At 70.5% G+C, this 52,885-nt stretch carries 45 protein-coding genes and 3 pseudogenes (1 of these 48 running past the window's edge); 34 read left to right on the top strand and 14 right to left on the bottom strand.

The window, feature by feature from the left end; translation table 11 throughout:
- Positions 1-281: 281 nt before the first annotated feature.
- The 4 genes from MTP10_RS27635 to MTP10_RS27620 all read left to right on the top strand — a co-directional run bounded on the left by MTP10_RS27635 (position 282) and on the right by MTP10_RS27620 (position 3,999).
- Positions 282-1,163 (top strand): LysR family transcriptional regulator, encoded by an 882-nt coding sequence (locus tag MTP10_RS27635; protein ID WP_310712609.1) that lies wholly within the window; start codon positions 282-284, stop codon positions 1,161-1,163.
- A gap of 550 nt (positions 1,164-1,713) precedes the next feature.
- Positions 1,714-1,923, top strand: coding sequence for a hypothetical protein (locus tag MTP10_RS27630; RefSeq protein ID WP_310712608.1), 210 nt, complete (start codon positions 1,714-1,716; stop codon positions 1,921-1,923).
- Positions 1,924-1,972: 49 nt separating this feature from the next.
- The gene (locus MTP10_RS27625) at positions 1,973-3,007 is read left to right on the top strand and encodes a zinc-dependent alcohol dehydrogenase family protein (protein WP_310712607.1); all 1,035 of its coding nucleotides are present in this window, start codon (positions 1,973-1,975) and stop codon (positions 3,005-3,007) included.
- Between the two features lie 17 nt (positions 3,008-3,024).
- Positions 3,025-3,999, top strand: coding sequence for an aldo/keto reductase (locus MTP10_RS27620; RefSeq protein ID WP_310712606.1), 975 nt, complete (start codon positions 3,025-3,027; stop codon positions 3,997-3,999).
- Between the two features lie 121 nt (positions 4,000-4,120).
- Here the strand turns inward: MTP10_RS27620 and MTP10_RS27615 are convergent, their stop codons facing one another.
- Positions 4,121-4,573, bottom strand: a complete 453-nt coding sequence (locus MTP10_RS27615) for a helix-turn-helix domain-containing protein (protein ID WP_310712605.1) — start codon at positions 4,571-4,573, stop codon at positions 4,121-4,123.
- A 91-nt stretch (positions 4,574-4,664) separates the two neighbouring features.
- Here MTP10_RS27615 and MTP10_RS27610 point away from each other — a divergent pair, with 91 nt between their 5' ends.
- The 11 genes from MTP10_RS27610 to MTP10_RS27560 all read left to right on the top strand — a co-directional run bounded on the left by MTP10_RS27610 (position 4,665) and on the right by MTP10_RS27560 (position 18,289).
- Positions 4,665-5,258, top strand: coding sequence for a dihydrofolate reductase family protein (locus MTP10_RS27610; protein WP_310712604.1), 594 nt, complete (start codon positions 4,665-4,667; stop codon positions 5,256-5,258).
- 40 nt (positions 5,259-5,298) lie between these two features.
- Entirely contained in the window at positions 5,299-5,682 is a 384-nt protein-coding gene (locus MTP10_RS27605; protein WP_310712603.1) for a PPOX class F420-dependent oxidoreductase, read from the top strand.
- A 101-nt stretch (positions 5,683-5,783) separates the two neighbouring features.
- On the top strand, positions 5,784-6,962 hold the full coding sequence (locus tag MTP10_RS27600; protein ID WP_310712602.1) for an erythromycin esterase family protein: 1,179 nt from the start codon (positions 5,784-5,786) through the stop codon (positions 6,960-6,962).
- 151 nt (positions 6,963-7,113) lie between these two features.
- Positions 7,114-7,665 carry an EF-hand domain-containing protein gene (locus MTP10_RS27595; protein ID WP_310712601.1) on the top strand — a complete coding sequence of 184 codons (552 nt, stop codon included), beginning with the start codon at positions 7,114-7,116 and terminating at the stop codon, positions 7,663-7,665.
- A gap of 419 nt (positions 7,666-8,084) precedes the next feature.
- The gene (locus MTP10_RS27590; protein ID WP_310712600.1) at positions 8,085-10,397 is read left to right on the top strand and encodes a molybdopterin-dependent oxidoreductase; all 2,313 of its coding nucleotides are present in this window, start codon (positions 8,085-8,087) and stop codon (positions 10,395-10,397) included.
- Positions 10,398-10,734: 337 nt separating this feature from the next.
- Positions 10,735-11,760: a LacI family DNA-binding transcriptional regulator gene (locus tag MTP10_RS27585; protein WP_310712599.1), complete on the top strand. Its 1,026-nt coding sequence runs from the start codon at positions 10,735-10,737 to the stop codon at positions 11,758-11,760.
- An 8-nt stretch (positions 11,761-11,768) separates the two neighbouring features.
- On the top strand, positions 11,769-13,373 hold the full coding sequence (locus tag MTP10_RS27580; RefSeq protein ID WP_310712598.1) for an FAD-dependent oxidoreductase: 1,605 nt from the start codon (positions 11,769-11,771) through the stop codon (positions 13,371-13,373).
- Between the two features lie 19 nt (positions 13,374-13,392).
- On the top strand, positions 13,393-14,658 hold the full coding sequence (locus MTP10_RS27575) for a sugar ABC transporter substrate-binding protein (protein ID WP_310712597.1): 1,266 nt from the start codon (positions 13,393-13,395) through the stop codon (positions 14,656-14,658).
- Positions 14,659-14,665: 7 nt separating this feature from the next.
- Entirely contained in the window at positions 14,666-15,601 is a 936-nt protein-coding gene (locus MTP10_RS27570) for a sugar ABC transporter permease (RefSeq protein ID WP_310712596.1), read from the top strand.
- Positions 15,591-16,421, top strand: a complete 831-nt coding sequence (locus tag MTP10_RS27565; RefSeq protein ID WP_310712595.1) for a carbohydrate ABC transporter permease — start codon at positions 15,591-15,593, stop codon at positions 16,419-16,421. Before MTP10_RS27570 ends, MTP10_RS27565 begins: the two co-directional genes overlap by 11 nt.
- A 2-nt stretch (positions 16,422-16,423) precedes the next feature.
- On the top strand, positions 16,424-18,289 hold the full coding sequence (locus tag MTP10_RS27560) for a hypothetical protein (RefSeq protein WP_310712594.1): 1,866 nt from the start codon (positions 16,424-16,426) through the stop codon (positions 18,287-18,289).
- Between the two features lie 87 nt (positions 18,290-18,376).
- Here MTP10_RS27560 and MTP10_RS27555 read toward each other — a convergent pair whose 3' ends face one another.
- Positions 18,377-18,694, bottom strand: coding sequence for a hypothetical protein (locus MTP10_RS27555; protein WP_310712593.1), 318 nt, complete (start codon positions 18,692-18,694; stop codon positions 18,377-18,379).
- 259 nt (positions 18,695-18,953) lie between these two features.
- Between MTP10_RS27555 and MTP10_RS27550 the strand changes: the two genes are divergently transcribed.
- Both MTP10_RS27550 and MTP10_RS27545 read left to right on the top strand, forming a co-directional pair.
- On the top strand, positions 18,954-19,703 hold the full coding sequence (locus tag MTP10_RS27550; protein WP_310712592.1) for a 2OG-Fe(II) oxygenase: 750 nt from the start codon (positions 18,954-18,956) through the stop codon (positions 19,701-19,703).
- 51 nt (positions 19,704-19,754) lie between these two features.
- Positions 19,755-20,279 carry a hypothetical protein gene (locus tag MTP10_RS27545; protein WP_310712591.1) on the top strand — a complete coding sequence of 175 codons (525 nt, stop codon included), beginning with the start codon at positions 19,755-19,757 and terminating at the stop codon, positions 20,277-20,279.
- Here the strand turns inward: MTP10_RS27545 and MTP10_RS27540 are convergent.
- Positions 20,251-21,090, bottom strand: a complete 840-nt coding sequence (locus tag MTP10_RS27540; protein ID WP_310712590.1) for an NAD(P)H-binding protein — start codon at positions 21,088-21,090, stop codon at positions 20,251-20,253. The genes MTP10_RS27545 and MTP10_RS27540 overlap by 29 nt on opposite strands.
- Before the next feature lie 79 nt (positions 21,091-21,169).
- Here MTP10_RS27540 and MTP10_RS27535 point away from each other — a divergent pair, with 79 nt between their 5' ends.
- Positions 21,170-21,679 (top strand): helix-turn-helix domain-containing protein, encoded by a 510-nt coding sequence (locus MTP10_RS27535; RefSeq protein ID WP_310712589.1) that lies wholly within the window; start codon positions 21,170-21,172, stop codon positions 21,677-21,679.
- A 31-nt stretch (positions 21,680-21,710) separates the two neighbouring features.
- Here the strand turns inward: MTP10_RS27535 and MTP10_RS27530 are convergent, their stop codons facing one another.
- A complete protein-coding gene (locus tag MTP10_RS27530) occupies positions 21,711-22,904 on the bottom strand; it encodes an MFS transporter (RefSeq protein ID WP_310712588.1) in 1,194 nt (397 codons plus the stop codon).
- Positions 22,905-22,935: 31 nt separating this feature from the next.
- Entirely contained in the window at positions 22,936-23,529 is a 594-nt protein-coding gene (locus MTP10_RS27525) for a dihydrofolate reductase family protein (protein ID WP_310712587.1), read from the bottom strand.
- A gap of 82 nt (positions 23,530-23,611) precedes the next feature.
- Between MTP10_RS27525 and MTP10_RS27520 the strand changes: the two genes are divergently transcribed.
- Entirely contained in the window at positions 23,612-25,009 is a 1,398-nt protein-coding gene (locus tag MTP10_RS27520; RefSeq protein WP_310712586.1) for a PLP-dependent aminotransferase family protein, read from the top strand.
- A 19-nt stretch (positions 25,010-25,028) separates the two neighbouring features.
- Here MTP10_RS27520 and MTP10_RS27515 read toward each other — a convergent pair whose 3' ends face one another.
- Positions 25,029-25,481: an FAD-dependent monooxygenase gene (locus MTP10_RS27515; RefSeq protein ID WP_310712585.1), complete on the bottom strand. Its 453-nt coding sequence runs from the start codon at positions 25,479-25,481 to the stop codon at positions 25,029-25,031.
- Positions 25,482-25,494: 13 nt separating this feature from the next.
- Here MTP10_RS27515 and MTP10_RS27510 point away from each other — a divergent pair.
- A pseudogene (locus MTP10_RS27510) lies at positions 25,495-26,231 on the top strand (hypothetical protein).
- Positions 26,232-26,458: 227 nt separating this feature from the next.
- Here the strand turns inward: MTP10_RS27510 and MTP10_RS27505 are convergent.
- Positions 26,459-26,821 carry a helix-turn-helix domain-containing protein gene (locus MTP10_RS27505; RefSeq protein WP_310712583.1) on the bottom strand — a complete coding sequence of 121 codons (363 nt, stop codon included), beginning with the start codon at positions 26,819-26,821 and terminating at the stop codon, positions 26,459-26,461.
- A gap of 152 nt (positions 26,822-26,973) precedes the next feature.
- On the opposite strand from MTP10_RS27505, the gene MTP10_RS27500 reads away from it, so the two are divergent.
- Positions 26,974-28,377 carry a DHA2 family efflux MFS transporter permease subunit gene (locus MTP10_RS27500; protein ID WP_310712582.1) on the top strand — a complete coding sequence of 468 codons (1,404 nt, stop codon included), beginning with the start codon at positions 26,974-26,976 and terminating at the stop codon, positions 28,375-28,377.
- 140 nt (positions 28,378-28,517) lie between these two features.
- On the top strand, positions 28,518-29,354 hold the full coding sequence (locus MTP10_RS27495; protein WP_310712581.1) for an NAD(P)H-binding protein: 837 nt from the start codon (positions 28,518-28,520) through the stop codon (positions 29,352-29,354).
- Positions 29,355-29,407: 53 nt separating this feature from the next.
- Here MTP10_RS27495 and MTP10_RS27490 read toward each other — a convergent pair whose 3' ends face one another.
- On the bottom strand, positions 29,408-30,391 hold the full coding sequence (locus MTP10_RS27490; protein ID WP_310712580.1) for a YafY family protein: 984 nt from the start codon (positions 30,389-30,391) through the stop codon (positions 29,408-29,410).
- Between the two features lie 126 nt (positions 30,392-30,517).
- Between MTP10_RS27490 and MTP10_RS27485 the strand changes: the two genes are divergently transcribed.
- From MTP10_RS27485 to MTP10_RS27470, 4 genes and pseudogenes are all read left to right on the top strand, one after another.
- Complete coding sequence (locus tag MTP10_RS27485; protein ID WP_310712579.1) at positions 30,518-31,636, top strand: epoxide hydrolase; 1,119 nt, start codon at positions 30,518-30,520, stop codon at positions 31,634-31,636.
- Positions 31,637-31,803: 167 nt separating this feature from the next.
- Positions 31,804-31,977: pseudogene (locus MTP10_RS27480) on the top strand (epoxide hydrolase N-terminal domain-containing protein); the annotation flags it as partial.
- Between the two features lie 82 nt (positions 31,978-32,059).
- The gene (locus MTP10_RS27475) at positions 32,060-32,728 is read left to right on the top strand and encodes a hypothetical protein (protein WP_310712578.1); all 669 of its coding nucleotides are present in this window, start codon (positions 32,060-32,062) and stop codon (positions 32,726-32,728) included.
- A 55-nt stretch (positions 32,729-32,783) separates the two neighbouring features.
- Positions 32,784-33,131, top strand: a pseudogene (locus tag MTP10_RS27470) (DNA glycosylase AlkZ-like family protein); the annotation flags it as partial.
- A 278-nt stretch (positions 33,132-33,409) separates the two neighbouring features.
- Here MTP10_RS27470 and MTP10_RS27465 read toward each other — a convergent pair.
- The gene (locus MTP10_RS27465) at positions 33,410-38,203 is read right to left on the bottom strand and encodes a HEAT repeat domain-containing protein (RefSeq protein WP_310712577.1); all 4,794 of its coding nucleotides are present in this window, start codon (positions 38,201-38,203) and stop codon (positions 33,410-33,412) included.
- Positions 38,204-38,451: 248 nt separating this feature from the next.
- On the opposite strand from MTP10_RS27465, the gene MTP10_RS27460 reads away from it, so the two are divergent.
- On the top strand, positions 38,452-38,850 hold the full coding sequence (locus tag MTP10_RS27460) for a TetR/AcrR family transcriptional regulator C-terminal domain-containing protein (protein ID WP_310712576.1): 399 nt from the start codon (positions 38,452-38,454) through the stop codon (positions 38,848-38,850).
- On the opposite strand, the gene MTP10_RS27455 is transcribed toward MTP10_RS27460, so the two are convergent.
- Positions 38,756-40,294 carry an alpha/beta hydrolase gene (locus MTP10_RS27455; protein ID WP_310712575.1) on the bottom strand — a complete coding sequence of 513 codons (1,539 nt, stop codon included), beginning with the start codon at positions 40,292-40,294 and terminating at the stop codon, positions 38,756-38,758. The two genes, MTP10_RS27460 and MTP10_RS27455, sit on opposite strands and share 95 nt — an antisense overlap.
- Before the next feature lie 74 nt (positions 40,295-40,368).
- The gene (locus MTP10_RS27450; RefSeq protein WP_310712574.1) at positions 40,369-41,454 is read right to left on the bottom strand and encodes a serine hydrolase domain-containing protein; all 1,086 of its coding nucleotides are present in this window, start codon (positions 41,452-41,454) and stop codon (positions 40,369-40,371) included.
- A gap of 529 nt (positions 41,455-41,983) precedes the next feature.
- Here MTP10_RS27450 and MTP10_RS27445 point away from each other — a divergent pair.
- Positions 41,984-42,511, top strand: a complete 528-nt coding sequence (locus tag MTP10_RS27445; protein ID WP_310712573.1) for a pyridoxamine 5'-phosphate oxidase family protein — start codon at positions 41,984-41,986, stop codon at positions 42,509-42,511.
- Positions 42,512-42,682: 171 nt separating this feature from the next.
- Complete coding sequence (locus MTP10_RS27440) at positions 42,683-45,202, top strand: excinuclease ABC subunit UvrA (protein WP_310712572.1); 2,520 nt, start codon at positions 42,683-42,685, stop codon at positions 45,200-45,202.
- A gap of 19 nt (positions 45,203-45,221) precedes the next feature.
- On the opposite strand, the gene MTP10_RS27435 is transcribed toward MTP10_RS27440, so the two are convergent.
- On the bottom strand, positions 45,222-45,890 hold the full coding sequence (locus tag MTP10_RS27435) for a TetR/AcrR family transcriptional regulator (RefSeq protein ID WP_310712571.1): 669 nt from the start codon (positions 45,888-45,890) through the stop codon (positions 45,222-45,224).
- Positions 45,891-46,043: 153 nt separating this feature from the next.
- Positions 46,044-46,625 carry a TetR/AcrR family transcriptional regulator gene (locus tag MTP10_RS27430; protein ID WP_310712570.1) on the bottom strand — a complete coding sequence of 194 codons (582 nt, stop codon included), beginning with the start codon at positions 46,623-46,625 and terminating at the stop codon, positions 46,044-46,046.
- Between the two features lie 156 nt (positions 46,626-46,781).
- Between MTP10_RS27430 and MTP10_RS27425 the strand changes: the two genes are divergently transcribed.
- The 5 genes from MTP10_RS27425 to MTP10_RS27405 all read left to right on the top strand — a co-directional run bounded on the left by MTP10_RS27425 (position 46,782) and on the right by MTP10_RS27405 (position 52,634).
- Positions 46,782-47,390, top strand: coding sequence for a CatB-related O-acetyltransferase (locus tag MTP10_RS27425; RefSeq protein WP_397334520.1), 609 nt, complete (start codon positions 46,782-46,784; stop codon positions 47,388-47,390).
- Between the two features lie 43 nt (positions 47,391-47,433).
- The gene (locus tag MTP10_RS27420) at positions 47,434-48,723 is read left to right on the top strand and encodes an erythromycin esterase family protein (protein ID WP_310712568.1); all 1,290 of its coding nucleotides are present in this window, start codon (positions 47,434-47,436) and stop codon (positions 48,721-48,723) included.
- Entirely contained in the window at positions 48,720-50,267 is a 1,548-nt protein-coding gene (locus MTP10_RS27415; RefSeq protein ID WP_310712567.1) for an FAD-dependent monooxygenase, read from the top strand. Before MTP10_RS27420 ends, MTP10_RS27415 begins: the two co-directional genes overlap by 4 nt.
- On the top strand, positions 50,264-50,671 hold the full coding sequence (locus MTP10_RS27410; RefSeq protein ID WP_310712566.1) for a VOC family protein: 408 nt from the start codon (positions 50,264-50,266) through the stop codon (positions 50,669-50,671). The genes MTP10_RS27415 and MTP10_RS27410 overlap by 4 nt, the downstream gene beginning before the upstream one ends.
- Positions 50,672-51,233: 562 nt before the next feature.
- Positions 51,234-52,634 (top strand): MFS transporter, encoded by a 1,401-nt coding sequence (locus MTP10_RS27405; RefSeq protein ID WP_310712565.1) that lies wholly within the window; start codon positions 51,234-51,236, stop codon positions 52,632-52,634.
- Here MTP10_RS27405 and MTP10_RS27400 read toward each other — a convergent pair.
- Positions 52,549-52,885: the 3' portion of a methyltransferase domain-containing protein gene (locus MTP10_RS27400; RefSeq protein ID WP_310712564.1), read on the bottom strand. The gene runs 611 nt beyond the window's last position; 337 of the gene's 948 nt are visible here — the last part of the coding sequence; the start codon falls outside the window, past its right edge — the gene reads right to left on this strand; the stop codon is at positions 52,549-52,551. The two genes, MTP10_RS27405 and MTP10_RS27400, sit on opposite strands and share 86 nt — an antisense overlap.

Raw genomic sequence — 52,885 nt, 5'->3', positions numbered from 1 at the left:
GGCCAGGCCGAAGTAGTAGCTCGTACGGCCGAGCGGGCGTGAGAACGGCACCGGCCGCAACGCGAACAACGTGCCGACAGCGGCGAGCGCCACAGGGAACAGATACCCGAAGGGCACGAAACCTCCAGAGACAGCAGTGATCAGCCCCGTCTGCGGACAGTTCCGCATCTGGGACGTTTTGCACGCCCCAGCCTCCCGGCCCCACCCGCGTCGCATCAACGACGGATCCGATAACGTCTTTTAACTCTGAGCTAAAAAATCCGGAGGCCCCGCGTATGGAGATGCGAGAGATCGAGATCTTTCTGACGCTGGCCGAGGAGCTGCATTTCAGCCGCACGGCCGAGCGGCTGGGCATCAGCCCGGCCCGCGTCAGCCAATCGATCAAGAAGCAGGAGCGGCGCGTGGGCGCGCTCCTGTTCGATCGCACCACCCGAGCCGTTCGTCTTTCCCCGCTCGGTGAGCAGCTGTACCAAGAACTCAAGGGTGGATACCAGCAGATCATGCAAGGGATCGTGACCGCTCGGGCCACCGCCGACGGCACTGCGGGAACCCTGACCCTGGGCACCCTCGGCCCGTACTCCACGCAGATCAAGGACACTCTCGACCTCTTCCTGACCCGCCATTCGAAGGCCCGGATCCAACACCGCGAGATCCAGCCGGCCTCCCCTCTGGACCTGCTCAAGTCGGGTGACCTGGACGTGGCGTACCTGTGGCTGCCCGTCTGCGAACCCGGCCTGACCGTAATGCCGACCCCGCGCACCTCCGAGGTGATGCTGATGGTCTCGGCCGACCACCCCTACGCAGAACGAGACACCATCTGCCTGGAGGACCTCGGCGACTGCACCGTGGTCGAAGGCCAGTCGATTCCCCCCTCCATGGAGGAGGTCTTCAACCCCCGGCACACTTCCTCGGGCCGTCCCATCCGCCGCGGCCCCAAGGTCACCACCTGGCAGGAGACACTCAGCGTCGTCTCCTCCGGCCCGGCCGCCGCCGCAGTCACCGCCGAGGTGGCCAGCTTCTATCCCTGGCCCAGCCTGGCCTTCGTTCCCATCCGTGACGCCCCGCGCTGCCAGTGGGCCTTCGTATGGCCTGCGTCGAAGGAGACTCCACTCATTCGCGCATTCGCCCAAGCAGCCGCCGACACCCATCAACCAGCGGGGTAGTACTCACCCAACGGTTCGGCGTGGACCACCGCCGGCTTGCTGATCGACCCGTGCCATCCTCGGCAGAGAAGACGCCCACCTCACCGCCACAGCCGCACCCGACGCGGCAACGTCATGTGTCACATCAGCGCGGGAGGTCCTCGTGACGGTCGTGCCGTTCCCCTGCCCGCCCTCGCGCTGCGCCCGCCGAGACGGCCGAGCTGGTCGCGCAGCTCGCCACGGTGGCCTTCCAGAACGCCTGCCGCACCGTCATCAGCACGTATGCCCGATGGCGCCACCCGTTCGGTGAGAGTCAACGACGGCACAACGGATTTACCGGAAATCGACCTGGACCGGAGATGACGATCGATCCGCCTGGGGTACGCCCGACGACGCATGCGGCGTAACCGGCACCTCGGGGGCCCTGGTGCGCCCGAACCGGCCGCAGTCCTGCCGAAGTCCGACCCGGCCGAACAACGGCATACCGGAGCCGCCGGCCAGGCTCGCACTTCCGGTTGATCCGGCACCAGGTCCGAGCGAGCCGAGGCCCACCTCGGCAGGAGGAACCGCCATGGCGATCGGCGACGCGGCCCTGGGCACCCACGAGGAGCCGTTCCCTGATCACGTCTCGACGCTCGCGCGTACCGACCCCGAACGCCTGCCAGGCGGTCGGCGCGTACCGGGTCATGCTGGGTGCGGCCCTCACGACCGCGCCTGCCTGGCTTCGGCTCCCGAGCTGACCGGACTGGCCGCCTCCGCAGACTTCCCGCCGGGCGAGTGACCCGCGCCGGGACGACACCCATCACCTCTCAACGACGGAAGACATGATCGTGCGAGCAACAATGATCTACGGCGCCGGTGACGTACGGGTGGAGAACGTGCCCGACCCGGTGCTGCGCGAGCCCACCGACGCGATCGTGCGCGTGCTGCGCTCGTGCGTGTGCGGCAGCGACCTGTGGCCCTACAAGTCCCGCCCGGCCACCGGGAAGGGCGACCGGATCGGGCACGAGTTCCTCGGCGTCGTGGAGGACGTCGGCTCCGAGGTGGGCGCGCTGCGCCGCGGCGACGTCGTGGTGGCGCCCTTCGTGTGGGCGGACAACACCTGCGACTTCTGCCGCGAGGGTCTGCAGACCTCCTGCCGGCACGGCGGCCAGTGGGCCGCCGATGATGTGGACGGCGGCCAGGGCGAGGCGGTCCGCGTCCCGCAGGCACAGGGCACGCTGGTCAAGCTGCCCGCCGGCGAGGACGACGACCTGCTGCCGTCCCTGCTCACACTCTCCGACGTCTTCCCGACCGGCCACCACTGCGCGGTCACCGCGGGAGCCGGCCCGGGCACGACGGTGACAGTGATCGGCGACGGCGCGGTCGGGCTGATGGCGGTGCTGTCGGCCAGGCGGCTCGGCGCCGAGCAGATCATCCTGATGGGCCGGCACACCGGCCGCACCGACCTGGGCCGCGACTTCGGCGCCACCGACGTCGTCGCCGAACGCGACGAGGAAGGCATCGAACACGTCCGGGAACTGACCGGCGGCGACGGCACCCGCGCCGTCCTCGAATGCGTCGGCACCGAACAGGCCATCACCACGGCGTTCGCGGTGGCCCGTGACGGAGGCACCGTCAGCCGGGTCGGCGCGCCCCAGTACGAGCGGGTGCCGATGGGGTTCGGCGAGTTCATGCGCAACCTCACCCTGACCGGCGGCGTCGCCCCGGCCCGCGCCTACATCGAGGAGCTGCTCCCCGAGATCCTGGACGGCGCTCTGCAGCCTGGGCGGGTGTTCGACAGCACCGTCAGCCTGGAGCAGGTTCCCGACGGGTACCGCGCGATGAACGACCGCCGAGCGCTCAAGGTCCTCATCCGCCCGTAGCGAGCCGAAAGGTCATCATGAAGCACATCACGCTGGGCGATCTGCGTGTCTCCCGCATCGGGCTGGGCTGCATGGGCATGTCCCACGGCTACACCGGCGCCGGCAGCGACGACACCGAATCCATCCGCACCATCCACCGCGCGCTCGACCTGGGCGTCACCCTCCTGGACACCGCCGAGATCTACGGCCCGTACGCCAACGAGGAACTCCTCGGCAAGGCGCTCAGGGGCCGCCGGGACCAGGCAGTGATCGCCACCAAGTACGGGCTGGTCTCCCACGCCGGCGCGGGCCCCTGGAACCTCGACAGCAGCCCGGCCAACATCCGCACCGCCGTCGAGGGTTCGCTCAGGCGCCTGGGCACCGACCACATCGACCTGTACTACCAGCACCGGGTCGACCCCAAGGTGCCGATCGAGGACACCATCGGCGCGGTGGCCGAGCTCGTCGAGCAGGGCAAGGTCGGCCACATCGGCCTGTCGGAGGCGTGGCTGGACACCATCCGCCGCGCCCACGCCGTTCACCCGATCGCCGCGCTGCAGTCGGAGTACTCGCTGTGGACCCGCGACCAGGAGCAGGTGCTGCCGCTGCTGCGCGAGCTGGGCATCGGGCTCGTCGCCTACTCCCCGCTCGGCCACGGCTTCCTCACCGGCAAGATCCGGTCCGAGAGCGACTTCGGCCCCGACGACTTCCGCGCCACCAATCCCCGCTTCACCGGGGAGAACTTCCGGCGCAACCTCGCCCTCGCCGACGAGGTGCAGGTCATCGCCGCCGAGGCCGGCGCCACGCCCGCGCAGGTCGCGATCGCCTGGCTGCTCAGCAAGGGCGACGACATCGTCCCCATCCCGGGCACCAAGCGGGTCTCACGCCTGGAGGAGAACGTCGCCGCCGACGACCTCGTCCTGACCGCCGAGCAGCTCGCCAAGCTCGACGGTCTGCCCCCGGCCGCCGGCGGGCACCACAACGAGACCCAGATGGAGATGATCGAACGCTGACCCAGGTGGACGAGCGCGGACGATGCCCACGACAAGCCGCGCCCGCCGCCGCCGGAGGAAGAACCCGGATGGAGCCCGCCGGCGCCCGCCAGGCCCCGCCGAGCGGCCGGACCCGCCTCGGTCAGACGGCCGCGCCCGGGCCCGGCAGCGGGTCGACGTCACCGGCGTGCATCGACTCGCCGCAGTGGGCGCAGCGCAGGTCGACATGGCTGATCTCCCCGCACGCATGATGGCGGTAGAGCACCGGCGGGCCGGCCTCGCCCGACAGCCACCGGTCTCCCCAGCGGGTCATGACCATGAGCAGGTCGACCAGCTCGGCACCCTTGGCCGTCAGGTGGTATTCGTGGCGCGGCCGATTGTCGTAGGGACGGCGTTCGAGCACGCCCTGGTCGACGAGGTGGTTGAGCCGCTCGGTCAGCACCTTGCGGGAGATCCCGAGGTCGGCCTGGAGCTCGTCGAACCGGCTCACCCCCACCCACACATCACGCAGGATCAGCGGCGACCAGGGCTCCCCGATCACGTCGAGGGTGCGCGCGATGGAGCAGGCCATCTCCCCGAACTTCGTGCGTTGCATGGGATCAGTCTAGCAAGCGGGGTTCCCTCAAGGAACTTGGAGTGTTACGGTAATGGAGTCTCTTGAAGGAACCCAAGAAGGAGTCGCCACGATGAGCAAGGTCTTCAGCGCGCACGCGGTGTCGGTCGACGGATACATCACCGGGCGCGACCCGGGCGCCGGGCGCGGGCTCGGCGACGCGACGATGCTGTTCGACTGGTACTTCGCCGGTGACACGCCCAGCCAGGTGTTCGACGGGTTCAGGCTGAGCGCGCCCAGTGCCCGGGTCTTCGACACCCACGCCGGACGCGTGGGCGCGGTCGTGGCAGGGCGCAACACCTACGAGGACTCCGACCATTTCGGCGGCGGCAGCCCGCACCCGAGGGCCCCGCTGTTCGTCCTCAGCCACCGGCCCGCGCCCCAGATCAGCCAGTCGCAGACGCTCGTCACCACCGGCATCGAGGACGCCATCGCGGCGGCACGCGAGGCCGCCGAAGGCAAGGACGTCGGCCTCATGGGCGGCGGCGTGCTGGCCTCCGCGCTGGCGGCGGACCTCGTCGATGAGGTGATCCTGCACCAGGTGCCCGTCCTGCTGGGCGGCGGTCGCAGCTTCTTCCGGGAACTCCCGAAGCACGTGCACCTTCGCCTGCTGGAGGCCGTCCCGGCCCCTGGTGTCACCCACCTCCGCTACGAGGTGGCCCGTTGATCCCATGGCCGATCATGAACCCCCGTTGAAGGAGCACACCATGCTTGACCCCGACGTGCGCCGCGTACTCGATGGCGCTTCGATCGCGCACCTCGCCACCGTCCTGCCGGACGGCTCGCCGCACACCACTCCCGTCTACGTCGGCACCCACGGCGACCGGATCGTCTTCTTCACCGGCCCGGGTATGCGCAAAGCGCGCAACCTGCGCCGCGACCCCCGGATGGCGCTGTCCATCGCACCCGTCGACAACCCCTTCGAGCCCGTTGTCGTCCGCGGCAAGGCCGTCGAATGGATCGAGGGCGACGCGGCCTGGGAGATCATCGACCGGCTGGCCACGAAGTACACCGGTACGCCGTATCCCCGAGGGCAGGAGCGCATCGTGGTCGTGATCGAGCCCGAGCGGCAGACCGTCGGCGTCGGCTGAGCAGCTCAGCATGGATGCGTCGCCGATTGAAGGTCCGTCGCGATACGAGCAGCATTTTCCGCGAAAGTCTCCACCGAAGGTTCAACGATACCGTTGAAGGCATGGACATCAAGGACACGGCCCTTCCACTCGACGGCGCGGGCGTCTCGGCGTTCCTCCGGTCGCTGCCCGCCAAGCCCCTGCTGCTCGGCCTGGGCGAGGCCAGGCACTTCGTGGACGAGCTGGGCGAGCTGCGCAACGACCTCTTCCGGCATCTGGTCGAGCACGAGGGCTACCGGTCGTTCGCCATCGAGAGCGACTGCCTCATGGGACTCGTGGTGGACGACTACGTCACGACGGGCGCCGGCACGCTCGACGACGTCATGGAACGCGGCTTCAGCCACGGCTTCGGCGCCTCGCCGGCCAATCGCGACCTCGTACGCTGGATGCGCGCGTACAACGAGGAGCATGACGAAAAGCTCAGGTTCTTCGGGTTCGACGGCCCTCTGGAGTACTGGGCGGCGAGTCCGCGCCAGGCGCTCACCGCCCTCTACGCCCTCCTCGACGGCCCGCTCCCCCACACTGTGGTGACCAGGGAAACGCTCGACACGCTGCTGGGCCCGGACGACCGGTGGGAGAACGAGGCCACGGCCATGGATCCGTCCCAGTCGATCGGCCAGTCCGCCGACGCCCAGCGGCTACGGGTGATCGCCGACGACCTGGTGGCGCTGCTCGAGACGCAGGCGCCGCAGCTGAGCGCGGAGTACAGGGAGCGGGCGGCACTGTACGGGCGCACCGCGACCGGCCTGCTCCGTTACCACTACTGGATGGCAGACGCGTCCCCGGAGCGGTGGACCCGGCTGTCGGCCCTGCGGGACGCGATGATGGCCGCCAACCTGCGTGCCGTCGCCGAGCACGGCCCGGCCCTGGTCTTCTCCGCCAACCTCCACCTGCAGCGGAACAAGAGCCTCATGTCCTTCGGCGACCAGGCTCTGGAGTGGTGGAGCGCGGGGGCGATCACCGGGGCGCACCTGGGCGACCGGTACGTCTTCCTGGCCTCCGCCTTCGGCAGGGCCGGCGACGACATCCCGCCCCCGGACACCGTCGAGGGCATCCTGTCCACGCTCCCGTGGGACCACTCTCTCGTCGACGCCCGCCGCCTGGCCGAGGCCATCACGACGCCCGCCGTCCCCCGCGTCTCCCGCGACTTCGCCTATTTCCCGCTGGACCCGGCCCAGCTCGACCTGATCGACGGCGTCGTCTTCCTCAAGCAGGCGGTCAGGCTGGGGCGGCTGGGTTGACAGGCGCGGCTTGAGCTGGGGTTGGTCATCTCTCGCAAGGAGCAAATGCCCGCTCTTCGAGGAGAGTGCTCGAGCCGCTTGATCTCACCGGTCTGCCGACACCGCCACGCGATGTTGACTTAAAGTGATGGAGTAGATACTTTGCGTTCCCATGACTGTGCTTCAAGACCTCAAATACCGGCAGTGGTTCAGGGGCGCTGACGTCGACGGGGACGGATTCATCACTCAGCGGGACGTCCGGCTGATGAGCGAGCGTTACATCGCCGCTCGTGGCGCCGCAGCGGACGCCGCAACCGCCCATCGGCTCACTGAGGGGATGGACGCGTTCTGGTCGAATGTGATCGCGCCGATGGATCAGGATGGCGACGGGAAGGTCGATCTGCGGGAGATGACCGATGGGTTCCGGCGGGTCCTGACCGATCCCGCGCTGTACCCGCAGCAGATCGAGCGGGTGACCGACTGCTTTCTCGACCTCAGTGATCTCGATGCGGACGGCAAGATCGACCAGGTGGAGTTCCGGCAGATCTTCGCGTCGGTCGCCGACGTTCCCAGCGAGGACTGCGCAGCGGTCTTCGCCGCGCTTGACCTGGACGGCTCGGGCACGTTGGACCGCGCCGAGTTCCACAAGGCGGTCGCGGAGTTCTTCTACGGCGACGACCCCGATGCCCCCGCCAACCACCTGTTCGGCAGGCTCGCCGAGTGACAGCACGCACCCGTCACACCGGCAGGGGGCCGTTTCACGATCGCACCGAAGGGCCGCGATTCGGCAGGGAGGGATGTGCGGCCCGTGGAGGGCGGCCCCCTGGAGCGGAACGCCGGCAAGGTCATGGTCCGAACTCGACGTCATTCGGGAGCCCCGGCCTCTACCTGTGCGCGAAGGGGCTATCCGCCGGGAGACGGTGCTGTGGGAGCGCTCTTCGAGCGTCGACTTCACGCCTATAGTCCGAAGACAGGGTGCATCCAGGATCCCGGTATTCACGTCACAAGCCCTCCAACAGCCAAACATGATCTTCCCTCGCGCATCACGCCGGCGTAAGCGACCGGGCCTCTTCGCAGCACCTCACCGCAACGTAAGCAACCGCTGGCTGCAATCAGCGGAAACTTCGGACACGGAGTTGATGCATGGTGGAACAGCGCATGTCGGTTGCGACGCACTGGGGGAGCTACATCGCCGTAGTCGATTCCGGCCGGCTGGTGCGCATCGAGCCGAGGCACGATGATCCCAGTCCATCGCCCATCGGCCCCGGAATGGTGGCGGCCGCCGACGACAGCGCTCGCGTGCTACGCCCCGCGGTGCGCAAGGGCTGGCTGAACGGCGAGCCGCGCGCCCACGACACGGCCAGAGGCAGGGACGCCTTCGTGGAGGTGAGCTGGGACCACGCGATCACTTTGGTGAGTGATGAACTCCGTCGCGTTCGTTCCCAGCACGGGGACGGCGCGGTGTTCGGCGGATCCTACGGCTGGGCGAGCGCGGGCAGGTTCCACCACGCGCAGGGTCAACTGCACCGGTTCCTGGCGCTGGGCGGCGGATACACCGACTCTCGCAACACCTACAGCACCGCGGCTCTGGAGGTCATCCTCCCCCATGTGATCGGCGGCCATCCATGGAGCTACCAGTCCCGGATGCCGATGTGGGACGAGATAGCCGACAACTGCGAGCTGGTGGTGGCGTTCGGAGGGCTGGCCCTGAAGAACAGCCAGATCAACCCTGGTGGGCTGGCCAGACACCAGACGCTGAACCTGCAACGCCGGTGTCGTGAGGCTGGGGTGCGGTTCGTGAACATCAGCCCCATCCGCAGCGACACCGCCGACTTCCTCGACGCCGAGTGGCTGCCCGTCATCCCCAACACCGACACCGCCGCGATGCTCGGCGTCGCCCACACGATGCTGGTCAACGGGTGGCACGATGAGGACTTCCTTCGCCGGTGCTGCGTCGGGTTCGACCGCTTCGCCTCCTACCTGGTCGGCGAGCTCGACGGCGTTCGGAAGGACGCCGCCTGGGCGGCGAAGATCACGGGCATCGGTCGCGACGCGATCACCGACCTCGCTCGCCGCCTTACCACCCGACGTTCTCTCATCATGGTCAACTACGCGGTGCAACGGGCGGACCACGGCGAACAGCCGATCTGGATGTCCGTCGTGCTGGCCGCCATGGCGGGCTCGATGGGCCGGGCCGGCTGCGGCTGGGGTGCGGGTTACGCGACGATGGACGCGACCGGCGTCGCCCCGGACCGCGCCTTCGTGGCGACGATACCCGAGGTTCCCAACCCCGTTGCCGGCTTCATCCCTGTGGCGAGGATCGCCGATACCCTGCTGCACCCAGGTGAGATCATCGACTACGACGGCCAACGCCTGACGTTGCCCGACCTTCGTCTGATCTACTGGTGCGGAGGGAACCCGTTCCACCACCACCAAGACCTCCACCGGCTGACCCGCGCCTGGCAAGCCCCCGACACGGTGGTCGTTCACGAAGCCTGGTGGAACACCAGCGCCAAGTTCGCCGACATCGTCCTGCCCGTCGCCACCAGCTTGGAACGCGACGACTTCGCCGCCGGATTTTCAGACCCCCACCTCGTCGCGATGCCGAAAGTCCGCGAGCCGGCGGGCGAGTCGCGTACCGACCACCAGATCTTCGCCGCTCTGGCCTCCCGGCTCGGATACGAGCAGGAGTTCACGGAAGCACGCTCGGAGATCGAATGGGTCCGGCACCTTTACGAGCAGACGAGGGCCAAGCTCGGCGGCGACGCCGCCTTGCCGGGCTTCGAGGACTTCTGGCGAAACACCACCGCAGAGCTACCCGCGCTGACCGGACCGTTTCCCGGCAGTTTCGAAGCCCTCCGCTCAGATCCGCAGCGTTACCCCCTGCTGACACCGTCGGGCCGAATCGAGATCTTCTCCGAGGAGATCGACTCATTCGGCTACGACGACTGCGCCGGCCATCCCCGGTGGTTCGAACCAGTGGAATGGCTTCGCGCCGATCTGTCGGGCCGATTCCCGCTGCACCTGATCTCGAATCAACCCGCCTCACGCCTGCACAGCCAATACGACAACGGCGGCCACAGCCTCAGTTCGAAAATCCGCGGCCGTGAGCCCGTGACGATCAATCCGTCGGACGCCGCGTCACGCGGCATCGAGAGCGGCGTGATCGTGCGCATCTTCAACGACCGGGGGAGCTGCCTCGCGGGCGCGATCCTCTCCGACGACGTCATGCCGGGCGTCGTCCAACTGTCCACCGGGGCGTGGTGGGATCCGGTCCAGCCAGGCACCAGCGGAACGCTGGATCGTCACAGCAACCCGAACGTTCTCACGGCGGACCGGCCCTGCTCGCGCCTGTCACAAGGCCCGAGTGCTCTCAGCGCGCTGGTCGACATCGAGCGCTATGACGCCCCCGTGCCCGGCATGCTCGCCTACTCACCACCCAGCCTCGAACCGTGACGCACGGGAGCTGTTCCCCGACGACTTCCACGACGTTGCGAACAAGCTCGGCCACCTGTGCTTCGTCGGCGAGGTACCACCGCCGGCTGCGGGCTCGCAGGACCAGCCGGCCCGAACCGCACATCAGGTAGCCGTCCACCTGTCAGGCGGCCACCGCGCCACGTCATGCGGCCGGCAAGGCCCGCGACGCGCCGCCGCCCCTCGGCGTCACTGTGCGTCGTCATGTCCAGGCGGGGCCACACCGCTGCTAATACGAATTACCCAGTGATTATCTCTTGACGTCCCGTTATGCCCGGTCGCAGAATGACCGAACTAATACGCATTATCGACACGGCGGGTGATACGCACTGTGACTGCTTCGGGGCGGCGGCTGACGCAGCAGGACATCGCGCGCATGGCTGGAGTGAGCCAGACGACGGTGTCCCTGGTGCTCAACGGAAGGGCCGAGGGCGAGGTGCGGATCTCGCCCGAAACCCGCGATCGGGTGCTTCAGGTGATCAGGGAGACCGGGTACGTGGCCGACCCCGCCGCGCGCCGGCTCGTCGAACGGCGCAACCGCATCTACGGCGTGTTCACCTACGAGGCCGTCTTCCCCGCGGAGAGCGCCGACTTCTATCACCCGTTCCTCGTCGGGATCGAGGAGTGCGTGGAGGAGGCGGGCTGCGACCTTCTGCTGTTCACCAGCGCCAAGGCGGAGCAGGGCGAGCGGCGGCGGATCTTCAGCGCGGAGAGCCGGATCCGGCTGGCCGACGGCTGCGTCCTGCTCGGCCGGACGATCGACCGCGACGATCTGTCCAGGCTGCTGTCGGAGGGCATTCCGTTCGTCTCGGTCGGCCGCCGCGACGACGCGGGCGGGCCGGTGCCGTACGTCGGAGCGGACTACCCGCCGGCGGTGCGCGCGCTGGTCGAGCGGGCCGCGGCGCTCGGGCACCGGCGGATGGCCTATGTCGGAGCGGGGTCGGGCCCGGAGTCCTACGCCGACCGGCTGCGTGGTTTCACCGAAGGCGTGGCCGCGACCGGTGTCGAAGGGCTGCACCTGACCGCCGCGGACGGGCTGTTCGACTGTGGCGCGAGCGTGGTGTTCGCCGAGGAGCTGGCCGACGGCGTGGCCATCGCCGAGGCCGCCAAGGCCCGCGGGCTGGACGTGCCGCGCGACCTGTCCATCGTCGCGCTGGGCGCGCCCACCAGGCCGGTCTCGACCGACATCGACTTCGCCGGGTTCCGCATCCCCCGGCGCGAGATGGGCCGCAGGGCCGTCGAGCTGCTCACCCAGGTGCTGGAACGCGGCGGCATCCCCCAGGAACTGCTGGTGTGCGAGCTGGTCGAGGGATCGACGCTGGCACCCGTACATGAGGAGAGGTAATCCCCCACGTGGTTGAGATATCGGCAGACGCGCTCGTCGTCGGCGGCGGGCTGGGCGGCGTGGCCGCCGCGCTGGCCCTGCTGCGGGCCGGGCGATCGGTGGTGCTCACCGAGGAGTACGACTGGCTGGGCGGCCAGCTCACCAGCCAGGCGGTGCCGCCGGACGAGCACACCTGGGTGGAGCGGTTCGGCGTCACGGCGAGCTACCGCGCGCTGCGCGACGGCATCCGGCGCTACTACCGCGACCACTACCCGCTGACCGAGCGGGCGCGGGCGTGGCCGGAGCTGAACCCGGGCGCCGGACACGTCAGCAAGTTGTGCCACGAGCCCCGGGTCGCGGTCGCGGTCATCGAGGCGATGCTCGCCCCCTACCGGGGGTCGGGCAGGCTGCGCGTGCTCCAGCCGTACCGGCCGGTCGGGGCCGAGGTGGACGGCGACCGCGTCACGGCCGTGCGGCTCGCGCACCGCGACGGGGGTGACGAGATCACCGCGGTGGCGCCGTACGTGCTGGACGCCACCGAGACCGGCGAGCTGCTGCCGCTGGCCGGGGCCGAGTACGTGACCGGGTTCGAAGCGCAGGACGACACCGGCGAGCCGAGCGCCCCGGCGACGGCGCAGCCGATGAACATGCAGGCCGTGTCCGTGTGCTTCGCGATCGACCACGTGGACGGCGACCACACCGTCGACAGGCCCGCCTCGTACGACTTCTGGCGCGCCTACCAGCCGCCCTTCTGGGGCGACCGGCTGCTGTCGTGGCGCTGCCCGAGCCCGCGGACGCTGGAGATCATGGAGCGTTCCTTCACTCCGAACCCGGGTGACGACCCCCGCCTGGTGCAGGCCGACCAGCGGGTCAACCCGGGCGACGGCAACCTGTGGACGTTCCGCAGGATCGCCGCCCGTGACAACTTCCGGCCCGGCGCGTACGACAGCGACATCACGCTGGTCAACTGGCCGATGATCGACTACCTGGAGGGGCCGGTCATCGACGTGCCGGACGCCGACCGGCACCTGGCGGCGGCCCGTGAGCTGTCGATGTCGGCGCTGTACTGGCTGCAGACCGAGGCGCCCCGCCACGACGGCGGCACCGGCTACCCGGGCCTGCGGCTGCGCGGCGACGTCACCGGCGGCGCCGACGGGCTCGCCCAGGCCCCCTACATCCGCGAGTCCCGGCGTATCCGGGCCCTGACCACCGTCACCGAGCAGGACCTGTCCGTGGCGGTACGCGGCGACAAGGGCGCCGTCACCTATCACGACTCCGTCGGCGTGGGCATGTACCGCATCGACCTGCACCCGTCGACAGGCGGCGACAACTACATCGACGTCGCCTGCTCCCCGTTCGAGATCCCTCTCGGGGCGCTGATCCCGCAGCGGATGAGCAACCTGCTGCCCGCCTGCAAGAACATCGGCACCACCCACATCACCAACGGCGCCTACCGCCTGCACCCGGTGGAGTGGAACGTCGGCGAGGCGGCCGGCGCGCTCGCCGCCTTCTGCCTGGACCGCGCCACCACGCCGCACGCCGTGCACGCGGACGGCCGGCTCCTGGCCGACTACCAGCACCGGCTGGTCCGCGACGGCGTGGAGCTGCGCTGGCCCGACGTCACCGGCTACTGACGCCAGAAGGAGAACCCCCATGAAAGCACCCGGGAAGCTGGCGGCCCTCACGCTGACCGCCCTGCTCACGGTCACCGCCTGCGGCGGCGGCGGCGACGCCGCGCCGGCCGCGCAGGGCCCGCAGCCGCTGCGCATGTCGATCTGGACCTCCAACGAGGCCCACCTGAAGCTGTTCAACGAGATCGCCGCCGAGTACCGCAAGTCCCACCCGCAGGTCGGCGAGATCACCTTCGACCCGATCCCGTTCGAGAACTACACCACCACGCTGACCACGCAGATCGCCGGCGGCAACGCCCCCGACCTGGCATGGATCCTCGAGAACTCCGCCCCCGACTTCGTCGGCTCCGGCGCCCTCGCCCCGCTCAAGAGCAAGGTCGAGAACGCGGGCGAGCTGGTCCCCTCCGCCACCCGGCTGTGGGAGCGCGACGGCGAGCTGTACGCCTACCCGTTCTCCACCTCGCCCTTCGGCGTCTTCGTCAACACCGACCTGGTCAAGGCCGCCGGCCAGAAGACGCCGCGCGAGCTGATCAAGGCCGGCCAGTGGGATTGGGAGCACGCCAACGAGATCAACAAGGCCGTGGCGGCGAAGGGCAAGAACGGCCTGACCATCCTCAACTTCGACTACAAGGCCTGGGACAACCTCGCCACCGTCTGGCAGGGCTGGGGCGCCAAGGCGTGGAGCGACGACGGCGGCACGTGCCAGTTCAACGCTCCCGAGATGGTCGAAGCCATGACCTTCATGCACAACGCGATCTTCACCGACAAGTCCATGCCGGGGCCGGGCACCACCGTCGACTTCTTCTCCGGCGACACCACGATGGCCGTCGCCCAGATCTCCCGCGCCGCCATGCTGAAGGACGCGACGTTCACGTGGGACCTGGTGCCGCTGCCCGCCGGGCCGAAGGGCGAGTACGCGGTCATCGGCCAGGCCGGGATCGGTGTGCTGAAGAAGTCGCCGAGGGCCGAGCAGGCCACCGACTTCCTCGCCTACTTCACCAACGCGGCCAACTCGGCCAAGCTCGCCGCGTACTTCCCGCCCGCGCGTGGCTCTCTGCTGACCGCCGACACCATGGCCAGGACCAGCCCCATGCTGAACGGCGACCAGCTCCAGAAAGTGGTGATCGACGGCATCCAGAAGGGCGTGGTCAAGCCCAGCCACACGGGACAGGCCGAGCTCGCTCAGACCGCCAGGGCCGCACTCGACCCGCTGTGGAAGCCGGACGCCGACGTCAAGGCGGTGCTGGACGGCGTGTGCGCGAAGATCCAGCCGCTGCTGGGCGGATGAGGTGGCGGTGACGGATCTCGGCAACCGGGTGGCGGAGCGCGCCGCCGCCCGGCCCCGCCACTTCTGGACCATCCCCCGGCGCGACGCCCTCGTCGGCTACCTGCTGATCTCGCCGCAGCTCGCCGGGAGCGCGCTGTTCGTCCTGCTGCCGCTCGGCCTGGTCGGCTACTACAGCCTCCAGGAGTGGAACGTGCTGGCGGACACGTTCGAGTTCGTCGGCGGCGACAACTACGCCAAGCTGCTCGCCGACCCGAAGATGGGGCAGGTGCTGACCAGCACCGCGCTGTTCTCGGTCGGCCTGGTCGTGCTCAACCTCGCCCTCGCCCTCGCCCTGGCCATCCTGCTGAACCAGCGGCTGCGCGGCACCACGTTCTTCCGGACGGTGTTCTTCTCGCCGGTGCTGGTGTCGCTGGTCGCCTGGACCATCGTCTGGCAGTTCCTGCTCCAGCAGGACGGCGGCGTCAACGGCCTGCTCGGCGTGGCGGGCGTGGACGGCCCCAACTGGCTGCGCGGCGAGAGCACCGCCCTGCTGTCGGTCGTCGTCGTCCAGGTCGTCAAGAACGTGGGGCTCAACATGGTGCTGTTCCTGGCCGCGCTCCAGGGCGTGCCGCGCCAGCTGTACGAGGCGGCGCAGCTCGACGGCGCCGGCGCCTGGACCCGGTTCCGGCGCATCACGGTGCCCCTGATCAGCCCGACGATCCTGCTCACCTCGATCATCACCGTGGTCGGGTCACTGCAGGTGTTCGCCCAGATCGCCGTGCTCACCCAGGGCGGGCCCGGGATGTCCACCACCGTCCTCGTCTACTACCTGTACCAGCAGGCCTTCCAGTTCCGGCACCTCGGCTACGGCGCCACCCTGTCGGTCCTGCTGTTCGTGATCGTCGCGGCGCTGACGTTGCTGCAGTGGCGGCTGCGCCGGAAGTGGGTCTTCCATGAGTCGTAGGGTCAAGCTCGCGCTGTACGCGCTGCTGTGCGTGTTGTGCGTGCCGTTCGTCTTCCCGACCTGGTGGATGGTCACCTCGTCGGTGAAGCCGATCAGCGACATCTTCGCCTTCCCGCCCGCGCTGGTGCCCTCCAGGTTCGACTTCTCCACCTACGGCAGGGTCTTCGAGCTGCAGCCGTTCGGGCAGCAGTACCTCAACAGCCTCTACATCGCCGCGGTGGTGACCGTCGGCACGATGGCGGTGGCCGCGATGGCCGGCTACGCCTTCGCCCGCATCCGCTTCCCCGGCCAGAACGCGCTCTTCCTGGTCGTGCTCGTCGGCCTGCTGATCCCCAGCGAGGTGACGATCGTCCCGCTGTTCCAGATGTTCCACACGGCGGGGATGACCGACACGCACTGGCCGCTGATCCTGGTGCCGATCCTGGGCGCGCCCAGCGTGCTGGCGACGTTCATCATGCGGCAGTTCTTCATCACGCTGCCCGGCGAGCTGGAGGAGGCCGCCAGGGTCGACGGGCTCGGCCGCTTCGGCACCTTCTGCCGGGTGGCGTTGCCGCTGGCCAGGCCGGCGCTCGGCGCCGTCGCCATCTTCACGTTCCTGCACTCGTGGAACCTCTACCTCGAACCGATCGTGTTCCTGTCGACCCCGTCGAAGTTCACCCTGCCGCAGGCGCTCACCCAGTTCGTCGACGCCTACGGCTCGCCCCTGTGGAACGTGCAGCTGTCCGCCGCCACGATGACCGCCCTGCCGGTCCTGGTCGTCTTCGTCCTGGCCCAGCGGCAGTTCATCGAGGGGCTCGCGCACACCGGTCTGAAAGGCTGACCATGCTCTCCCGCCGCACCTTGCTCCGCGCCACCGCCCTGCTCCCGGTGGCCGCCCCCGTGCTCGTCCCCGGCGCCGCAGCGGCCGAAGTCCCCGACCTTCCGCCGCTGACCATCCTGAACCGTGCCTCGTTCGCCCCCCACGAGCAGCGCTTCGCGCCGTACCTGGCCACCCTCTCCCCCATGGTCAACGACATGGCCGACAGCGGCTTCTTCGCCGGCGGCTGGTGGCGTTCGCCGGCGGCGTCGTTCAACGCCCGCGTGCAGGAGCACGTCTTCACGCTGGCCTGGTTCCACGCCAACGCCCGCCCGTGGAACCCCTACGCCGGGGACGCGCGCCTGCTGGCCGCGCTCGACGCGGCGCTCGGCCACTACCTGTCGCTCCAGCACCCCGACGGTTCCTTCCCCGAGTACAACCGCAACGAGCACGGCCTGGCGCCCACCGGGTTCGGCATCGGCTACCTGGCCAAGACGCTGCAGATCCTGCGCGCGTCCGGGGCGTTGCCCGCCAGGCAGGCCCAGATCACCGCCGCGTTGCACACGTCCATGACCTGGTTCCTGGACCCCGCCAACCACACCGTCTGGCAGGAGCCCCTCGGCTACGCCAACCAGACCGCCTCGGGCCTGGCCGGTGCCTCGCTCGCGCTCAAGCTCGACCCCGACCCGGCGCTGGTCAGGGGCCTGGCCGAGGCGTTCCCCCGGCTGGCCGCGACCGGCGTCAGCTCTGCCGGGTTCTTCCACGAGAAGGGGGGCCACGACATGAACTACAACTTCGAGGTCATGCTCCCCGAGATGGCCGACGCCTACCAGCAGACCTCGGACCCGAATCTGGTGGACATGGCCCGCGCCTTCACCGGCTTCCTGTCCTACAACCTGCTGCGCGAGCCCGACGGCGCCGGGTACATGGTCAACGTCGCCCCCTCCACCCGTACCAGCGCCCGCTGGTACGACGAGGTCCGCCCTGACCCGGACCGGACCGCGCTCAACTGGACGTTCACCCGCCAGGTGCCGCTGCTGTCGGCCTTCCTGACCGCCCGCGAGGACCTCGCCGAGGCCCGCGCCGCCTGGGCCGCGTCCACCGAGCCGGTGACGCCGCTCGCCAAGCAGGACACCTCGCCGCGCATCCTCACCCACGGCCTCCACGGCGAGGGGTTCCCCAGCAGACGGCAGCGGGCCGCCGCCATCGCGGAGCTGCCCTACCTGCGCTCCGACGACTTCGTCGAACTGCGCAAGGACCGCGGCCAGGACTTCCTGTACGTCCGCAAGCCCGGCCTGTACCTGGGCGGCTACTTCGGCGAGCGCGCCTCCCTCGCCCGCACCGGCCTGACCTTCCTGTGGCATCCCGAAGCAGGCACGATCATCTGCGGGCTCAACGACAACAACCACGCCTGCTGGTCCACCGTCTTCCCCGGGCAGGCGCCCGACTCCGACGGCCCCCTGCCCGCCACCTACTTCCACGGCGCCCCCGGCGGCGGGCAGTGGACCGGCGGCCCGGCCCCCGCCGCCTTCGGCATCCGCTACGGCAACGCGAACGTCACCACGGACGTCCTGGTCACCCGGCGGACGGTCCGGCGTACGGTCACGGCGAACGCCGCCGCCACCGAGCAGATCCCCCTCGTTCTCCGTCCTACGGACGTGCTCACCTTCACCGACGGCACCCGGGCCGCGTTCGGCGGCACGACCACCGCCACCGCCGACGGCCTCGACCTGCGCCGGGGCCGCACCACGATCCGCTTGCGCTGGGGCACTCCCCTGCCGGCGACCCTGGCGGCCGGCACCGTGCGCTACTTCCGCGACGGCTCCCGCCGCTTCCACGCCCTGCGCATCCCCCACCAGGGCACGTTCGACCTCACGCTCATCATGGGGTGACCCGGCCGACTGCCCGGATCAGACCCGCCGGGAACGACCGAGGCCGCCGGCGGACATCAGGCACTGCATCTCGACGTGGCCTGCTGATCAGCGTGGGCGGCTGAGGGCGGCCTCGGCCAGATCCGTCCATTTCTCGACCGAGGAGTGGGGCACGACCACCCAGTCCTTGATCGTCCTGCCCTGCCCCGAGGGGTCGAACAGGGACGCCCCGGCCAGCTGGAGCGCGGCTGTGTGTTCGGGGGTGTCCCTGACCAGCCGGAACACCATCGCACCGTCGCGCTGCAGGCTCGCGAAGACCTTCCCCGCCTGATCCTTGAGCGCGGGACTCCCCATCATCCTGGAGATCTGTACGCCCAGGTCGGCCAGCTCGGCGCCGACCTGCCTGAAATCCGCTTCTGCGCTCATCGTCAGTCGGTCCCGAACTCCATGGTGGCGTGGTCGAGCCGCTCGTTGTGGCCGAGACTCTTCCCGCGTGACGCGATCACCTCGGCCCGCCTTCCGGCGGCACGGCGATCAGGCTAGTCGTCCCGGTGGCACCGATCAAGAGCGCGATGTCCGAATACCGCCGAGGTCGGCGGCGCTCACCGCGTTATACCTGACGAACCGGAAGAAGCGCGACGCGTCGTCGCGCTGATCCACGCTCCCAGGCAAGGAACCGACACGCATGATGACAACACTGTTCGACGTGCCACCCGTCGTCTCGCGCAGCGAGGAGCTGCCCGCGCTGGCGGATCTGGATGGGGAGGATCTGTACCGGCAGCTGGGCGAGGGCGGAGTGGCGCTGACGCCGCCGCTGCTGAGCCGAGAGCAGTGCCGGCAGCTCATCGCGACCTTCGACGAGCCGGGCCTGTTCCGCTCGACCGTGGTGATGCAGCGCCACCAGTTCGGCCGCGGCACCTACAAGTACTACGCCGATCCGGCGGCGGTCCCGCTGGTGCAGGCGCTGCGCGAGAGCCTGTATCCGCCGATGGCGTGGATGGCCAACCGATGGGCGCCGATGCTCGGCGAGCGCACCTTCCCCGCCACGCACGCCGAACTGGTCGCCGAGTGCGCCGCGGCCGGTCAGCGGCGGCCCACGCCCCTGATCCTGCGGTACGGCCCCGGCGACTACGCCTGCCTGCACCAGGACATCTACGGCGACATCGTCTTTCCCCTGCAGATCGCGATCATGCTGAACCAGCCGGGTGTGGACTTCACCGGCGGCGAGAACGTGTTCGTCGAGCAGCGCCCCCGCTTCCAGTCCAGGGCGATCGTCGTCAAGCCCGGGCTCGGCCAAGCGATGATCTTCCCGGTCCGGGACCGCCCCGTCCAGGGCAGGAACGGCTACCGACGGCACGCGATGCGGCACGGGACCGGCGTTGTGGAGTCCGGCAGCCGCACCGTGCTGGGCGTCATCTTCCACAACGCTCGCTGACCGCGCGGGACACCGGCTCCCGCACATGCATACGAAAGGAGGCGGCCAACCATGCCATCACACTCGCCGCTGGTCCGCGCCCCGCAGGTCGCCGCTGCCGCGCCGGCCGGCCACACCGCCGCCGAACTGGCCACGCTGATCGACCTGCTCGCCGCGCGGCGGCCACGGGTCGAAGCGGTCACGCTCGGTCACGGCCGCGACCCCGCCTCCACGGCGGCCGTCCAGGCATTCGCCCACGCCTGGCGGGCGCGTGGCGGAGCCGTCCTGACCGTCGTGAGCTGGCCGGAGACCGCGGCGTCCTGGCTGCGCCCGGCCCGACGGTTCGCCGCGGGCGACCCGGACGCCTGGGTGGTCGCCGGCGCCGCGCTGGGATGGGCGCAGATGAGCCGCCGCCTGCGGCACAGCACCACCTGGGACCCGGCGCGGACCTTCGCCTTCGCCTCGATCGGCGGCACCGACATCGTGCGACTGGCCGGCCCCGGCACCCTGGACGGTCTGCGCGGCGCCGCGGCCGACGGCGGCACCTGGCGGCTGGGCCGCCACTCGATCACCTACGCCGGACCGCAGGCGTCATGACGCCCAGACGGATCTCACCGAGAAACTCCCGCAGCGAACGCGGCTCGCGACCCAGGATGTCGGCCACGGTCGTGGTCGTGCTCGCCCAGCGCCCATCCCCGATCTGCGCCATGAGCTCGGCCAGGTCATGCGCCGCCGGGGCGGGCATGCCGCGCTTCTCCAGGTGAACGGCGGCTTCCTCGACCGGCAGGTCCACGTAACGCACGGTCCGGCCGAGTGTTCGGGTGAGCTCCGCGGCGACCTCGTCATGCGTGGGCGCCACCGGCCCGGTGAGCTCGTACGTGGCGTCGGCCCCGACGGGGCGCGTGAGCAGCACGGCCGCCACCGCCGCGATGTCACGCGCGTCGATGTAGCCGACGCCGCCCCTGCCGTACGAGCCGAAGATCCGCCCCTCCTCGTCGACGTCGCCCGGGAGATTCTGCATGAACCCGACGGGCGCCAGGATCGACCACGGCACTCCCGATGCCTTGAGATGCTCGTCGACCTGCCCGTGCTGGCCGAACCCGAGCAGGCTGCCCGACGTCACGCCACGCACGGAGACGGTCACCACCTGCGCCACGCCGGCGGCCGCCGCGTGATCGATGACGGCTCGGTGGGCTCGCACGAAGCCCGGCCACAGCGCGCTGTTGAGAAAGAGCCGGTCACCCGGCTCGATCGGGATGCTCTCCGGCCGCTCCAGGTCGCCGACCACGTACTCGCATCCCAGCTCCTCGCCCTGTTCCACGCGGCGTACCACGGCTCGCACCGCACCACCGAGTTCCTCGATCAGCGCACGCCCGATCGTGCCTGTCGCACCCGTCACCACGATCATCGCGCAACCCCCTAAGCGGAATGTAGGCTTCCTGTTCTATACTAAGCGGAAGCCCGTCGTCCAGTTCAGGGGGAGTTCGATGCGCGCCGATGCCCGCCGCAACCGGGACAGGATTCTGGAGGCGGCACGTGACGCGGTGGCCGAGCGCGGCACGGACGCGCCGATGGAGCTGATCGCCCGCCGGGCCGGCGTCGGCGTCGGCACGCTCTATCGCCGCTTTCCCGACCGCGGCGCGCTGCTCGCCGCCCTGGCGGAGCAGTATGTCCACGGGCTCATGGACGCCCTCGACAGCGCCGTGGCGGCCGAGCCCGACGCGTGGACGGCCGTTCGCGCCTTCGTCCTCCACAGCGTGGCCGAGAGCCGCGGCGCCATCGCGGCCGCGCTGGCCGGGACCTCCGCGCCGCAGGCCAGGCAGGCGCTGGTGCAGCGACTCGACGAGCTGGTACGGCAGGCGCAGGCGGACGGTGCGATGCGTGCGGATGTCGGCACCGGCGACCTCATGGAGCTGCTCAACGTGTTCGCCTGCCACCCGGGCGTCATCCCGGAGCGCTTCCTGCCCCTCATGCTCGACGGCCTCGACCGGCGCTAGCCTGCCGCCGCGGCAGCCGCCTCCCGTCGGGTCACAGCCTTCCGAGCTCCAGCTTCGACGGTTTGCTGTCCGACAGCCGCAGGCCCGGAGTGAGAGCCGCCGTGACGGCGAGCGACGCCACCGCCATCACCGTCATCGTCACGCCGGCCGGCAGGTACTGCGCGATCAGGCCGGCCAGCGTGGCGCCGATCGCCTGCATCGCTTTCATGCCGGAGGCGTGCAGGCCGAGCGCCTGGCCGCGAACATCCTCGCCGATCAGCGCGATCAGCCGCTCCTGCAACAGCAGCGTGGAGGCGAAGCCGATCGAGGCCACCGCGACCGCGCCGGCTGCCACCGGTGTGCCGAGCGGCAGCGCGAACAGCAGGTACGGCAGCGCGAGCAGGAACCGCAGCGGGGTGACGAACCGCCACCGCGTGTCCGGCGGCAGGAACCGCCCGGCGACCAGGTCGCCGAGCAGCATGCCCAGCGCCGCCGCGACGAACAGCGCGGCCGCCGCGTGCGGCGCGTAGGGCACGAACAGCGCCTCGCAGCCCACCACCAGGCCGTTGGGCACCCACATCGACAGGTAGACGGCCCGGCGGGCCGGTGTGGACAGCAGGTGCCGGTTGACCCGCCAGGTCACCGCGACGGACGGGCGGCTGGCCGCCCGCGGCGGCCGGGAGCCGAGTCCGAACCACAGGACCAGCGCCGCGCCGAAGGCCAGCGCCGCACTGATCGCCAGCGTCGTCCGCGGCGACACCACCGCCAGCAGGACGCCGCCGAGCGCGAAGCCGGCGATCTGCATCGCGCCGACCGAGATGTTGAGGACCGAGCGGCCGAGCACGTACCCGCTCTGCGGCACGATCTCGTTGAGCAGGCCGTACCGGACGCCGCCGCCGACCGAGGTGACCAGGCCCAGCGCCAGGATCACCGCGAACATCGCCCACAGCGGCATGCCCGGCGTGGCCAGGACCAGGCCGGCCACGCCGCCGGCGAGCGCGATCAGCGTCAGCGCCGCACGCGGCCGCACCCGGTCGGCCACGGACAGCAGCATGGTGGCGCCGATCAGCTCGGCGAACGACGGCCCGAACATGCTCAACGCGGCCAGCAGCGGGGAGTCCGTGCGGGCGTACACCAGCGTGGCGAGCGCGAGCCCGTTCAGCGTGGTCGAGGCGACGTGCCCGCACGAGGCCGCGAACAGCGGCGTGAACTCGGGCGTGCGGAACAGCTCCCGGTAGGTCTGCATGGGCGGCGCTCTCCTGATCCTTCGTCCGCCGTCAGTGCGTCGCCCGTGGTGTCCCGGCCGGGATCTTCGCCGTTGTGGTGGGCCGGTACCGTACGTTGACCACCGACATGGGGTCGTCCTCGCCGAGGCGGTGCAGGCGGATCGGCGCGCTGCCGGGGTTGTCGTACAGCCGGATGCCCTCGCCGAGCAGGATCGGCGCGATGTGCAGGTCGATCTCGTCGATGAGGCCCAGCTCCAGCAGCTGACGGCCGATGGTCGGCGAGAACACTTCGAGGTTCTTGCCACCGGCCGCCGCCAGGCCGATCCGTACCGCCTCGGCCGGGCCACAGCTCAGGAACGTGACATCGCCGGCGGGCGTCGCATCGTCGGGGTGGTGCGTGAGCACGAAGATCGGCCCCTGCCAGGCGCCGCCGTACGGACGGCTGTTGTTCACGACGTCCCAGCCGTCCCTGCCCCCCAGCACGGCGCCCGTGGTCTCGATGTACTCCTGGTGCAGGCCCGGACGGACCGCGAACCCGGCCATCCAGTCCATCTCGTGCCCGGGCCCCGCCACGAAACCGTCCAGCGACATCAGGAAGTGCCAGAGCACCTTCCCCCCTGCGCTCTGCGGCTCGGTGTCGTGCATGCGTGGCCTCCTGCGATCAGCGCCCTGGGGTTCGGTGACTCGACCGTACGGGGCCACTGGCACATTGTTAAGGTCCACTTCCATGGCAGTCGAATGGTCCGGTCTCACCCCGGAGATCATGCTGCACCTGGACCGGGGTGTCCGCGGCACCCTCGGGGCGCAGTTGCAGGAGGCACTGCGTACCGCGATCCGGTCCGGACGGCTGGAGGCCGGCGAGCGGCTGCCGTCCTCGCGGAAGCTGGCGGCCGACCTCGGCGTCTCGCGCGGACTGGTCCAGGGCACCTACGAGCAGCTGGCGGCCGAGGGATACCTGACGGCCACGGGCGGTGGCACGACACGGGTCGCCCTGGCCCTGCGGCAGTCGACGGTCGAGCAGGTCACGCTCTCCTCACCGGTCGAGGCGGGCATCGCGTTCGTTCCGGGCCGGCCGGACCTGGGCAGCTTTCCCATGCGGGACTGGCTGTGGGCCTGTGGCGAGGCCGCGCGGACCGCGTCGCGCAACGACATCGGCTACGGCGAGGCGGCCGGCTCACCACGTCTGCGCGAGGTGCTCGCCTCCTACGTCCAGCGGGTCCGCGCCGCGTCGATCAGCGCCCACGACGTCATCGTCTGCAACGGCTTCACCCAGGGCCTGGCACTCACCCTCGACGTCCTGCGCGAACAGGGCACCGAGACCGTGGCCGTCGAGGACCCCGGCCACCCGCAGATGGCCATGCACGTCCGCCGCGCCGGGCTGACCCCGGTGCCGGTGCCCGTCGACGCGCAAGGCGTGCGCGTCGGCGAGCTGCGCCGGACCCCGGCCACAGCCGTCATCCTCACCCCGGCCCATCAGACACCCACCGGCGTCGTGCTCGCCCCCGGCCGACGCCAGGAGCTGCTGCGGTGGGCCGAGGAACGCGACGGCGTCATGATCGAGGACGACTACGACTCGGAGTTCCGCTACGACCGCCGGCCGGTCGGGGCGCTGCAGGGTCTGGCGCCCGACCGGGTGGTGCTGATCGGCTCGGTCAGCAAATCCCTCGGACCGACCCTGCGACTGGGGTGGATCCTCGCGCCGTCGCATCTCGCGCCGGCCATCGCCGAGGAGAAACACCGCAGCGACCGTGGATCACCCGGCCTCGACCAGCTCGCGCTCACACGGCTCATCGAGTCCGGCCGGTACGACGCCCACCTGCGCCGGATGCGCAGAGCGTACGCCGCCAAGCGGGTCGCGCTCGCCGAAGCGCTGCGCCGGCATGCCCCCCACCTGCGGCTGACCGGACTCGACGCCGGCTTCCACGCGGCGACGGCGCTGCCCGTGGGCACGGACGAGGCCGCGGTCATCGCGGCCGCCGGACGGCGTTCGATCCATCTGCACGGCATGCGGCGCTACCGGTTCGATCGCGGCAGCGAACCGCCGGCCGTCGTCTTCGGCTTCGGTGACCTCAGCGAGCACGCCATCCGGTCCGGCATAGCCCGCGTCGCGGACCTCCTGCGCTGAGAGAACCTTTGGCAGAGCCTCAGCCGGTCCACCCGGCTCCTGCGATCTCGCCGCTGTCGTGGCGCTCGAGCAGGGCCTCGGCGCCGTTTTCGAGCATCCGGGCCGCGTCCGCCGCACGGGGAAGCATGGTCTTCTCGTAGGCGCGGATGGCTTCGCCGACCGTGGTGGAGCCGGCCAGCGCGAGGGCAAGCTCGCAGGCGTCGAGCATGGCCAGGTTGGCGCCGACGCCGAGCGGGGGCATGAGGTGGGCGGCGTCGCCGAGCGGGGTCACGGTCGGCGTGTGCTCCCCGGTGTGCGGGACCAGCAGGGCGAACAACGGACGATCGACGTACGGTCCGTCGTTGTCGGTGATCATCTGGAGCATGGGGGGCGACCAGCCGGAGAAGGCGTCGAGCAGCCGGGCGCGGATGCCGGCGGTGTCGTCGACGCGCAGGCCGCTCGCGGTGATCCAGCCGGCGGGCAGGCGCTGCATGATGTAGACCCGGATGTGGTCGCCGCTGTTGCGCTGGGCGAACAGGCCGCGGTCGCCGTCGGCCGCGGTCGCCGTCGGCCGCGGCGGCGCTCCCCTGGCCGACGAGCGCGGCGAGGCCGGGATGCGCGTTCTCGACGTCCTGGAACCAGGCCTCCAGAAAGCTGACCCCGGTGTACCGCGGCGCGGCCGGCGACACCGCCGGGCGGACTCGGGAGAACGCACCGTCGGCGCCGATGACCAGGTCCGTCTCGACGCTCGCGCCGTCGAGGAAGTGCACCCGCCGCGGCCCGCCGCCCTGATGGCCCCCGGAGACGATGGCACCGCGTTACGCCTGCTCTTCGCGGAACTCCTCGACCGCACCGAGAACACGCACATGGTCGCCGCCCTGATGGCGGGCGCCGATGTCCGCCACGACATGGGCGAGGAGCACCCCGCCGCGCCCACCGGCTGGTTCGCGCCGGCCCTTGACCTCACCACCGGCGACGGGCACACGCGGCGGCTCGCCGAGCTCCTGCGCGAGGCCCGCCCCCTGCTTCTCGACCTCACCGGCGGGAACGACCTCGCCGCCGCCGCGGAGCCCTGGACCGGCCGGGTGCACCGCGTGACCGCAACCGCCGACGACCCCCCGGCACCCGCACTGCTCATCCGCCCGACGGCTACGTCGCCTGGGCGGGCGCCGACCCCGACGGCCTGAAGACGGCCCTCACCCGCTGGTTCGGCCGCGATGACGTCAGCGCCAGCGTGGAGTGAGTACTCACTCCGTTGATTGATCGCATGCCAGAGACACCACGTCGGCGCCGCGCGCCGGGCATGAGCCCAGAACGACGCAGGGCATGATCCGCATGCAGGCGGTGCTGGCCGGCATATCCCCGCCGCCACCGTCTTACACGCTGCCAGGCCCAAGCCCGCGCTGCTGATGGCCGGAAGCCCGCCCTTCCTCACCTTCGACCAGCGACACCCCGACGCGTGCGGCGGAGTCAGGCCGCGGACGTCGGGAAGCGGCCTCGCAGCGGAGCGCTGTCCGGTGACTCGGCCGCGCCGAGGCGCATGATCGGCTCCAGCAGGCCCGGGAAGCGCTCGCTCATGTCGGCTTCGCGCGGCTGGATCCGCCGGTGGCGGCCCTCGACGGTCATGCTGATCAGCCCGGCCTCGCGCAGGATCCGCCAGTGATTGGACAGCGTCGACACCGGCACCTCCAGACCGTCGGCGAGAACGGCACAGGTCAACCCGGGAGTGGCCCAGGCCCGCCGCACCAGCTCCAGGCGAACCGGATCACTGAGCGCGTGCAGCACCGGCGCGAGGGTCAATGACTCGCGCGCCGGCTCGGGTAGCGGTCGCATGCCTCCACACTACCCGATGCTTCGATAGTTCGGGATTATGGAACTATGGTGGAGAGAGCATCCGCATCGTGAGAGGGACCACGTTGACCGCACACGAAAGCACGACCACGGCCGGATCGCCGGAGGCCGGAGGCATTCGATCGAACCGGGCGGTGTTGCTCACAGTGACCTGCCTGGGCCAGTTCATGGTGCTGCTCGACAGCACGATCGTCGGCGCGGCGCTGCCCGACATGCAGCAGCGGCTCCACACCGGGCTGACCGGTCTGCAGTGGATCGTCGACGCCTACGTGCTGCTGGTGGCCATGCTGCTGCTGTCCGGCGGCGTCTTCGCCGACCGGTTCGGCCGCAAGCGGGTGTTCCTGGCCGGCGTCGTGGTGTTCACCTTCGCGTCCGTGCTCTGCTCCGTCGCCCCCTCCATCGGCTGGCTGATCACCGGACGGGTGGTGCAGGGCATCGGAGCCGCGGCGCTGAGCCCAGCCTCGCTGGCCCTGCTCGCCGCCGCCTATCCCCTCGCGCAGGAACGAGTCAAGGCGATCGGGCTGTGGGCCGGGTTCAGCGGCATCGGCCTGGCCGCCGGACCGCTGGCCGGCGGCATCCTGGTCGACGCCTTCGGCTGGCCCGCCATCTTCCTCGTCAACGTGCCCATCGGCGCGGTGCTGCTGCTGGCCGGGCTGCGCGTCCTGGGCGAGTCCCGCAACCCGGGCGCGCCGGCGATCGACATCCCGGGGACGGTCCTGTCCGTCGCGGGTGTGGGAGCGCTGACCTATGGGCTGATCGAGGGCGGTTCCCGCGGCTGGACCTCACCGGTGATCCTGGGCAGCTTCGCCGCCGCGGCGGTGATCCTCGCCGTCTTCGTCGTCGTCGAAGGACGCGGTTCGACACCGATGCTGCCACTGCGACTGTTCCGTCAGCGGCTGTTCACAGTGTCCAACACCGCGATGGTCGTGGTCGGGTTCGCCCTCATGGGGTCGTCGTTCTTCTTCTCCCAGTTCTTCGTCTACGTGCAGGGCAGCTCCATTCTGCGCGCCGGCCTGCAGACCCTGCCCGCCTCCCTCGCCATGGTGATCGTCAGCCCGTTCGCGGGCCGCTTCGCCGCCAGGTACGGGTTCCGCGTCGTCGTCAGCATCGGCCTGGCGCTGGCCGGGCTGGGGCTGCTGGCGCTGGGCCTCGTCCACGCCGACACCGGCTACGGGAACGTGTGGTGGCGGCTGGCGGTCGTCGGCATCGGGTTCGCTCTGACCATGTCCCCGCTGACCGGCGCCTCCATCCAGGCGGTCAGCCCGCAGGAGGGCGGCCTCGCCTCGGGCGTCAGCAGCACCACCCGGCAGATCGGCGCGGTGCTCGGCGTGGCGGTGCTCGGAGCGATCGTCCACACGCGGGAGTCCGGCGGCGCCTCCTTCGAGGCCGGCCTCAACAGCGCCTTCCTCGCGGCGGGTGCCGTCACCTTGGTCAGCGCCGTGTTCACCGGCCTGTGGCTGGTGAGGTCCAAGCCGGCGCAGGGCTCCACGCCGCAGGCCCGATCCACCGACTCACCCACGGTCACGACGCCCTCCTGACATCGCCCGCCCCACAGCCCCGCCGAGAAAATACGCGACGTCATGGATCAACGAGGACCGGAACTGTCCTGCTTGGCTGACAGAGTTCTCAGCACGGCAGCGGACATCCGGTCCGGGCCCGAACACCTTGTGGAGTGAGCATGTTCCTGGTCACCGGCGCCACCGGCAACGTCGGACGCATCGTCGTCGAGCGGCTCCTCGCCCGTGGAGAGAAGGTGCGGGCGCTGGTGCGGGACCCGCAGCGGGCCAACCTGCCGGAGGGCGTCGAGGTGGTGGAGGGCGACCTGTCCCGCCCGGACACCCTCGCCGCGGCACTCGACGGTGTCACCGGCGCGTTCCTGTACGCGGTGCCCGGCAGCGGGCCGGCCTTCGCCCAGGCGGCCGGGCGGGCCGGGGTCGAACGCATCGTCCTGCTGTCGTCCAACGGGGTCGACGACACCGCCACCGAGCAGGCCAACCCGATCGCGGCCTACCACGCCGAGATCGAGCAGGCGCTGCGCGCCGCCGAGCCGGCCTGGACGTTCCTGCGCTCGGCGCACATGGCCACCAACGCCCTGCCGTGGGCGGGCCAGATCCGCGCCGGCGACGTCGTCCGCGCCCCCTACGCCGGCGCCACCAGCGCACCCGTCCACGAGGCCGACCTCGCCGATGTCGCCGTCGTCGCGCTGACGCAGGACGGCCACGCCGGCCAGGTCTACCCCCTCAGCGGCCCGCAGTCCCTCACCGCCGCCGAGCAGGTCGCCCTGATCGGCCAGGCGCTCGGCCGCCCGCTGGCCTACCACGAGCTGACCCCCGAGGTCGCCCGCGAGCAGATGAGCCGCTTCATGCCGCCGTTCGTCCTGAACACCCTGTTCGAGCAGTGGGAGCAGTCGGTCGGCCATCCCGCGCCGGTGTACGACACCGTCGAGCGGCTCACCGGCCGCCCCGCCCGCACCTTCGCCCAGTGGGCCGCCGACCGCGCCGCCGACTTCTCCTGAAGCAGGCCGGCCGTTTCCCGGCCGATCAGCGTCCGCCTGGCGGGGCCCGCCGGTCATCCGGCCGGCGGGCCGCCCTCGCCCGGCGTGCCGAGCGCATGGCCGATGCGCGCGTGCAACGTCGTGAAATGCTCGACGAGCTCGGCCGGCTCGTGGACGGTGAAGTCGAAGCCGAGCAGGGTCACATGCAGGGCGAGCCCATCCAGGGAGTTGGAGCCGGCCCGCAAGGTGCAGGTGCGCTCATCGACGGCTTCGACCACCCCGGCGTCGGCCGGCACCCGCTCGGCCACCTGCGCCGCCGGGGCGAACATCGTGAACCGCGCCTGGTAGCGATACCGGTCGACACCCACCGCCCAGGACGCGTACCCGCCGATGTCGCCCGCCGGCGGCTCGCGCGGCGTGAACCGCGGGCCGGACGGGACCTTCGGCTGCAGCCGGTCGACCCGGAAGGTCCGCCAGCCGTCCCGGTCGAGGTCGTAGGCCACCAGGTACCAGCGGCGCCCGGCATGGACGAGCTTGTGCGGCTCCACCGTACGGGTGCTGTCGGTGCCGTCGTGGCCGCGGTAGTCCATACGCAGCCGCTGATGGCCGCGGCAGGCCGCGGCGATCGTGGTCAGCACCTCCGCCGAGACCACCGCAGCCGGCCGATGCTGCGCCACGGTGGCCCCGTCCAACGCCGAGACCCGGGAGCGCAGCCGCGGAGGCAGAATCTGTTCCAGTTTCGCCAGGGCCCGCACCGACGTCTCCTCGATCCCCGCCACCGTCCCGTTCGCCGCCGTCCGCAACCCCACCGCGACCGCCACGGCCTCCTCGTCGTCGAGCAACAGCGGCGGCATGGCCGCCCCGGCGCCCAGCCGGTACCCGCCGATGTTCCCGATCGTGGCGTGCACCGGGTAACCGAGTTCACGTAGCCGATCGACGTCACGGCGCACGGTGCGCACCGTCACCCCCAGCCGGTCGGCCAGCTGCGGACCGGACCAGTCCCGATGCTGCTGCAACAACGACAACAACCGAAGCAACCGCGCAGACGTTTCAAGCACCCCTGCATTGTGCCCGGCAACGAGGACCGCACCTGACCTCCTTGGCCGGCACCATCGTCTCCCAGGGCACCCACCGAACCCCCGCGCGAGGCCGAACACCTCGCGTCGACCCCCAGGAGCCATCTCTTGAACAGCGAGATCAAGCCGTTCCGCGTCGACATCCCCCAAGCCGACCTGGACGACCTGCGGCGACGCCTGACCGCCGTCCGCTGGCCCAGCCAGATCCCGGACACCGGCTGGAGCCGCGGCGTGCCGCTGACGTACCTGAAGGAACTGACCGAATACTGGACCACGACGTACGACTGGCGCGCGACCGAGAAGCGGATCAACCACCACCCCCAGTTCACCACCGAGATCGACGGACTGGACATCCACTTCCTGCACATCCGCTCGCGCCACGAGCAGGCGTTCCCCCTGATCCTCGCGCACGGCTGGCCCGGCTCCTTCGCGGAGTTCCTGGAGGTGATCGAGCCGCTGACCAACCCCGACGACCCGGCCGACGCCTTCCACCTCGTGATCCCCTCACACCCGAACTTCGCCTTCACCGGCCCGGCCACGACGGGCTGGGACTCCCGTCGCATCGCAGGCGCCTACGCCCAGCTGATGGCCCGGCTCGGCTACGACCGGTACGGGGCGCAAGGCGGCGACTTCGGCGCGTTCATCGCCCCCGACCTCGGGCGCGTGGACCCCGAACACGTCGCCGGCGTGCACGTCAACGCCGCCACCGCCGGATTCATCCCGTTCGGCGGCGTGCCCGAGGGCACGGAGCTCACCGACGCCGAACAGGCCCGGCTCGACCGGATGAACCGGTTCCTCTCCGACGGCAACGCCTACTTCCAGATCCAGGCGACGCGTCCGCACACGCTCGGTTTCGGCCTCGCCGACTCCCCCGTCGGTCAGCTCGCCTGGATCGGCGAGAAGTTCCACGACTGGGCCCACCCGGCCGGCTCCATCGGACCGGACGCCGTCATCACCCACGCGATGATCTACTGGCTGACCAACACCGGCGCCTCCTCGGCGCAGATGTACTACGAATCCCTGCACACCCGCACTTGGCCCACGCCCTCACAGGTGCCCACCGGCGTGGCCAACTTCGCCGAGGACATCGCGATCCGCCGCTTCGCCGAACCTCTCAACACCATCACCCACTGGGCCGAGTACGACCGCGGCGGGCACTTCGCGGCGCTCGAGGTCCCCGATCTGTTCACCGCCGAAGTACGCACCTTCTTCCGCACCGTCCGCTGAACATCCGACCGGGAGCCCCTGCGCAGCCGTACCCGCGACGTCAGAGACGGTTCGGAGGAGATCCGTACGCGGTCACCTCCGAACCGGAGCTCTGAGTGGTGACCTCGGCATGCCCGTCCGGAAATCGCGGAACGCTCCTTGCCGCAATACCTCCTACCGTGATCACCATGACCGCGATCGAACCTTTCAGCATCGCCATCCCCACGACCCACCTCGACGACCTGCGGCGGCAGCTCACCGAGGCCCGATGGCCGGACGAGCCGCGCGGCGCCGCCTCCGGCCGCGGTGTCCCACTCGCCGACCTGCGCGCCCTCGCCGAGCACTGGCGTGACCGATTCGACTGGCGGGCGCAGGAGGCGCGGCTCAACACCTTCCCCCAGTACGTGACCGACCTCGACGGCCGAATCCTCGCTGGCCGAGCTGATGACCAGGCTCGGCTACGAGCGGTTCGCCGCGCACGGCGGCGACGTCGGCGCCGGGATCACCGGGATGCTGCCGATGGCCGCCCCGGGACGCGTGATCGCCACGCACATCAACGGCCCCGGCCCCTACCCGTTCGGACCCCCGGTGGACCAGCGGGGGCTGAACGAGGCCGACGCCGCGCGGGCCGCACGGTTCAACCAGTTCCAGCGCGACGGGCTCGGCTACCTGCACCTGATGTCCACCCGGCCCGCCACACTCGCCTACGCGCTGACCGACTCGCCGATCGCGCAGCTCGCGTGGATCACCGAGAAGTTCACCGAGTGGAGCGACGTGCCCGTGCACGTGGACGACCTGGTGACCACCGTGAGCCTGTACTGGTTCACCCGCTCGGGCGCGTCCTCGGCGCACTTCACCTACGAGGGCATACAGGCCTTCCGCACGTTCGCCGAGCACGCGAACACAGACCCGGGCGCGGCAACACTCGCGCCGGGCGGCGTGCCGACGGGGGTGGCGGTGTTCGCGACCGACCACTCGATCCGCTCGCTCGTCGATCCCGCGACGACAGCGGCACGCTGGACGGAGTTCGGCCGCGGAGGGCACTTCCCCGCGCTGGAGGTGCCGGAACTGCTCGCCCAGGACCTCCGGGAGTTCCTGCGTGCGTATCGATGATCGCACGCTGAACCGGGTGACGCTGGAGCGGCAACTCCTGCTGCGACGCTCGCCGATGCCGCCCCTGGAGGCGATCGGCCGGCTCGTCGGATTACAGGCCCAGACGAGCAACGCCCCCTACCTCGGCCTGTGGACGCGGCTCGCCGGCTTCGCCCAGGCCGATCTGACCGACCGCCTCACCGACCGGTCCCTCGTACGGGCCTCCCTGCTGCGCGGGACGCAGCACCTGGTGCGCGCCGACGACTACTGGTGGCTGCGTCGGCTGATCGGACCCCCCCTGGCCCGCGGCCGCCAGGCCGCCTTCGGCAGACAGACAGCCGGCCTGGACCTGGCCGAGCTGGCGTCGGCGGCCACCGAGCTGCTGACCGGCCGAACACTGACCCGTCCTCAACTGGGCGCGGCGCTGGTACGCCGCCGCAGCAGGATCATGTCCGGCGACGTGCGCCGGCGGGTGTGCCTCGGCGCGATGGTGGCCGCCACCGTGCTCATCGGCGGCACCGTCAAAGGCACCTGGAAACTGGCCCTGAGCGACCGGCGGGCGACCCTGACCGTGTTCGAGCGGCTGCCGCGCACCGATCACGCGCGCACCGAGGCGGAGGGGGGCGCCGCTCCTCGACTTCGCGGCCGGGGACGCGCCCCGGCGAGACCTGGTCTGGGCCTGAGTCGCCCCCAACACCTCGATCACCCAGCGGCGCCCGTAGACACGATCCTCTCCAGCACAGAGGTGAACAGGTGCCGTCTGTCCGGACGCGCCCTCCCCGCGGCATACCTGAGCGCAGGGATCACCGGCGCGCCCACAAGGACGAGCCCGTCGCAGGCAGCCCTTCGGACCGCGGGATGGGAGTGCGTGAGCAAGCCGACCAACGCGGGAATGGCCGGCTCCCACGCCGCGTGACACAAGATCCTGACCGCCGAACGCACGATGTCGGGTTGCCGATCGTCCAGCAGCAGCGAAGTCCGCTCCAGATAGTCCCCGCGACTCATCACCTTGCGGGAGATCCGGTGGGCATGCAGCCGCACCCTCGCCTCGGGATGGCCAAGCGACTCGACGAGCAACTCCTCGAACTCCAGATCCCGCGACTCGGCACCGCGACCCGCCCGCCGGTCCCCGTCGTGCCGGCGCAGCCGAGCAGGGTCATCGTCGTAACACTCGGCGAGCAGCGTCAACGCCCGACGGATCTGCTCAGGACCGCCCGTACGGGCCAGGCGGAGCAGCTCCGCCCGGGGCGGCCGTTGCTCCCGCGCGGCCACCTGCGGGACACCCGTTCGGCTACGCAGCGCCGAGAGAACAGCGGAATCCTGCCGGGCCGCATCGGGATGACGCAGCGGCCCTTCCACCAGCACGACCCTGTCCGCGAGGTCATCACGTCCTTCTTCGCGCAGCCGCCGGCGCACCCGCACCAACGCCGGCGTACGCAGCAGCGCGACACCGGAGACGAGATCGAGCAACCCCAACGCCCCGGCTTCGAGGCGACTGGACAGGACCTCGGCCAGGACATCAGGCTCCGCCCCACGCAACGCCCGCTCGGCCGACGCGCGCAGGGCCGGCCCACCACGCTCCCACCATGACAACAGCAGGGGAACGAGCCGCTCCACGTCCGGCGGGTCCAGAAGGGCGGCGACCCGGGCGATCCGCTCGCGAACCGCGTCGCCACCCGAGCCGAGCCCGCCCGCCTCACGCAGCTCGGTCTCACCCATGAGGGTCAAGGCATGCGCGAGATCCGGGGTGACGGCCAGATCGACCCGGCCATGGACGAAGGCACGCAGCACCGTGAGCCGGAACCCGGGTTCGGGCCAGGCCAGCAACACCCGAGCCGCGGCAACGCGCCGATCCCGCGCGGGATCGTCGAGCATCTCCAACAGCCGCTCACGCAGAGCCGCCGAGCGGAGCCCGTCCCGATCAGCAGGACGAGGGACACCGACGCCCGACCCGAACCGGCGGGCGCCCTCCGAGATCGTCCACGGCGGCGCGTCGAACGGCTGCAGCTCGATCATCCAGTCCAGCAGGACGTCTCGCACCCCCGTGCCGGCCGCCGCGAAGAGACCGATCAGTGCGCCGAGCCGATCACGCGAACCCACAGAGCCCGACAAGTCGAAACCGTCCATCGACCGGTCCGCGAGACGAAACCGCCGAAGGGCGTCCGGCGTGCGTGCGGCCACAGCCAGGGCCGCACGCCATCGGCGTACGGCGGGACCCTCATCCACCTCACCGCTGCCACTCGATGCGACGCCCCCCGACGCGACGCCGGCGACCGGCCGCGGCAGCCCGAACGCCTCCCACAGCACCTCTTCCTCAGCCAGCCACGCGTTCGCACCCGCGCGAGCGGCAGCCAACGCCCGCCCAAGATCGGTACGGGTCAGCACCGCGCCGCATCGGCGCAACAACACCAGCATCGACCGGCTCCCCGCTGCCCCCGCCGGCAGCGCGCGAATCCGCGCGACGATGTCGAACCTCTCCATGCAGGACAAGTCAGCGAAAGACGGCCGCGCGACCATGTCTTCAAGCAGCGCCAGCAGACGACCGCGATGAGCATCACCGACGACGGCCAACCCTGCGACCAGCGTCCGCGCCGACCGCACCAAGACCTCCATCTCGCCGGCCGTCCACGGCGGCGGGCAGAGCGCCAAAACGAACCGCAGGACGCCACCACGACGTTCTGCCCCTCCCGCGGCCAGCTCCAGCCAGCGTGCCAGCATCGGCCGCAGCCCGCCCAGCCCACGCGCGGCCGGCCCGTCAGGGTCACGCTCATACCCCTCCACCAGGCGCCATGCGATCTCGGCGTCCCAACCACGACCCGCCAGGGCGACGACATCGGCATCCGGCAGAGCAGCCATCGGAGCGGCCGGCGGCGAGACACCGCGCGCTGCCATCCGCTCCGCCAACTCCGCAGCCGTACCCGAACCAAGGGCGAGCCGGCCCGCCGCGACGAGACGGATCAAGCCCGCCCCGGCCGACGACCCCTGGTCGGCAAGCGCGCCGACCGCACGCGCGGACAACTCCCCATCCAGACCCCCCAGCAGCAGGTCACGGGTACGGTCATCCACAGCGCCGTCAGCCGCAGCGACGACAGTCGCGGCATAGGCGTCACCGAGGATCGCCCGCAACGCCTCGACCAGCGCCGCCCGCAGGCCCGGATTGTCATGCCGGCCGAGCCAGAACAACAACTTCGGCACGGCCACCGGGGCACCGGCACGAACCAGCACAGTCGCCGCCGCCTTCTTCACGTTCATGTTGGGATGGTCAAGACACGCCGCGACCGCCGCGGCCGCCCAGCACGCGCGCGCATGCCCGAGCGCGAGCAGCGCCTGCCGTACCGTCTGCACATCCGGGGCGGTCGTGAGCGGGATCAAGCTCGCCGACAACGCCTGCGCGTCCTCACCGTCGGGATCGCGGGCAAGCAGCGCGATGACATGCTTGCGAACATGACGGTCACGATGGCGCAGCAGCCCATGCACTCGTGACCGGATTCCACGATGAGACGTCCGCAGCAGCAGCCGGAGCAGAATCATCTGCTCAGCCGCCGTGAGCGCCGGACGGTCCAGCAGATCCAGCGCGATACCCGCCACCAGCGCGTCGCCGGCCTCCCGCGCGTCCGCGACGTCCAGAAGACAGCGCGGCCGAACCTTCCCCCTGTCGTGAAGACGACCACCAAGATCAGCAACAGCCGCGACGACCTCCGACGGCACCTCCGGTTCGCCGCCACCGCCGGACGCCCCCGGCGCCCAGGAGCCCGCGAGATCCGACACGACCCGCAACAGCAGGTCAGCGATGGCGGGCACCGTCGCCGAACCGCCATTTCGCGCCAGCCTGCACAGAGCAGCCACAGGCTCGTCCCGGTCCAAAGCCGCCCGGAGCAACGCCAACTCCCGCTCGTCCGGACCACCCAGATCGACAGCGATCCGACCAGGCACATCCCGCGGATCCAGCCGCACCAAGATCGACTGCCGCCCGTCAAGGTCCTCGGTGAGATGCCACAGCACCTCCAAAGCCCGGCGGCGCACCGGCCGCAGATACGACACCACACCGCCCGCGACGTCTGCGCCCTCCGGCGCCTCCAGACCCAGCCCGGCCCGCAGCACCGAAACCGTCCGGGCACCGCCCACGGCTTCAAGAGCCTCCAGCGCCGCCGCGGATGACCGTGGCAACACGGCGAGGACAGCCTCCTCACCCGCCGTGTGGCGCAGCGCACGAATCGCCCCCAGGAACGGCCGCGGATCCGGCACGACACGCAGCAGGCCGGCGACCCTCTCCCCCACCGGCAGATCCCCCGCCCCCTGAGCAGCCAAAGCGACCAGAAGCTCCAGCCGCCGCGGCCAGTGCGGATCGTCCACGGCCGCATTGGTCAGCTCCTGCAGCAACTCTCGCCGGCACGTGAACAAGACAGTGGCCACCTCACCCGCAGGCACCGAGTGGTCGGCGAGCGCCAGACGCACGATCGCCGGCACGTCCTCACCCGCTGGGAAATGCCCACGCCGGTGCAGGCCACGCAGGCACCGCACGGCCGGCCCGGCGAGCATGAGCGGGTCGACCGCCGCGATGCCCACGAGGTCGCGGACGTCATCGCGGCTCGCAAGGTCGCCAAGCAGCTCCAGCGCACGCCCCCGCAGCCCCGAAGGCCGATCCCGGTCGGCGACCACGTCGCGCAGCACGCCCTGATGCCCGTGACGCGCCGCGGCATCGATCACCGCCTCGGCCACCGCGCAGACGGCAGAACCAGACTCGATGTCGAGGAGCCGATACAGAAGCTCTTGCGGCAACGGATCCAACGCGGCCCACGGCTCAGACAGCTCACGCAGCGCGGCCGCGGCAAGGCAGGCCCCGGCAGCGTCCGCACCGGGCTCACCGCCCGGTTCCCTGACAACCGATCCGACCAGCCCCACCACGAGCCGCCGGGCCCGCGCCGGTGCCAGCAGACCGGCGTGTACGGCCTCGCGCGTGATCCGCAGAGCCTCCGACCACAACACAAGATCCTGCCGGTCCGACAACTCCCGGACGAAACCCTCTGGTTCCTCCACATCGACCGCGCCGATCCCGCGGACGGCCTGGTACAGCAGCTCACCCACGGGTTCGTTGCGCAGGATCTCAGGCCGGTCAGTGATCTCGGCACGCAGCCAGGCGATGTGAACCCGGGCCGGCACATCCGCCGCGCGCCACTGCGGCCAGGGCCGGGGACGGACGTGGGCCCGAAGCCGGAGATAAAGGTGAGCCAGAGCCAGCGCCGCCTCCGGCGGACCCTCCAGCGAGCCCGGCAACGCCGCCGCGAATGCGGCCTGCTCGCAACGGTCTTCAGCTCCCCTCGCGTCAAGGCGTTCGGCAAGGCCGACCAGGCCCAGTCCCCGCAGTCGTGGGTCTTCATGCCTGATGAGAAGCCGCAGGGTGGCCGGCGGACAGCTCAACGGATCAAGGCCGGCAGAAAGCACATCCACGTCACCGCGGCGTATGGCGGTAAGGACCGCATCGTCGACCGACGTCATGCGCTATCAACTCCAGCCGGACCAGCGAATACCGCCAAGCGTAGCGAAACGCTCGCCACGCCCGACCCGGACGGGACGCGCTTGCCGACGGGTCGACTTGGCGCCCCGTCGTCCCATGGCCGCGCGCTGCTGCGACCGACGACAGGCGGCATCTTGGTTGTCGTCGGACGTACGGGCGAAGCCCGTCCCTTTTGCGGTGTTTTGGGGTTTTTCTCGAGCCCGACGCCTTTACATTGTAGATTTATTAGTTGGAGACCGTCAGCGCCTACTCCACCGGCGCGATCAGGCGCGAGAGCGCGAACCTGCGGGCCGAGCGCGCCACGGGCCTGTCCAAGCGAGACTGGCAGCGCGCCCACGGCCCGCACGTGGAAAGGATGCTGGCCACGGGCCGCTTCCCGGCGCTGGCCAAGGCCGTGCACGACGGCACGGAGGTGGACGCCGAGGAGACCTTCGCGACCGGCCTGGACTGGGTCCTCGACGCCGTGGCCGCCAAAACTCGCCCGGCCGCCGGCGTGACGCTCAGGATTTCATCCGTGGCACCCGCATCGGTGGTCAGTTCGGGGTTCCGCTGCCCTTGCAACCTGTGTCGATCCGGCCCGTCTCGAAGTACTCCACCACGTCGGCGGCGCACTCGGGCACCCGAGTAGCCGAGACGTGCACGTCGTCGGCGATCGTGTAGACGCTGCCACCGATGGCGCGCCGCGTCTGCAACGTCCAGTCATAGACGGACATGAACTCATACAGGTGCCCCGCCAGCACCAATGACCCGCTCCCCCGCTTCAACGTGGGCCGCTGTACGGGCAGCGGCCACCCCTGGCACAGGGCACCCCCGAATCCCCCGGACCGGCCGGTCGCCGGATGGCGCTTCACGAGCTGCTGGTAGGCACGCCAAGCGGTGCCGAAGTCGGGCCGGCTGCTGTCCTCGTTGCACTTGACCGCCCAGTTCATGGTCATGTTCAGCATTTCGGGCGCGCCCGGCAGGGGGGTGCCCATCATCTGACCGCCGCTGAGCATCTCCTTGACGGTGGGCGGGGCGGTGGTGCCCGTCGCCGTCCGCAGTTCGGCCAGTGCCTTGCCCGCGCGTGCCCACTCGGTCGAGATGCGCTTGGCCAGGTCGGCGACGGCCGAGCCGTCGATGGGCCGCGGCAGGTCGGTGTAGGTTTTGGGGCTCTTGTCGTAGTCGCGGACCAGCTTGGCCACCTGCTCGCGCACCTGCCGGGCGGTGGCGCCGAGACCGTAGGTGTCGTCGCGGTGGCTCAGCCAGGTGGCCATGCGCCCGAAGTTACGCTCGGCCGCCTGCGCGCTGCCCTTGGTGTGCTTCATGAGATTGGTCCACGGCGGCGCGACGCTGTCCAGGAACGCCCGTCCGGTGCGTACGGGGAACAGGCTGCGGTACACCATGCCCAAAGAGCTGCCCCAGGACAGGCCGAGCAGGTTGAGCTCGCGCTCACCCAGCGCGGTCCGCACCAGGTCCAGGTCCTTGGCCGCGTTGTCGGTGGTGAGCTGTCCGAGGAAGGCGCGGTCGAAGCGTCCGCACTTCTGGTTGGCGGCGACCTGGGCGTCGTACATCTTCCTGGCCGCCTCCTTGGTCAGCGCGCCCGGCTCCTGCGGACCTCCTGGCGAGAGGGGGCAGTCGACCTTGGTGCTGTAGCCCACTCCGCGTGGGTCGAAGCCGATGATGTCGTATCGCTCGTTGAGCGCTGCCGCCTCCTTGTTGAGCACGGTCCGCACCGGGTCCAGGTAGCCGCTTTGGCCGGGCCCTCCCGGCAGGATGGCGAGGGCGCCGAGCCGGTGGGTCTTGTCGGTGGCGGCCAGCCGGGTCACCGCGATGTCGATCTTCCGCCCGCCGGGGTCGCGGTGGTTCAGCGGGACGCCGACCGTCCCGCACTCCAGGCGCTTCATCAGCGTACGGAAGGCCGGAACCTGCTCCTGCGTCACGCGCAGGCTCCGGATCACCTCATCGGAGTAGTCCGGGCAGGATTTCCACTGAACGGACAACACACCCGCCTGTACGGCGGCCGTCGCGGGTGCGGGGAGGCTCAACGCCAGTACCGCGCCTGCCAGCCCGGCCAGGCCCATATTCATTGTCATGATTTTCTCTTTCAGGCGATTTCACTACCGGCTGGCCGGTACCGATCAACGGCCGCCGTGGTGGATGGCTTCGGCTATTGGCCGGGGCAGAGGACGGCCTTCGCGGCCTGGGTGACGGCGTCACCGACGGCCATGGCCTGCTCGTTATCGATCTTCAGCGTGGCGGCCACCGCGAACTGAATCCGGCCGTCGGTCGAGGAGAAGGTGGTGGAGCTGATTCCGGGCATGCCGCCCGAGGCCGCGGAGACCGTTCCGCCGCACAGTTCGGGGAAGGGCCGTGGCAGCTGTCGTTGCAGGTCCGCCGGCAGCAGCTTGCCCTGGTTGAGCGCGCGGTAGTAGGCGCTGACGTCGTGCGCGGTGGAGATCGCACCTTCGGCGCCGATGGTGGCGTTGAGCCGGTCGACGTCGCGTGGCCTGCCCTTGGCGTCGGGGTAGTAGCCGTGTCCGTGCGGGCCCTTGATCTGGTCGGAGACCTTGGTGGCCAGATAGGTGTGCTTCATGCCGAGCGGGGTGAACAGGCGCCGCTTGAACTCGCCGGCCCGGTCGTGGCCGGTCAGCTTCTCGATGATCATGCCGAGGAGGACGTAGTTGGTGGTGGAGTAGAGGTACTGTCCCGGCTCGCCCTTGCGGAGGACGGTCCGTGCGGCCTTCACCAGGTCGATCAGCTGGTAGGCGGTGGTGAAGTCGAAGACGTCGAACTTCCCGCTCTCCATGAAGTCAGGAATGCCCGAGGTGTGGCGGATCAGCTGCTGCACAGTGATCTCATCGGCCCGATCCACATAGTCGTGTTCGGCCATCTCGGGCAGGACGGCGCTGAGCTTGTCGTCCAGCTTGAGCTTGCCTTCCCCGACCAACTGCAGGATGACCGTGGCCTCCATGAGCTTGGTCTGGGACGCGATGCGGTAACGGGAGCCCGGGGGGATACGACCGCCCTTGCCATCGAGCAGGCGCGAACCCGCCGTACCCTGGGCCACCCGTTTGCCGTCGACGTACACCTCGCCGATGACGCCCACCACGCCGGCGGTCTTCGCCACGTTCTCTATCGCCTGCTGGACGTCGCCCAGCGTGACCTTGCCGTCGGCGGTCGCGGGTGCTTGGACACTCAACGCCAGCATGGCGGATGCCATCGCGGTCATGCCGACCGTTCGTGCACGGCTCATTTCCGGTGATCCTCTCTACGAGACTTCGAGGGTGATCACATCTACCGGCCGGCGCTTATCGGCGGGCGATCGGCGGACCATATGTCTTCCATATGCGCTGACCGAGGCGGGCCGTGCTGCCCTGGACGGCATGCGCCACGCCGTCGCCGCTCGCGACGCCCGGCTCACCGGCGCGCTCACCGAGCCCGAACGGCAGCGTCTCACCGCGCTGCCCGGACCGCGCTCAAGAACTTCGCACCCTTCTCACCAAGCTCTTGCTGTAGGACGGATCCGCAGGGCCCCCCGGAAACACCGCCAGCTGGTTCGCCAGCCGCTGTACCGCCGCCTGCGGCACCGACCAGATGAACTGCCGGTGTCCGGATACGACCGACGCCGCTCCATCTGCTCGTCGGAGGGCGACCCGACGGCGTCCGCAGAATGGCTGAAAAACATGACACGAGGCGTCGGGTTTCAGAGAAATCATGAATCCACCGGTCGGCGCCGATGTGGGTGTGGACCGGGGGCCCCTCACGGATAGACAAGGACTTCAATGCGCGAAACGCCGGAGGAGCTCAAGGAGCTTCAGGCTCTCCTCGAAGCCTCCCTTTCCCGCTCGACCTCGCACCTCCGCTCGATCGTCACTGGGAACACCCTGACCGCGGAGCAGGTCACCCGAATTCTGACCGGCATGTGCACCCTTGCCCTGTCCACCGTGACGGCGAAGGGAGAGCCGCGGATCAGCGGTGTGGACGGGCACTTCCTGCACGGAAGGTGGCACTTCGGCACGGCGCGCAGCGCCGCCAAGGCCCGCCATCTCGCTGCCCGCCCCGCCATCAGCATCGCGCACATGCGCGGTGAGGACCTGGGCGTGTTCACGCACGGCACGGTGGAAATCCTCAACCCCGACAACGGCGAGCCGGCCGCGGACTGGCCGGACCTGCTCGCCTACTTCAAGGACTTCTACGGCGACGACTACTTCGACTGGGACAACGATGTGGTCTACTACCGGCTGCATCCGCACTGGATGACCGCCTACGCCCCCGGCATCGACAAGCTCACCGGGGTGTCCCGGTCCTGATCTGCGGCACGGGCCGTGTCGAGACCGGCCACGTGCTGAGGGTTCTGATCAAACGGCCGCTCGGCGCCATGGCGCCGAGCGGCCGTTGCGTAGTGGCGTCATCAATTCATTCGTCATGGGTGGGGGTCCGTCCGCCCGTGTTCTGCTGTGTCGCGAGAGGGTGGATCAAGGTTGACTGCGTTCGTACGGGACGTCGCGAGTATGGGGCTCGAGGCCATCGAGGTGGTGGGGGCTCGTACCAACAACTTGTGGGACGTGTCGGTGAGCATCCCCAAGGGGCGGCTCACCGCCTTCACCGGGGTGAGCGGCAGCGGCAAGACCTCGCTGGCCATCGACACCCTGCACAACGAGGCCCAGCTGCGGTATCTGGAGGGGCTTTCGCCGTTCGTGCGGCAGTACATCACGCAGCGCAATCGGCCGAAGGTCGATCGCATCCTGGGACTCGGCGCGACGCTCGCGGTCGACCAGCGCCGTCTGAACCGCAACCCCCGGTCCACGGTCGCGACGATCACCGGCATCGACGGGCATCTGGGGCTGCTGTACTCGCGCCTTCCGGGGATCGGCGCGGACCCGGCGGCGGAGAGCGTCGACGGGCATCTGACGACGGCTCATTTCGACCGCAACACCCCGGAAGGCGGCTGCGTGGACTGTCACGGGGTGGGCGGGCGGTGGCAGGCGCAGGAGGACCTGGTCATCACCCATCCGGAGCTTCCGCTCTTCGAGGGGGCCTCGCCCTGGTACGCCAAGTGGCGGTCGGGAGAGCACGCGTTCGTGCCGGCGCTCGCCGAGAAGCGCGGCGTGGACCTCGGCCGGCCGTGGCAGTCGCTGCCGGAGGAGTTCCGCCACTGCGTGCTGTACGGCACAGGTGAGGAGAAAATCGAGGCGACCGTCGACATGTCCAACAAAAAGGAGACGGTCTCGGTGACCTACACCTCGAGCCAGCCGCTGCGGGGCGCGCTCGCCGAGGTGGAGCGGGTGTTCGTGAACGCCCAGACCTCCAGCGCCAAGCAGCGTTACCTGCCGTACATGCGCAAGCAGCCGTGCGGCACCTGCGGCGGCAGCGGGTACGACCAGGTGGCCCGGTCCGTGCGGCTCGGCGGGCTGACCTACCCCGACCTGATCGAGGTGGAAGTACGGGAGGTGCGCAGCTGGGCGAAACGGGTGGCCGGCGACCTGGACGCCCGGCAGCGCGAGGTGGGTGAGCCGCTGCTGCAGGACCTGGGCCGCAGACTCGGCATCCTCGACCGGCTCGGCCTGGCCCACCTCCAGCTGTCCCGGAGCGCGGCGACGCTGTCCGGGGGTGAGTTGCAGCGAACCCGGCTCGCCGCGCAGCTCAGCACCGAGCTGAACGGCATCATCTTCGTCCTGGACGAGCCCGGGACCGGACTGCATCCGGCGGACAAGGCGCACCTGCTCGACATCGCCCTGGAGCTACGCGAGGCCGGCAACACGGTGCTCCTCGTCGAGCACGACCCTGAACTGATCGCCCGGGCTGACTGGGTGATCGACATGGGGCCCGGCGCGGGCCGCCTCGGCGGTGAGGTCCTGGTGTCGGGGCTTCCCGCCGACGCGGCCGCCCACCCGACGTCGCTGACCGGACGCTATCTGGCCGGTGAGGGGCCGCGGCTGGGCCGGGCCTGCCGTCCGGCCGGGGATGACACCGGCTGGGTGGAGCTGCACGGCCTGCGCGCGCACAACGTGACCGCGGACCTGGTGCGTTTCCCCGCCGGTCGGCTTACCTGCCTGACCGGGGTGAGCGGCAGCGGCAAGAGCAGCCTGCTCGGCGCGCTCGCGGCGAGCGTGGAGGCCGCCCTGAACGGGACGGCGACCGACACGGTGCGGCAGGTGACCGGTTTGGAGGGGTTCGACTGGGTCGCCGTCGTCGATCAGGAACCGCTCGGGCGCACGCCGCGGTCCAACCCGGCCACCTACAGCAAGGCGTTCGACATTGTCCGCAAGCTGTTCGCCGAAACCGACGTGGCACGCGGACGCGGGGTCAATGCCTCCTGGTTCAGCTTCAACACTGCCGGCGGTGGCCGCTGCGAAACCTGCACCGGTTATGGCCGCAAGCTGGTTGACATGCACTTCCTGCCGGATGTGTGGGTGGTCTGCGACGCGTGCGAGGGGCGGCGCTACCAGCCGGAGGCCTTGGAGATCAGGTACCAGGGATTGACCATCGATCAGGTGCTGGAGCTGACCGTCGCCGAGGCGGTGGAGCGGTTCTCCGAGCCCCGGCAACTCGCGGAAACCCTGGGAGCCTTGAACCAGGTCGGGCTCGGCTATCTCCAGCTCGGCCAGAGCGCCACAGAGTTGTCCGGCGGCGAGGCGCAGCGGCTGAAGCTGGCGTCCGCGATCCAGCGCGGTGCCGCGGGCCGCAGGGCCGGACTTGTCGTTCTCGACGAACCCGTCTCGGGCCTGCACCCGTCTGACATCCAGCGGGTGGTGGATGCGCTCGACGTGCTGCTCGACTCGGGCAACACCGTCGTCGTGGCCGAACATGACATCCCCGTCGCCGCGTCCGCGGACTGGGTGATCGACCTGGGGCCGGGAGCCGGTCCGGACGGGGGCGCGGTGATCGCGGAGGGCACCCCGGACACCGTCGCGACCGCGAACACCCCGACCGCCGGTTTCTTCCGGCGGTACGCGGCGGGCCTGCCGCTCCTGGAAGTGCGAGATGACGAGCGCCGCTGAGCTTGCGTCACGTGAGGCTTCAACCCGGCAACGCGGGATGCGTGGGGCGGGCGAAGGCGCCCGCGGCGGCGGCGAGGGCCGCGGTCCTGGCCGCCTGGCCCGGCAGGTCCAGGTCCGGGTCGGGCGGCGTGCGCAGCAGTATCACCTCGTGGTAGAGCGGTGCGGTGGCGGCGACGAGCAGTCGCCGCGCGTCGGTGGCCGGCGGCAGTTCGCCGCGCCGTACGGCGCGCTCGACGACGACCTCGCAGCGGGCGTAACGATCCGCCCACAGCCGCCGCAGGCCGCGCGCGGCCTCCTCGGAGCGGAATGAGGCGGCGAGCAGGGCGGCGGCGATCGACGGCTGGTCGGTCAGTGCCGCGAGGTTCTCCCGGTTGAGCGCCGCGAGGTCGCCCTCCAGGGAGCCGGTGTCCTCGGGCTGCCAGTCGTCGTCGGCGGTGGCCGCGCAGAGGTCGGCGAGCAGGCCGCCGACGTCCCGCCAGCGCCGGTACACGGTCGCGCGGTGCACGCCCGCGCGGGCCGCGACGGTGTCCAGGGTGAGCGCGTCGTAGCCACGTTCGGCCAGTTCGGCGCGAACCGCGTCGAGCACCTGCGCGCGGGTGCGCTCGGTACGGCCGCCCGGGCGGCGGCGGGGCGGCAGGGTAGCGGAAGGCTCCGCCCGGCTCCCGGTTCGCTCGGTGGACTGCGTCATGACACCATCTTAATGTATAAGCTGTCGCATTAAGCGCAGCTGGAGAGGAACGTCCGTCATGAACAGCCTGATCCCGGCCGACCCGAACGTGGCGCACCCCATGCCCGGGCAGCCGCGGGCGGTGCTGCTCCGGCCGCCGGCGGCCGAGCCTGCTCAGGGGCGGGGCATCATCCCGGCGAAGAGCGCGTCGAGGACGCGGTCGACGTACTCGTGGGTCAGCGGCTCCTTGGTGATCAGGAGCCGGAAGTACAGCGGGCCGGACAGGATGGCCATCGCCAGATCGAGGTCGAAGCCGGACGCCAGCTGGCCCTGGTCGCGGGCCGCCCGCAGCCGGGCGACGGTCTTGTCCCGCTGCGGGGTGATGAAGCGCTCGTTGAGCGCGTCGGCGACCCGGCGATCGTGCTGGGCCTCGCCGACCAAAGCGTGAAACAGCGGACCGTAAGGCGGGCGGCCCAGCAGGTCCACGGCCGCGTAGATCTGTGCGCGCAGGTCGGCGGCGAGGTCGCCGGTGTCGGGGTAGTCCAGGCTGGGCTCGTTCAGCGACAGCAGCGAGTCGAGCAGCAGGGCTCCCTTGGACGACCATCGGCGGTAGAGGGTCTGCTTGCTGGCGCCGGCGCGGGCCGCGACCGCCTCCATGCTGAGGTTGGAGTAGCCGATCTCCTGGCCGAGCTGCAGCGTGGTCCGCATGATGGCCTCGGTCCGGTCGGTGCCGCGGCGATGGGGTGTGCGGGTCATGCGGCCACCTTATCGGAACGGTACGTCCCGTACTTGACAACGTTTCGGGGCGCCGACATCATCCTATCGGTACGGTACGTTCCGTACTCTTCAGTGTCTCGTGGAAAGAGCCGATTCGTGATACCCGTTTTCCCCGACCCGACCGTGGTGCACCCGATGCCCGATCAGCCGCGGGTGGTGCTGTTGAAACCGCTGGTCGCCTCGCCGCTGATCGAGGTGGGCGAGTTCTCCTACTACGACGACCCGGACGATCCGACCGCTTTCGAGACCCGCAACGTGCTCTACCACTACGGGCCGGAGAAGCTGGTCATCGGGAAGTTCTGCGCGCTCGGCGAGGGGGTGCGGTTCATCATGAACGGCGCCAACCACCGCATGGACGGCCCCTCGACGTTCCCTTTCCCGATCATGGGCGGTTCCTGGGCCGAGCACTTCGACCTCATCACCGGCCTGCCCGGACGGGGTGACACGGTGGTGGGCCACGACGTCTGGCTCGGCTACCGGGCGATGGTGATGCCCGGCGTCCGCATCGGCCACGGAGCGATCATCGCCTCCGGCTCCGTCGTCGTGGACGACGTGCCCGACTACGGCATCGCCGGCGGCAATCCGGCCAGGCTCATCCGCCGCCGCCACAGCGACGCAGACGTCGACCGCCTGCTGGCCGTGGCCTGGTGGGACTGGCCGCTCCAGCTCATCACCGAACACATCCGCACGATCATGTCCGGCAGCGTCGGCGACCTGGAGAAGGTGGCGGCCGCGCAGGCGTGAGACCCGTCCGTTGACCTTTAAGCACCAGAATCGAGTCATCAGCATGCCTGCTTCGTCCCACCCCGGCCCGTTCGCCGGCTGGCTGGGCGGCCACGCCGCCCCGCTCACCCACCTCGACCCCGAGGCGCCGCTCGACGACCTGGAGCCGCTGCGCGACCTCATCGGCGACGCGCGCGTCGTCGCGATCGGCGAGCACTCCCACTTCATCGACGAGTTCGTCCGCCTGCGCCGGCGCCTCCTGCGGTTCCTGGTCGAACGCTGCGACTTCACCGTCCTGGCCTTCGAGTACGGCTTCAGCGAAGGCTTCGCCCTCGACACCTGGGCCCAGGGCGAGGGCACCGACGACGACCTGACGGGCCACCTCGCCGAGGCGATCCCCGTGGGTGTCGACGACCCGCTGCGCTGGATCCGCCGGCACAACGCCACAGCCTCACAACCGGTGCGTTTCGCCGGCATCGACATCCCGGCGGCCGGTGGGTCCCTGCTCCCCGCCCTGGCACCGGTCGCCGACTACCTGCGCCGGATCGACCCCGAAGCCCTGTCGTCCATCGAGACGGCGACGCGCATCGCCGAATCGTTCGCCGGAACCTCCGCGGCCGCGGCCGCGCCCGCGTGGGCCCGCCTGCCCGCCGCCGACCAGGACGCCCTCACCGCCGCCCTGACGCGCCTGCTCATCCGGTTCCGCGCCGTCGAGCCGCTGTACGTCTCCCGCGGCGACCGGCCCAGCTACGACATCGCGCTGCGCCGTCTCGAAGGCGCCTGCCAGGCCGACTACGGCTTCCGCGCCATGGCCGGCCTGTTCGCCGGGACCGGGCTGACCGCCGACACCTCGGCCCGCGACGTCTACATGGCCGGATCGGTCCTGTGGCACCTGGAGCGCTCCAAGCCCGGAACCCGCATCGTGCTGGCCGCCCACAACGCCCACATCCAGAAAGCACCCATCTCCTTCAACGGGCAGCTCACCGGCTTCCCCATGGGGCAACACCTGCACAACGAACTCGGCGACGCGTACTTCGCCCTCGGCCTGACCAGCACCGGCGGCCACACCGGCGAGATGATCCGCGACGAGGAAGCGCGCTTCGGCTTCCGCATCGAGGACACCGCGCTGCAGCCGCCCGAGCCGGGCAGCGTCGAAGCCGCCTTCGCCGGCGCCGGCCTCGGGCTCAGCCTCGCCGGCCTCCGCCCGGCGCGCGCCCAGGCCGGCCCTGGCCCCGACCGTATCCGGCTGCAGAGCACCTTCCTGCACACTCCCGTCCTGGACGCCTTCGACGGCATCCTGCACACCCCGGCCTCCACCGTGGCCCGCGACCTCGAAGAAGGAAGAACCCCGTGACCCGAACCGACGTGATCATCGTAGGGGCCGGCCCCGCCGGCCTCATGCTGGCCGCCGAGCTGCGGCTGGCCGGCGTACGGCCGCTGGTGCTGGAGCGCAAGCCGCAGCGCCGCGACATCCCCAAGGCCGGCGGCCTCGGCGGGCAGATCCTGGAGCTGCTGCGCTACCGGGGCCTGCTGGAACGCTTCGAGGCGGCCTGCACTGGCCCCGTCCCACCACCCCGGTTCCCGTTCGGCGGCGTGCATCTGGACTTCACCCAGCTGGCCGACCCCCCGCTGCACGCCCTGCCGCTCCCGCAACAGCAACTGGAGCAGCTGCTCGACGACCGCGCCGGCGAGCTCGACGTCGAGATCCGCCGTGGGCACGAGGTGACCGGGATCAGCCAGGACGACACGGCGGTGACCGTGGACGTGCTGGGTCCGGACGGCCCGTACCAGGTGGTCGCCCGCTACCTCGTGGGGTGCGACGGCGCGCGCAGCCGCGTCCGCGACTGGGCCGCCATTCCGTTCCCCGGCGTCACCTATCCGGAGGTCAACCGGCTGGCCCAGGTCACGCTGCCCGCCGAGGTGACCGTGCTCGGCAACGGCGACCTCGACGTCCCCGGCTTCGGCACGATCAGCGCGGGCTTCACCCGCACGGACCACGGCCTGTTCGGTATCGGCTCCTCGCCCGGCTCCAGGGCCGTCTCCCTCTACACGATCGAGGACGAGAGCACCGAGTACGACGACGACGTCCCCATGACCGTGCCGGAGCTCCAGGACAGCATCCACCGCGTGCTCGGCGCGCGGCTGGCCGTGGCGGAGGCGACCCGGCTGTCGCGGTTCACCTTCAAGGCCTACCAGGCCGAGCGCTACCGCGACGGCCGGATCCTGCTGGCCGGCGACGCGGCGCACCTGTTCCCCGCCACCGGCGTGGCGCTCAACGCCGGCATGCTCGACGCGGTCAACCTGGCCTGGAAACTCGCCGCCGACCTGCACGGCCGCGCACCGGCCGGCCTGCTGGACACCTACCACGGCGAACGCCACCTCGCCGGCGCCCGTACCATGCTGCACACCCGGGCCCAGGTGGCACTGCGCCGCGGGCACGACGCGGCCGCCGAGGCGCTGCGTGAGGTCTTCACCGAACTGCTCGCCGACGAGCAGCCGCTGCGCCGCATGGGAGCGCTCGTCGCCGGCACCGACATCCGCTATCCCATGCCCGGCGCCGAGCCCCACCCGCTGGCCGGCACCTTCGCCCCCGACCTCACCCTGCACACCGACCAGGGCGTCACCAGCGTCGCGGAGCTCCTGCACGCCGCCCGGCCCGTCCTGCTCGACCTCGCCGGCCGCCCGGAGCTTCGCCAGGTCGCCCGGCAGTGGCGCGATCGCGTGGACATCCGCACCGCCAAGACCGACGAGCGCCCGGCCGACGCACTGCTGATCCGCCCGGACGGGCACGTCGCCTGGGCCGCCGGCCTCGACGAATCCGCGGACAGCGCTACGCCCCCACTGCGTGAGGCACTCTCCGCATGGTTCGGAACGCCTTCAACAGAGGAACAGACATGACAAGTAGATTCACCGAGTTGACCATCGACTGCCACGATCCGGAGAGACTCGCGGCCTTCTGGTGCGCGGTTCTGGACCTCAAAGTGATCGACCGGAACGAGCACAAGGTCGAGATCGGCTCCTGGGAGCCGACCATCGAGGAGGTCCGCGCTCGCCAGATGCCGCCCACCCTGCTGTTCATCCAGGTGCCCGAGGGCAAGACCGTGAAAAACCGACTCCACCTCGACGTCAGCCCGATCGACTGCAGCACCGACGACGAGGTGACCAGACTGCTCGGCCTCGGCGCCATCAAGAGAGATGTGGGCCAAGGCCCAGACCGAAGCTGGGTGGTCATGGCCGACCCTGAGGGCAACGAGTTCTGCGTCGTGCGCTCCCTGGCGGTGACGCGCTCGCAGACGGCGTAGTGGTCGCGTCCGAGCATCGGATGGTCGTCCCCGGCGGTGATCGAGAACACGTACCACGAGGTCGGTAAGTGGGAGGTCTGCGGCTCGCTGAGCATCGCGGTGGTATGCCCTGTCGCGTCCGCTCGGGCGCGGCTGGCGGCGGCGTACAGCTGCCTCAGGTGGCTCTTCCACGCCTCGGCGAACGCGGCGGGCATGCGTTGCTCGTCATTCCGCTACTGGACAAATTCCGCTCGCTATGGCCATGCGCCGATGAGCATGGAGACATCTATCTCATGGTGCGGAGCGCCATTTTATGGCCACCCCATCGCTAACCTCGCTGACCTCGGACGCGACATCTCGGAAGCAGTTTTTTCGGCTTTTCAAGCGCCTGTGGCATGCCATCAGGGTGCACATTCATGAAATCGACTTCTCGATCGGCCGGAGAACTCGCGGCCGCCACGCGTGCCGGAACCGCTGGTCGCCCGGGTCGGCGAAGCGGGCGTGAACCAGTGGCCGGGCCCGCACACCATTGACCGCGCCTAAAAGCGCGAGACCAATCATTAACTTCTGAGGAAGGATTTGCGTGAAAGCGTTGCTCACCCTGACCTGCGCAGGTCAGTTCATGGTGCTGCTCGACAACACGATCGTCGGCGCCGCCCTGCCCGACATGCAGCAGCGGCTCCACACCGGGCTGACCGGTCTGCAGTGGATCGTCGACGCCTACGTGCTGCTGGTGGCCATGCTGCTGCTGTCCGGCGGCGTCTTCGCCGACCGGTTCGGCCGCAAGAGGGTGTTCCTGGCCGGGCTGGTGGTGTTCACGGCCGCGTCGGTGGTGTGTTCGCTCGCGCCCTCGATCGGCTGGCTGATCGCCGGACGGGTGCTGCAGGGCGTCGGGGCCGCGGCGCTGAGCCCCGCCTCGCTGGCCCTGCTCGTCGCCGCGTATCCCGCCCCGAGGGAGCGCGTCAGAGCGATCGGGCTGTGGGCCGGGTTCAGCGGCATCGGCCTGGCCGCCGGACCGCTGGCGGGCGGCATCCTGGTCGACGCCTTCGGCTGGCCCGCTATCTTCCTGGTCAATGTGCCCATCGGGGCGGTCCTGCTGCTGGCCGGGCTGCGCGTGCTGAGGGAGTCCCGCAACCCGGGCGCGCCGCCGATCGACGTTCCCGGCACGGTCCTGTCCGTCGCGGGCGTGGGCGCTGTGACCTACGGCCTGATCGAGGGCGGTTCCCGCGGCTGGACCTCGCCGGTGATCCTCGGCAGCTTCGCCGCCGGGCTGGTGCTCCTGACCGCGTTCGTCGTGGTCGAGGGTCGTGTGTCCACGCCGATGCTGCCGCTCCGGCTGTTCCGGCAGCGGCTGTTCGCGGTGTCGAACACGGCGATGGTCGTGGTCGGGTTCGCGCTCTCGGGCTCGTCGTTCTTCTTCTCCCAGTTCTTCGTTTACGTCCAGGACACGTCGATCCTGGTCGCGGGGTTGCGGACCCTGCCCGGCTCCCTCGCCATGGTGATCGTCAGCCCGTTCGCGGGCCGCTTCGCCGCCAGGTACGGCTTCCGCGTCGTCGTCAGCATCGGCCTGGCGCTGGCCGGGCTGGGGCTGCTCGCGCTGGGCCTCGTCCACGCCGACACCGGCTACGGGAACGTGTGGTGGCGGCTGGCGGTCGTCGGCATCGGGTTCGCTCTGACCATGTCCCCGCTGACCGGCGCCTCCATCCAGGCGGTCAGCCCGCAGGAGGGCGGCCTCGCCTCGGGCGTCAGCAGCACCACCCGGCAGATCGGCGCGGTGCTCGGCGTGGCGGTGCTCGGAGCGATCGTCCACACCCGGGAGTCCGGCGGCGCCTCCTTCGAATCCGGCCTCAACAGCGCCTTCCTCGCGGCGGGTGCCGTCACCTTGGTCAGCGCCGTGTTCACCGGCCTGTGGCTGACCGCGGCCCGGACACCGAGGGCCGTCCCGGGCGGCGCCCCCAGGCCGAGATCAGCGGCGCGAGGGTGAGGTCGAGCTCGCCGGCATCGATGGCGGCCAGGTGCGCGTCGATCTCGGCGTCGTCGGCCAATCCGGCGGCGAGCAACTCGGCACGGACCATGCGCACCGTCGCGGTCTCCAGCCGGTCGCAGGCCACCCCGCCGACCGGGAAGCAGCCGGCCGCCGTGACATCGACCAGACCGGCCGCACGCAACGCCCGCGGCAGCGTACGGCCGTAGCGCAGGTCGGCGCCGCGGCGGGTCATCAACTCCCGGACGGCG

Source organism: Nonomuraea sp. 3-1Str (assembly GCF_031570565.1).
In the GTDB taxonomy this organism is placed as follows: domain Bacteria; phylum Actinomycetota; class Actinomycetes; order Streptosporangiales; family Streptosporangiaceae; genus Nonomuraea.
The sequence above is the reverse complement of the archived record's forward strand: the minus strand, read 5'-3'. Positions and strand labels throughout refer to the sequence as shown.

What these genes read in the sequence shown, in the direction of transcription:
- MTP10_RS27635 (WP_310712609.1), top strand. Translation starts at nt 282, where the DNA reads ATGCGAGAGATCGAGATCTTTCTGACGCTGGCCGAGGAGCTGCATTTC.
- MTP10_RS27630 (WP_310712608.1), top strand. Translation starts at nt 1,714, where the DNA reads ATGGCGATCGGCGACGCGGCCCTGGGCACCCACGAGGAGCCGTTCCCT.
- MTP10_RS27620 (WP_310712606.1), top strand. Translation starts at nt 3,025, where the DNA reads ATGAAGCACATCACGCTGGGCGATCTGCGTGTCTCCCGCATCGGGCTG.
- MTP10_RS27615 (WP_310712605.1), bottom strand. Translation starts at nt 4,573, where the DNA reads ATGCAACGCACGAAGTTCGGGGAGATGGCCTGCTCCATCGCGCGCACC.
- MTP10_RS27610 (WP_310712604.1), top strand. Translation starts at nt 4,665, where the DNA reads ATGAGCAAGGTCTTCAGCGCGCACGCGGTGTCGGTCGACGGATACATC.
- MTP10_RS27605 (WP_310712603.1), top strand. Translation starts at nt 5,299, where the DNA reads ATGCTTGACCCCGACGTGCGCCGCGTACTCGATGGCGCTTCGATCGCG.
- MTP10_RS27600 (WP_310712602.1), top strand. Translation starts at nt 5,784, where the DNA reads ATGGACATCAAGGACACGGCCCTTCCACTCGACGGCGCGGGCGTCTCG.
- MTP10_RS27595 (WP_310712601.1), top strand. Translation starts at nt 7,114, where the DNA reads ATGACTGTGCTTCAAGACCTCAAATACCGGCAGTGGTTCAGGGGCGCT.
- MTP10_RS27590 (WP_310712600.1), top strand. Translation starts at nt 8,085, where the DNA reads ATGGTGGAACAGCGCATGTCGGTTGCGACGCACTGGGGGAGCTACATC.
- MTP10_RS27575 (WP_310712597.1), top strand. Translation starts at nt 13,393, where the DNA reads ATGAAAGCACCCGGGAAGCTGGCGGCCCTCACGCTGACCGCCCTGCTC.
- MTP10_RS27565 (WP_310712595.1), top strand. Translation starts at nt 15,591, where the DNA reads ATGAGTCGTAGGGTCAAGCTCGCGCTGTACGCGCTGCTGTGCGTGTTG.
- MTP10_RS27560 (WP_310712594.1), top strand. Translation starts at nt 16,424, where the DNA reads ATGCTCTCCCGCCGCACCTTGCTCCGCGCCACCGCCCTGCTCCCGGTG.
- MTP10_RS27555 (WP_310712593.1), bottom strand. Translation starts at nt 18,694, where the DNA reads ATGAGCGCAGAAGCGGATTTCAGGCAGGTCGGCGCCGAGCTGGCCGAC.
- MTP10_RS27550 (WP_310712592.1), top strand. Translation starts at nt 18,954, where the DNA reads ATGATGACAACACTGTTCGACGTGCCACCCGTCGTCTCGCGCAGCGAG.
- MTP10_RS27545 (WP_310712591.1), top strand. Translation starts at nt 19,755, where the DNA reads ATGCCATCACACTCGCCGCTGGTCCGCGCCCCGCAGGTCGCCGCTGCC.
- MTP10_RS27540 (WP_310712590.1), bottom strand. Translation starts at nt 21,090, where the DNA reads ATGATCGTGGTGACGGGTGCGACAGGCACGATCGGGCGTGCGCTGATC.
- MTP10_RS27535 (WP_310712589.1), top strand. Translation starts at nt 21,170, where the DNA reads ATGCGCGCCGATGCCCGCCGCAACCGGGACAGGATTCTGGAGGCGGCA.
- MTP10_RS27530 (WP_310712588.1), bottom strand. Translation starts at nt 22,904, where the DNA reads ATGCAGACCTACCGGGAGCTGTTCCGCACGCCCGAGTTCACGCCGCTG.
- MTP10_RS27525 (WP_310712587.1), bottom strand. Translation starts at nt 23,529, where the DNA reads ATGCACGACACCGAGCCGCAGAGCGCAGGGGGGAAGGTGCTCTGGCAC.
- MTP10_RS27520 (WP_310712586.1), top strand. Translation starts at nt 23,612, where the DNA reads ATGGCAGTCGAATGGTCCGGTCTCACCCCGGAGATCATGCTGCACCTG.
- MTP10_RS27515 (WP_310712585.1), bottom strand. Translation starts at nt 25,481, where the DNA reads ATGCAGCGCCTGCCCGCCGGCTGGATCACCGCGAGCGGCCTGCGCGTC.
- MTP10_RS27505 (WP_310712583.1), bottom strand. Translation starts at nt 26,821, where the DNA reads ATGCGACCGCTACCCGAGCCGGCGCGCGAGTCATTGACCCTCGCGCCG.
- MTP10_RS27495 (WP_310712581.1), top strand. Translation starts at nt 28,518, where the DNA reads ATGTTCCTGGTCACCGGCGCCACCGGCAACGTCGGACGCATCGTCGTC.
- MTP10_RS27475 (WP_310712578.1), top strand. Translation starts at nt 32,060, where the DNA reads ATGACCAGGCTCGGCTACGAGCGGTTCGCCGCGCACGGCGGCGACGTC.
- MTP10_RS27465 (WP_310712577.1), bottom strand. Translation starts at nt 38,203, where the DNA reads ATGACGTCGGTCGACGATGCGGTCCTTACCGCCATACGCCGCGGTGAC.
- MTP10_RS27455 (WP_310712575.1), bottom strand. Translation starts at nt 40,294, where the DNA reads ATGACAATGAATATGGGCCTGGCCGGGCTGGCAGGCGCGGTACTGGCG.
- MTP10_RS27450 (WP_310712574.1), bottom strand. Translation starts at nt 41,454, where the DNA reads ATGAGCCGTGCACGAACGGTCGGCATGACCGCGATGGCATCCGCCATG.
- MTP10_RS27445 (WP_310712573.1), top strand. Translation starts at nt 41,984, where the DNA reads ATGCGCGAAACGCCGGAGGAGCTCAAGGAGCTTCAGGCTCTCCTCGAA.
- MTP10_RS27435 (WP_310712571.1), bottom strand. Translation starts at nt 45,890, where the DNA reads ATGACGCAGTCCACCGAGCGAACCGGGAGCCGGGCGGAGCCTTCCGCT.
- MTP10_RS27430 (WP_310712570.1), bottom strand. Translation starts at nt 46,625, where the DNA reads ATGACCCGCACACCCCATCGCCGCGGCACCGACCGGACCGAGGCCATC.
- MTP10_RS27425 (WP_397334520.1), top strand. Translation starts at nt 46,782, where the DNA reads ATGCCCGATCAGCCGCGGGTGGTGCTGTTGAAACCGCTGGTCGCCTCG.
- MTP10_RS27420 (WP_310712568.1), top strand. Translation starts at nt 47,434, where the DNA reads ATGCCTGCTTCGTCCCACCCCGGCCCGTTCGCCGGCTGGCTGGGCGGC.
- MTP10_RS27410 (WP_310712566.1), top strand. Translation starts at nt 50,264, where the DNA reads ATGACAAGTAGATTCACCGAGTTGACCATCGACTGCCACGATCCGGAG.